Below are 57671 nucleotides of genomic sequence, written 5' to 3' on the forward strand. Positions count from 1 at the left end.
TCCCTTGGTTAAGGCAGCCTTAGAAAAGCGGATCCCGATCTATACGGAAGTTGAGCTTGCATCGTTATTGACAGAGGCTGAAATTATCGGTATTACAGGATCCAATGGAAAAACGACAACGACTACTCTATTAGGCCTGATGCTGGAAGGAAGCCCCAAGAAACCTATTGTGGCAGGAAATATAGGTACCGTCCTATGTGAGGTGGCGGACAAGGCGGAGTGGAATGATATTCTGGTAGCAGAGCTTTCAAGCTTTCAATTGATGGGGATCGATTCCTTCAAGCCTCATATCGGTGTACTACTTAACATCTTTGATGCCCATTTGGATTATCATGGAAGCCGTGAGGAGTATGGAAAGGCAAAAGCACGTCTTTTCATGAATCAGACAGAGGATGATTTTTGTGTTTATAATGCAGATGACCAAGAGGTTGCTTCCTTGATTAAAGACGTTAAAAGTACAAAGGTTCCGTTCAGTACAAAACAGTTTTTGAAGGAAGGGGCTTGTCTTAGAGATAACTTCATCATGTATAATGATGAGCCGGTCATCACGATCAAAGAAATAGTGCTGCCCGGAAAACATAGTCTTGAAAATATTTTAGCTGCTACAGCTGCGGCCAAAATAGCAGGTGCTTCTGATCATCAAATCCGAAATACTTTAACCTCATTCAGTGGTGTAAAGCATCGTCTTCAGTACGTGGAAACGGTGGAAGGTGTGAAATTCTATAATGATTCAAAGGCAACCAATATACTTGCTACCCAAAAAGCGATAGCAGCCTTTGAGGATCCATTGATTTTGCTTGCTGGCGGTTTAGACCGTGGAAATGAATTCAATGAGTTGATTCCTTATTTGAAAAACACAAAAGCGTTGATTACGTTTGGTGAAACAGCGCCCAAATTGATGAAGGCTGCTAAAGAAGCAGGAATAAAGGTGATTGAACATGTTGATAATGTTGAAAAAGCCGTTCCTGTTGCTTATGGATATTCCGCCACGGGTGATGTTGTATTGCTGTCTCCAGCGTGTGCCAGCTGGGATCAATATCCTTCTTTCGAACAAAGAGGGGACATGTTTATCGAGGCGGTGCATAAACTTAGGTAAAAGAGGTTGTTCAAATTTGCGACTTTTTGGACACTCTCTGAACAGGACGTTTAATCCTTTAGATTTGGGGTGTCTTGATTGCCTAAGGCTAAAAAAACACCAGACTTCGTTTTGGTTATCGTAACGATGACATTGCTTGCAATTGGAATCATAACTGTATATAGTGCCAGTGCCCAATGGGCAGAAATTCGTTTTGAGGATTCCTTTTTCTTCGCTAAGCGTCAATTGCTTTTCGCCGGATTAGGTGTCATTGCCATGTTCCTTATCATGCAAGTGGATTATTGGAGCTGGTCCAACTGGTCTAAATTGCTTCTCATCGCATGTTTTGTCTTGCTGGTTGCTGTTTTGATCCCTGGTATTGGAATGGTACGCGGAGGCGCAAGAAGTTGGATCGGTGTAGGGGCTTTTTCCATTCAACCTTCAGAATTCACGAAACTGGCAATGATTGCTTTCCTGGCACGGTATCTTTCTTTAAATCAAAAGAGAATCACTTCGTTTAAAAAAGGATTGGTACCTTCGCTGGGAGTTGTCCTCTTTGCTTTTGGAATGATCATGCTGCAGCCAGACCTCGGGACAGGGGCTGTATTAGTAGGAACCTGTATCGTGATGATCTATGTAGCTGGGGCGAGAGTAAGCCATTTTGTCGGTCTAGGCTTCATCGGTCTTCTCGGATTTGTGGCATTGATCATATCAGCACCATACAGGATCAAGAGGATCACCTCGTTTCTGGATCCGTGGAGCGACCCCCTTGGTAGTGGATTCCAAATCATCCAGTCCCTTTATGCGATAGGACCAGGTGGATTGTTAGGTCTAGGCCTTGGGCAGAGCAGGCAGAAGTTCGGATATTTACCTGAACCGCAAACAGATTTCATTTTCGCCATTCTGGCAGAGGAGCTTGGATTTATAGGAGGCTCATTAGTGCTCCTTTTATTTGGCCTATTACTTTGGAGAGGAATCCGTATTGCTTTGGGAGCACCAGATTTGTTCGGAAGTCTTCTTGCGATCGGGATCATCGGAATGATTGCTATCCAGGTCATGATTAACATTGGAGTGGTGACGGGCTTGATGCCTGTCACAGGTATCACACTTCCGTTTCTAAGCTATGGAGGTTCTTCGCTTACATTGATGCTCATGGCGCTCGGCGTATTATTGAATATTAGCCGCTATGCAAGGTATTAGGCTAGACAATAAAACGTGATTCCATTAGACTTTAAAACGTATGAATCAGCTTGGCAGATGCCAAGTTTCTTTTTTTGAAGTTTCGACTGGAAACAACTTTGTTTCCAATGGTGGTCGAAAAATTGATGTATCTATGAACATGTTTAGCTATGTACATGTATGGTGCATATCATAGTATGGAGATATTTAAGGTGGTGTAAGTGAAGTGGAGAATCTAATTCAACAATTAAAAGAAGCTGGAGTAGGAAAAGTACTGAAAAACGAACCACTTTCTAAACATACAACGATAAAAATCGGTGGTCCAGCCGATATCCTCATCGAACCTGATTCGATCGAATCATTAAAGAAGGTCCTGAAAATCGTAAAAGAAAATGATGCCGCATGGACGACAATTGGCCGCGGCTCCAATCTGCTGGTTTCTGACCAAGGTATCGAGGGGGTTGTCATCAAGCTTGGAAAAGGGACGGACCATTTGGAGGAGAAAGGTGAAGAAATCCTTGTCGGCGGGGGTTATTCATTAGTAAAACTATCGACAATCATGAGCAGGAAAGGGATGGCTGGATTAGAATTCGCAAGCGGGATTCCCGGTTCAGTGGGTGGTGCCGTATACATGAACGCAGGGGCACATGGGTCTGATATGTCGCAAATTCTAGCGAAAGCCCATGTCCTCTACGATGATGGTTCAATAGAATGGTTAGCTGCTGAAGACATGGAATTCTCATACCGTACTTCGATTCTGCAGAAAAAACCAGGCATATGCTTAGAAGCTGTCTTGCACCTTAAGCAAGGAGATCGCGAGAGCATTACGGACATCATGCAAAAAAATAAGGATTATCGGAAAGAGACTCAGCCATGGAACCACCCCTGTTGCGGAAGTGTATTCCGTAACCCTTTACCAAACTATGCAGGTGAATTGATCGAAAGCTCAGGTTTGAAAGGAAAAGCGGTCGGTGGTGCACAGATCTCAGAAATGCACGCCAATTTCATCGTCAATACGGGTGATGCGAAAGCTCAGGACGTGATAGACCTGATTGAAATTGTGAAAAAGACAATCAAAGAAAACTACGATATCGACATGGAGACGGAAGTGGAAATGTTAGGCCGCTAGTCTGTCAGGACACGATTTTTGTATCTTTGAAAAATTCTTGTCAGATGCAGAAAAGGTGGATTAATGTACCATTTCAGTGTGTTATAATACAACTAAATAGATGTGTTCTGCAAAGAGTGGACATATGGACGGGGGGGTGACTCCTAATGTTGGTCAGATCAGCATTTCAGACACATATGGGTCACCCCCTTCACTCTTTCTTAGTCCTCGTCAAATGGGGGAAGCCTTCATGAAGAATGAAAAGGTTGCAACAATAGAAGACCGTATACCAAAACTAAAACAACAACGGAAGCAAAAAGCGAACCGCCGAATGATCTTCTATATTTCTTTTTTCTTTATCCTTATCCTTATCATTGTCTATTTCCAGTCACCTTTAAGCAATGTAAAAACAATTGAAATCAAAGGGAATCAATTGATTCCTGAAGATAGAATATTATCACAGCTTGATTTTTCAACAGATACGAGTTATTGGTCGGTTGATCCTGTTCATGTTGAATCACAGGTTCGAAAAATTGTGCAGGTCAAATCGGTGGAAGTTGACAAAGTTCTCCCAAATAAAGTGATCATTACTGTGACCGAGTACGATAAGGTTGCTTTTTTAGAAAACGATGGAAAGTACTTGCCATTACTCCAAAATGGAGAACCTATGCCGCAAGTTTCTAAAGACACTGTTCCATCTAATGCACCGATTTTGGTGAAGTGGGAGGATGAAGATGCGATAAAATTGATGGCTGAAGAGTTGACGAAGCTTTCGGAAAGTGTAAGGTTGAGAATTTCAGAACTTCATCATACGCCACTTGAAAATGATTCGCAGCATATAACGTTATATATGAATGACGGCTATGAGGTTCAATCAAGAATCCCAAATTTCGCAGAATATATGCAATACTACCCTTCTATTGTGGACAAGCTTGATGGTAATTTGGATGGTGTGATCTATATGTCAAAATCACCTAGATTCGAAGCTTTTGATACTGGGGAGGAAGAAGGAGAGGAACAAACAGAGAATGAAGGTTAGGGGAAAGCATGCAATCTACTCGTTAATCTTGCTTGTCACCGGATTCATGATTGCTTTTTCCTATCAATATACGAAAGAGGAAAGAAAGCAACCTACCAATGACCAATGGAAACGGGAAGATCAATTGCGTTCAAGTATTCTTTCCATTCAAAGAGAAAACCGTAATTTGCAGAGAGAGCTTGAAGCAGCCCAGAAAAAAGTAAGTGAAATGGAAGAAGAGATTGCCGATAAAGAAAAAAGGTCATTTAACTTTGTCGAGGAGATCAAAAAGCTGAGGAAAGTGGTAGGACAAGTAGCAGTAGAAGGTCAAGGCATATCTGTCTCGCTTGAAGACAGTTCATACATACCTGATACGGAAAATCCCAATGATTACATTGTCCATGAGGAGCATATCAGAATGGTCATCCATGAGCTGTATGTAACAGGAGCTGAGGCTGTAGCTATCAATGGGCAGCGAATATCGAATACCACTCATATCGATTGTGTAGGTCCTGTTGTAAGTGTGGATGGAGTTAAACATCCAGCTCCATTTGTGATAACCGCAATCGGTGATCCGGAGGTTTTTTCCAATTCGTTAAATTTGACGGGTAATATCACAGACCAATTGGTTAATGATGGTGTTCAAGTACGGATCCAAAAAGAGACGTCCATCGAAATTCCTCCTTTTATCGCTAAGGAAGGGTGACAACGGCCATGAAGAGACGGTTCAAATTCTTTATCATGACAATGATTGTAGGTTTTATGCTTGCAGTGCAGTTTCATACGAACCAGGAACCCATTGTTCGGGATACGAGAGATATCTGGGAACTGAGGAATGATCTTGAGAGCCAAAAAACGATCCAGCAAAAGTTATTTGCTGAAATATACAAGTATGAACAACTGATTGATGAATACTCTAAATCAGGGACAGGTGGACAATTGGAAACTTTAGAAGAAACACTTGCGGATCTAAAAAATGATGCCGGATTAACAGAGATTGGCGGACACGGAGTCGAACTCACCATCGAACCATTATTAAATGATGAAGAATTAGTTGGGAAACCTGCTATTTCCATTCATCCTGAATTATTGAGACGATTGATCAATGAGCTTAATGGTTATGGAGCAGAAGAAATCTCAATTGATGGGGAACGGATTATCAGTACAACACCGATTCGGGAAGTTAATGGTAAGACATATATAAATGATGAGCCTATCTCGCCTCTACCAATCAAAGTCAAGGTTCTTTCCCGTGACTCGGATAAATTACACAAAGAAATGCTTACTTCTCAATCAGGTGAAGATTTCGCTCGTGAAAATCTTCTTTTATCTCCTAAACAAGTTGATCATGTTTCTTTACCGCCATACAGTCATCAAATTCGCGTTAAATTTATGAAAGAGAAGGGGGAGACATGACATGTGGCTGCCTGTTTTAGGTTTACTGATCGGCCTCCTTCTCGGGTTCATGTCGGATTTGCGTATCCCCCCTGAATATACAAGCTACCTGTCTATTGCGGTTTTGGCAGCATTAGACACCTTGTTTGGAGGAATACGTGCCCAGTTGCAAAAAACCTTCGATGACAGAGTTTTTGTCTCAGGTTTTTTCTTTAATATCCTCCTTGCCGCAGGTTTAGCTTTTCTAGGTGTCCATCTTGGTGTAGACTTGTATTTAGCTGCGATTTTTGCTTTTGGTGTCAGGCTGTTCAACAACATTGCGGTTATCCGTCGTCTGCTTCTCACGAAAGGTTCTGAAAATCAACAGGCAGAAAGAAATTAACACAAAAAACTTTTAAAAAATAAAGGGAATGCTTGCTTGATGTTGAATACATTCCTTAAATACGGAAACTATCAGGTATTTTCGTTCTTTTTCACACAAATGACCCAAAAATCTTAAGGAGCTTTATACCCTATAGTAGAGTTCCTTTCCAGTTGGCTTTGTTAAATAGTAATATTGATAATTACAGGAAATTTTCTAAAACGAAATACGGACACTCCTGCGGGAAAAGCCAGGTGAGATCCCACAGCGACCTACAATTTAAGGATCCTGTTCAAGTGAATGGGCTTGTGGAATGAAGCTAAGCAGATGGAGAGAAGTAATGTCTTGCTCAGCCACCAGTTACTTGGATCATTTCAGACTTCCTGCGGCGGTCGACACATTGAGTTGCATCCTATGTGTGAGTCCACGCAGAACCAAAAGTCTTTGATTGGTTCGAGCCTCCTCGTCATTCTTCCAGAGACCTGCGCAACTATACGGGTCGCTTCCGATTTTGTTCGCCCGTGGAAAGGGAGTGGCTTTCCTATATGTTAACAATGAACTTTAACAGAGCCTTTCACTTAAAGTGAAATCTTCATTTTTGTACGAATGAAATGAGATAGCCTGAAAAAAGTAAACGATCAAGCAAGAGTCGATATTTTAAAGGAGGTGCCAGAGAATGAACAGCAGCGAAGTTATGATTAGCTTAGACATCGGTACATCCAATATTAAAGTAATCATTGGAGAAATGTCTGATGAGTCCTTTAATGTCATTGGTGTAGGGAATGCGAAATCAGAAGGAATCAAAAAAGGTTCTATAGTTGATATTGATGAAACTGTTCGTTCGATAAAAAAAGCTGTAGAACAAGCCGAAAGAATGGTAGGAGCGCAGATCAATTCGGTTATCGTCGGGATTACCGGCAACCATGTACAGCTTCAACCATGCCACGGCGTTGTTGCAGTATCAAGTGAAGACCGTGAAATACGTGATGAAGATATTACAAGAGTCATAGATGCAGCACAAGTAATGTCCATACCTCCTGAACGGGAAATCATTGATGTCATTCCAAGGGAATTTGTGGTAGATGGACTTGGTGAAATCAATGATCCAAGAGGGATGATAGGCGTTAGGCTGGAAATGGAAGGCATTTTAATAACAGGATCGAAAACAATACTACATAATGTTCTACGCTGTGTTGAACGTGCTGGTCTGGATATTGCAGATATCTGTCTTCAACCATTAGCAGCTGGAACAGTAGCTTTGAACAAGGATGAACGGAACCTTGGAGTCGCTCTCGTTGACATGGGGGCAGGTTCAACCACCCTGACAGTCTTTGATCAGGGTTCGATTCAGTTCACGAAGGTTCTGCCCATCGGGGGAGACTTCGTTACTAAAGATATATCCATTGGTCTTCGGACAACGACAGAAGATGCAGAACGTGTTAAGGTAAAACATGGGCATGCTTTTATTGATCATGCTTCTGATGAAGAATCATTCGAAGTAGCGCGCATCGGCTCATCCAATGAACAGCAATTCTCCCAATATGAACTTGCTCATATCATTGAACCGCGAATGGAAGAGATCTTCGGCCTTGTCATGGAGGAGCTCCATCGCAATGGATATAATGAATTGCCAGGAGGCTTTGTATTGACGGGTGGAGTGGTAGCGATGCCGGGTGTATTGGAACTGGCAAGAGAGGTGCTCGAACAGAACGTGCGTATTTCGATGCCTGACTATATTGGTGTTCGAGAAGCCCAATATACGACAGGAGTCGGGCTGATCCAGTTCACTTTCAAAAATGTGAAAATCCAGGGAAAAGAAGTTGCTGCTTCAATTTCAGATGAACAGATCGTGGAAGAACAACCTGCGAAAAAGCGTAGGAATACCGAACAACGGGTAGAGAAAGATAAGCCTGGTGTTAAAAATAAGATGAAGGAATGGTTTGGAACCTTCTTTGAATAATTCGTCGAGAACAGTAAAACAGTAGATTAGGAGGATCGCAAATGCTAGAGTTTGATATGAATATGGATGGACTGGCAAAAATTAAAGTAATCGGTGTAGGCGGTGGTGGAAGTAACGCTGTCAACCGGATGATCGAAAATAACGTTCAGGGTGTTGAATTCATCGCAGTAAACACGGATGCGCAAGCTTTGAATCTTTCAAAAGCAGAAAAGAAAATGCAGATTGGTGCAAAGTTGACGAGAGGCTTAGGTGCAGGTGCAAATCCAGATATAGGTAAGAAAGCGGCTGAAGAAAGCAAGGAACAGATTGAGGAGGTCCTACAGGGTGCCGACATGGTGTTCGTCACTGCCGGTATGGGTGGAGGAACTGGAACTGGTGCTGCACCAGTTATTGCTGAAATCGCAAAAGAAATCGGAGCATTGACTGTAGGTGTAGTAACCCGTCCGTTCACTTTTGAAGGACGGAAGCGTTCAACTCATGCAGTAGGCGGGATAGAAACGCTCAAAGAAAAGGTAGATACATTGATTGTCATCCCTAACGACCGTTTGTTGGAAATTGTAGATAAAAATACACCGATGCTGGAAGCATTCAGAGAAGCCGATAATGTGCTTCGACAAGGTGTACAGGGTATTTCCGACCTGATTGCAGTTCCAGGGTTGATCAATCTTGACTTCGCGGATGTGAAGACAATTATGACATCAAAGGGTTCTGCATTAATGGGGATTGGTGTTGCAGCTGGTGAAAACCGTGCGACAGATGCAGCGAAGAAAGCGATTTCGAGCCCATTATTAGAAACTTCCATTGATGGAGCTAAAGGTGTCCTCATGAACATAACTGGTGGATCGAATCTAAGCCTTTACGAAGTGAACGAAGCTGCGGATATCGTATCATCCGCTTCAGACGAAGATGTAAATATGATCTTTGGTTCTGTCATCAATGAAGATCTGAAGGATGAAATCCTTGTAACAGTAATTGCGACCGGCTTTGATGATGCACAGCCACAAGCTAAATCACAGCCACAAAGACCGAAACAGACGATGAACAATCAGCAACCAAGTCAGCCTTCTCCGCAAAAGAACAATCGGGAAGAGGCTCAACCTTCAAGACAACAGGAAGGACAACGTACTTCAAGCTCAAATCCTCAGACGGATTTCAATGATACATTGGATATTCCAGCGTTCCTAAGAAACCGGAACCGTCGCCGATAAATCCGATAATTAAAGCTGTCTCCGTATATGGAGGCAGCTTTTTAATTATGCTCTCTCATACATAGTTGTTGATTCAGTAATGAAACTTAACAAAGAAGCCTTTATTTTTAAGCAAATCTTTACATACCCGTAAGCTTTTTTCAAATCAATGTGCAATCTCTACCAATTAACAGGATAACTTTATATACCATACCTCAACTAAACTCAGCGGCAGTCAGTGGAACTGACCGTTGTTTATGGCTATTAAAATGGTTTGATGATTATACCAGGTACTTATAATATATTCACATGACCGAATTTCAATATGTCAGAAAGGAGAATCGTACATTCAATGATAACTGAAACAGTCGAATCGATAGAAGAAGTTACCCTAACAAAACCGACTTTAGAAGATGGAAAATCAATGTGGAAACTTGTAAAAGAGACTAGCTTGGATCAAAACTCAACTTATAAATACATCATGATGAGTGAGTTCTTTTCCGAAACATGTGTAATTGCGAAAATCAGAGGTAAAACCGTTGGATTTGTAACAGCATTTATCCCCCCCGAAGATCCTCAGGTGGTATTCGTCTGGCAGGTAGGTGTCGACCCTAATGAAAGAGGTAAAGGGATCGCCTCTAAAATGCTTGGAGAACTGATTGAACGAGATAACTGCCAGAATGTCCGATACTTAGAAGCTACAGTAACTCCCTCGAATGAAGCTTCTCAATCACTATTCAAGGGCTTTGCGCGCTATTATGATACCAACTGTGAAGTATCAGAGCGCTTCCCGGATCAATTATTCCCAAGTGATGATCACGAATCTGAACTTAATTTCAGGGTCGGTCCTTTAAACCATGACCGCAAATCTGGTAATAAGTAAATTTCTTGACCAAATCTTATCAAGGAGGAATTCAATATGCACAAAAATGCTGAAGAATTAAAACTTTTTGAGGAATTGGAATCTGAAGTTCGCAGCTATTGCAGAAGCTTCCCGGTAGTGTTTGAAAAAGCTAAAGGTTATAAACTATGGGATGAGAACGGAAAAGAATATATCGACTTCTTTTCAGGAGCAGGCGCTTTGAATTACGGCCATAATGATGACAAAATGAAAGCTGCTTTGATCGATTACATTACAGAAGACGGAATCACCCATTCCCTGGACAAAGCTACTGTGGCAAAGAGGAAGTTCATACAGAAATTTAATGAGACTATACTGGAACCGCGTGGATATGAGTACAAAATGATGTTTCCTGGCCCAACTGGTACAAATACCGTAGAAAGTGCGCTGAAGTTAGCGAGAAAAGTGACAGGCCGTACAGATATCATCAGTTTCACCAACGGATTCCACGGGATGACGATCGGTTCCTTGTCTGTTACAGGAAATGCTGTTAAAAGAAGAGGAGCAGGGATCCCCTTGCAAAATACGGTGACAATGCCATATGACAGTTTTGTCAACAATGGTACGGATAGCTTAGAGTATTTAGAGTGCTTCCTAGAGAATGATGGCAGCGGCGTGGATGCACCTGCTGCAATGATCTTCGAAACTGTTCAAGGTGAGGGTGGAATCAATGCTGCGAGTTATGAATGGATGAGAAGGATTGAGGAGATTTGCAAGAAATATGACATCCTTTTGATTATTGATGACGTCCAGGCTGGAGTCGGTCGTACAGGGACTTTCTTCAGTTTTGAAGAAGCTGGAATCAAGCCGGATATCGTCTGTATGTCCAAATCATTAAGTGGTTATGGATTGCCGCTCGCCATCACCTTGATCCGTCCTGAGCTCGATATTTGGACACCTGGTGAACATAATGGAACATTCCGTGGATTCAACCATGCGTTCGTAACAGCAGTAGCTGCTCTAGAGTACTGGGAGGATGAAAAGTTCGAGAAAAGAATCCAAGAAAAATCAAGAGTTGTTCAGGAATACCTTATCAATCTTACGGATAAGTACCCTGAAATTGAAGGGGAAGTATGCGGCAGAGGACTCATGATCGGGATAGAAACAAAAAAAGAAGGTCTATCTGCAGAAATAGCTGCTGAAGCCTTTAAACGAGGATTGATCATGGAGACTTCAGGACCTGAAGATGAAGTATTCAAACTCTTCCCACCGATCAATATTGATATGGAAGGTTTGGAAAAAGGGTTTGAAATCATTGAAGAAAGTGTAAAACATCTGGTGAAAGAACCAGTAACCAATTAATAGAAGTGAAATCTACAAGGAGGAAGAAACATGAAAATCGTTAAACTAAAAGATGTAGTCGATTCTGGACATTCGATTGATGGAGGAAACTGGGTAAGCAGAAGATTGATTTTAAAGGATGATAACATGGGCTATTCCGTCCATGATACAGTCATCAAAGCAGGTACTGAAACACACATATGGTACCAGAACCATTTAGAGTCTGTCTATTGCATCGAAGGTGAAGGTGAGGTCATAACATTGAAAGATAATAAGATATGGCCGATTGAAAAAGATACTTTATATGCTCTAGATGAAAATGATGAGCACCTCCTTCGTGCAAAGACGGATATGCGAATGGTATGTGTATTCAATCCCCCGATCACTGGGAAGGAAGTCCATGATGAAAATGGGGTCTATCCTGTATTGGAAGGCTGATCGATCAAAAAAGGGAATTGTCCCAGACACGACTGGGGCAGTTCCTTTTTTAAAAAGATAAGATAGAAAGTATGAAAATTTTGTTTTGACGGATCTAGTTCTAACGCCCAACCACTTGAGAGCTTTTACGTCTGCATGATATTTAAACCATTTGATTGTCTTCCATATGGATAACCCCTCTTAAAATCCAGCCGACAAAAACTCTGTAAATCTCTCAAAATTAATTGCTTGCCCCCCACATAAACCGACAGACAATTTTACTTTCCTTGAGCTATACTTAGTGCACAGTTCTACCAGGAAAGGAGCGGCCAATGACAATATATCTGGATGTCATTTGGTTTCTGAATTTCTGTATCGATTTTCTATTACTCTGGCTGACCGCAATTATTCTTAAGAGGAATATCACTAAGAAAAGGTTGACTTTAGGTGCATTTCTAGGCTCTTTATATGTTTTGTTTTTATTTTTGGATGCAGCAATCCTCTATCACCCTTTTTTCAAATTCATCTATTCTGTTTTCATCATCATCACAACATTCGGTTATAAGCGTTTTGGTTATTTTGTACAAGGCTTACTCATGTTCTATTTTTCAACATTCATCACAGGAGGTGGAATTTTAGGTCTTCATTATTTTTTAAAGAGTGATGCAGAAATAATGAACGGTGTGATCAAGACAAAATCATCCGGAATGGGAGATCCGATCAGTTGGTTATTCGTCATTTTAATGATTCCTGTCATGCTTTATTTTACAAAGCGGAGAGTGGACCAAATCGAAGTTCGGAAGCTTCGCTATGACCAAATTATGAAATATGAATTGGAAATAGACTCACTCAAGCTGAAAGGTATTGGCCTCGTAGATAGTGGCAACCAGTTGCATGATCCAATTTCGAAAAACCCAGTCATGATTTTGGATATGACTGTATTTGAAGACCAATTGCCAAAGGCTGTAGTTCGGCATGCGGAAAGCCTTGAATCATTCGGTGATTTGGTGGATGAGCCTAATCCATGGCAAGACCGTATGCGCATCATTCCGTATAGGGCAGTGGGGAGCAGCAATCAATTTCTTACCGGGATCAAGGCTGACTCCCTGAATATTTGGGAGGGTGGCATAAAGTACGAGACGTCAAATGTCATTGTGGGGTTATCCTTTACAAACATCTCGGGTGAAGGAGAATATAATGCTATTCTTCATCCTAAGATGTTAGCGAATTCGAAAGTGACTTCTACAGCATCATAGAAAATCCATTAAAAAAACCAGGGGAGGATAATGAATGGGGAAGCTGAAACTGCGATTTACGTTATTCTGGTACAAACTCTTGATCAAACTGGGTGTGAAGACAGAAGAAATCTATTACATAGGCGGAAATGAAGCCCTTCCATCACCCCTATCGAAAGATGAAGAAGCTTTATTGTTGAAAAAGCTGCCTAAAGGAGACAAGGCGGCAAGGGCAGTCTTGATCGAGAGGAATTTGCGTCTTGTCGTGTATATTGCGAGAAAGTTCGAAAACACCGGCATCAATATTGAAGATCTGATCAGTATCGGTACGATCGGGTTAATAAAAGCTGTCAACACGTTCAACCCTGAAAAGAAAATCAAACTAGCTACTTACGCTTCAAGATGTATTGAAAATGAAATCTTGATGTATTTACGGCGCAATAACAAAACACGTTCAGAAGTATCATTTGATGAACCATTGAATGTAGACTGGGATGGTAATGAATTATTATTATCCGATGTGTTGGGAACTGAGGAAGATATCATCACGCGGGATATTGAAGCGAATGTGGATCGGAAATTATTGGTCAAAGCCCTTTATACATTATCTCCGAGGGAAAAACAGATCATGGAACTCAGATTCGGCCTTGCGGGTGGTGAAGAGAAAACACAAAAGGATGTTGCGGATTTATTGGGTATTTCGCAATCCTATATCTCTAGACTTGAAAAGCGGATCATCAAAAGACTTCAAAAAGAATTCAATAAAATGATATAGAGGAACATAAGAAGACATGCCGTATACACACATGACGGCTGTCTTTTTTTGTGTACCCTTGGATTTCTGGTAGGTATAATCGTGTGCCGAGTTGGGAATGGAACGTGGAAGTTAGGAATTGGCCCACTGAAGTTGGGAATAAAGGAGCCGAAGTTAGGAATTGGACCATAACAGTTTTCGTCAGGATTTTTCGAACAACCCATGAACTCCAGATGTGTTTCCATGACTGGATTCTTTCGAAATTCATCCAATTAATATCGCATAATCAGGTTCAATAATTTAGGAGCTTGTGCATAAATTTTCCTTCTCAGGAGATACTTTATTTTGACAGTAACTCCCAATTGGAGGGGAAGATATGACACGAAATAAAGTAGAAATTTGTGGTGTAGATACATCTAAGCTTCCAGTGTTGAAAAACCCTGAAATGAGAGTGTTATTCAAAGAAATGCAGAATGGGGATTTATCAGCAAGAGAAAAACTTGTGAATGGGAATCTGAGATTAGTCCTGAGTGTGATCCAACGATTTAACAACCGGGGTGAATATGTCGACGATTTATTCCAGGTCGGTTGCATCGGATTGATGAAATCGATCGATAATTTCGATCTAGGTCAAAATGTCAAGTTTTCAACCTATGCGGTCCCGATGATCATTGGTGAGATACGGAGGTATTTGCGTGATAACAATCCGATTAGGGTCTCGAGATCGTTGCGGGATATTGCTTATAAAGCCTTGCAGGTTCGTGATAAGATCGTCAGCAAAGAATCACGAGAACCGAACCCGACGGAAATTGCACGTGAACTAGGTGTTACAAAAGAAGAAGTTGTTTTTGCCCTTGATGCTATTCAAGATCCTGTTTCATTATTTGAGCCAATTTACAATGATGGCGGTGAACCTATCTATGTGATGGATCAGATAAGTGATGATAAACAGAAGGATTATCAGTGGATCGAGGAAATTGCATTGAGAGAAGCGATGACGCGATTGAATCAGAGGGAAAAATTGATTTTGACGATGAGGTTTTTCCAAGGAAAAACCCAAATGGAAGTAGCTGATGAAATCGGTATTTCCCAGGCGCAAGTATCCCGTTTGGAAAAAGCCGCGATCACTCAAATGAATAAAAGTATTCAAAGCAGTTGAAGTTGAGAGAAGTCGACATAAATGTGAGTCGGCTTCTTTTTTTGTTCATTGTTATATCGCCTTGTCATATATTTTATAAAGAAACATTGTTTGTACTTATTTTTTCAGAAGGTTTAACAGCTTTTCTTAGTTAAAAACATCTTTTAAAAAAGTCAGGGGCGATTACAGTGATAAAAATTTCCGAATTTCAAGTCAAGGATGTTGTCAATGTATCCAACGGACGAAAATTAGGCCATATTGCGGATCTTGAGATCAATCTTAATTCTGGGAAGATAGAAGCGATCGTCATCCCCGGGGCAGGCAGGATGATGGGATTCATGAGGAAAGAAAATGATATCATAATCCCATGGAGGGACATTGTCAAAATCGGTAAAGACGTCATTCTCGTCAGGTTTGAGGAACATTCTGGAAATGAGTTGGCTCCACAAGGGTTCCATAATTCTTCAAAGAATTAAAATGAGCAACGTATTCTCCAACAATTCAACAACTTATGATAAAATAAGAAGAGCTAAGCTTGTTATCGACAGAGATTCACAATGATGATTGTTGGAGGGTTGAAAGTGGCTGATCCTTTTACACTTGAACACCGCACCTACTACGGAATCGAAAAAACACTTGATAAGGTGACCGCAGGTTTTTCTACAAGGCATGGCGGGGTGAGCCAAGAGCCATTTCGTTCCCTGAATTTAGGTTTGCATGTCAATGATGATGTGGAAAATATCATTGAAAACAGGAGACGCTTGGCTGAAGCGATCGGTACTCAGCTTAACCAGTGGGTTTTTGCTCACCAAGTCCATGACAATCAGATTCAGAAGGTTGGACAAAATGACAAGGGCAAGGGTTCAAACTCCTATAATTCGGGAATGATTGGGAAAGATGGATTGTATACGAAGGAGAATGACATTGTTCTTGCCCTTGCCTATGCAGACTGTGTACCGATTTATTTCTTTTCAAATGAGGTCCAAATAGCAGGCATCGCTCATGCTGGATGGAAAGGTACTGTGAAAGGAATTGCTCCCCGGATGATCGAAACCTGGGTAAACGAGGAAAATGTGCCTGTTGAATCAGTCCATGTGGTTGTCGGTCCATCAATCCACCATTGTTGTTATGAGGTCGATCAACGTGTCATCTCACAGGTTGATGATGCTCTGGAAAGAGTTGATGATAGACCTTATACTTCAAAGGGAGATTACAAATATCAGTTGAACCTTCAGCAATTGAATAAGCAGCTTCTAATGAAAATAGGTGTTTTAGAAGAGAATATCCGTATTACATCCCTTTGTACAAGCTGCAATGTAAATGAATTTTTTTCTCATCGCAAAGAAAAGGGATCAACTGGAAGGATGTTAGGTTTCATTAAGTTGGATCACTAGGAGGTGTACATTCAAAGATTGAGTATATCAAAAAACTTGCGACAGATTAAAAATGATATAGCTGAGGCTTGTCAAAACGCAAATAGAGATCACGAAAAGGTGTCAATCATCGCAGTGACAAAATACGTCAGTGTCGAAACTGCACAAGAAGCGGTTTCAGCAGGGATTGTCCATCTTGGCGAGAATCGAGATGATGGGTTTTTACATAAATATGAACAGGTCAATGGGGATGTCCAATGGCATTTTATTGGTACACTTCAATCCCGAAAAGTGAAATCGATCATTGACAAGGTCGATTATATCCATTCATTGGACCGGATGTCACTCGCGAAGGAAATCAACAAGAGGATAAACCGCAAGATCAAATGTTTTGTCCAAGTCAATGTTTCAGGGGAAGACTCGAAGCACGGCTTAAATGCGGAAGAAACAATAGAATTTATCAAAAAAGTCTCGCAATATGAGAATATTGAAATTGTAGGATTAATGACGATGGCTCCATTCATATCTGATGAAGAAAGGCTTAGAGCGATCTTTCGCACGATGCGTTTACTGAAAGAGGAAGTACAAGCCTTAGGCCTTTCACACGCACCTTGTACAGAGCTATCCATGGGAATGTCGAATGACTATAAGATTGCCGTAGAGGAAGGCGCTACTTTTATCCGTATCGGCACATCACTAGTTGGTAAAGAAATATGAGGAGGGCTCTCCATGGGAATTAAATCAAGGTTGAAGAATTTTTTTGCATTTGATGATGATTTATATGAAGAAGAAGTTTATGAGGTAGAACAGCCTGAAAGTGAAGATGTCGAGCCGATGTCTCGTTCACGTCGGGATCAGAAGAGTCAAAATATCGTAAGCTTACAAAGTGTCCAACAGCAAGTGAAAGTCGTCCTGATCGAACCGAGGACATACTCTGAAGCACAAGAGATTGCAGACCAATTGAAGAACAGAAGAGCAGTCGTAATGAATCTGCAGAGAATCCCGCTTGACCAGGCAAAACGAATTGTCGATTTTCTCAGCGGTACTGTGTACGCAATCGGTGGAGATATTCAAAAACTTGGTCCGAACACTTTCATGTGCACACCTGATAATGTAGACGTTTCAGGTACGATCTCTGAAATGACAGGTGAAGAATAGAAGCTTAAAAGGGTGGTTATAGAGAATGCTAGAAGATATTCTAATATTTGCAATAGGAGCTTATCGATGGTTGATCATCATTTATATTTTCATGTCTTGGGTACCGAATGCGAGAGAGTCGTCCTTTGGTCAATTTTTAGGGTCAATTTGTGAACCGTTCCTCTCTCAATTCAGAAAAATCATACCACCTCTTGGCATGATCGATCTGTCCCCGATCGCGGCATTGTTTGCACTGTTCTTTGCCGAGATAGGTGTACGTGCCTTATTCGATTATTTGTAGGTGTTGATATGTCGATATATGATCATTTCAGACCAGAAGAACAGCCATTTGTCGATCAAGTGTTGGAATGGCGGAAACTCGTACTGGATCAATACAGGGTCAAAGTTACGGATTTCCTGGATCCCAGGGAGCAGCAGATTGTAAAATCTCTTCTTGGTACGAATGATGAAGTCCGGTTTGAAATCTGGAAGGGGTACAAGGGCATTGAACGTTCAAGAGCCTTGCTGTACCCCATTTATTATGTACCTCAAGAGGAAGACTTTGAAATCGTATGTTTTGAAGCAGACTATCCCTCCAAATTTGTCACCATCCATCATTCAGATGTGCTTGGCTCTTTAATGAGCCTGGGCTTGAAGCGGAAGAAATTCGGTGATATTTTAATGGATGACTCCAAATTTCAACTTATTCTCGCAAGTGAGATAGCCGATTATGTCCGTTTGAATTTCAATTCGGTAGGGAAAACATCTGTAAGCATGAATGTGATGTCACCTGAAAATGTGGTCGGCAGAGATGAAGAATGGGCGACGGCAACGAGTACAGTCAGTTCCCTGAGATTGGATGTCGTGTTGTCTGAGATATTCCGCCTATCACGGACAAAGGTGGTACCTTACATAACGAACAAAAAAGTAAAGCTGAATTGGAAGATTGTCGATCAGCCCTCAAGGAGTTTAGAAGAGGGAGACCATCTTTCTGTACGAGGTATGGGAAGAGCGAAACTCATTTCTGTTGATGGCAAGAGTAAAAAAGGGAAATGGAAACTTACGTATGGTGCAAAAAATTCCAAATAAGAGAAGGATTTGGTAATGAATATGTCGAAATTGAAAGAAAGTAAAGACATCGATACGGGGGTGGCGTCATGCCTTTAACACCATTGGATATTCATAATAAGGAATTCAATCGTGGTTTTCGAGGATATGATGAGGATGAAGTTAACGAATTTTTAGATCAAGTTATCAAAGATTATGAAGGTGTCATTCGTGAAAAGAAAGACTTGCAGGAAAAGCTGGAGAAAATGGAAGAGAAGCTTTCCTACTTTACGAACATTGAAGAAACGTTGAACAAGTCGATCGTGGTTGCACAGGAAACGGGCGAAGAAGTAAAGCGCAATGCAAACAAGGAAGCACGCTTGATTGTAAAAGAAGCAGAGAAAAATGCTGATCGGATCATAAATGAAGCACTGTCAAAATCAAGGAAAATCATGCTGGATATCGAAGAACTGAAAAAACAATCTTCCGTTTACCGCACACGTTTTCGAATGTTGATTGAAGCTCAACTGGAAATGCTGAAAAATGAGGATTGGGACCATCTCATGCCTCCAGAAGAAGAAGATGAACAGCACCAGCTTGAAGAATCGGATGTTGAAAAAGCAAACATAACTTGACGAAGCATTTTTGAATCCGGTATACTTTGATGACAGGAACATATACTTACTAAGATGGGGACAGTACGATCAGGCCATCTTTCAAAGCGAATCGGGGTTGGTGGAAGCCCGACAAAGAGTCTGGTAAGGAAGATCACCCCGGAGTACCGCGCTGAATAAAATACGAGTAAGCAGCGGCGTTTCATTCACGTTAAGAATGCTGAGTGGTTTGTATGAACTTATAGTTGATACAGACTATTAGGGTGGTACCGCGAGTCAACCTTCTCGTCCCTATTGGGATGAGAAGGTTTTTTATTTCATTCAAATCGGATGAAAATCTTTATTGCTGTAAAAGTGAACGATTGCTCAGCTTGTCAGAAAGCTCTGATTCGCTACATTCACATCAACAAATGAGAGTAAAAAGAAATTTTGGAAGGGCAGGAGAGGCTTATGGATTACAAAGACACGTTATTGATGCCAAAGACTGATTTCCCGATGCGGGGCGGTCTTCCGAACAAGGAGCCGAACATTCAGGACACATGGAATCAACAAAAGATTTATGAAAAAGTACTAGAGAAAACGAAAGACCAACCGAAATTCATTTTGCATGATGGACCTCCATATGCAAATGACAATATTCATCTCGGGCATGCTGAGAACAAAGTTTTGAAAGACATCATCGTCCGTTATAAATCCATGAATGGCTTCAATGCGCCATATGTTCCTGGATGGGATACACATGGATTGCCGATCGAGACAGCACTAGCTAAAAAAAAGAAAGTGGATCGGAAAAAACATACAATCGCTGAGTTCCGTAGAATGTGTGCTGACTACGCGCTAGAGCAGGTTGAATTGCAGAAAGAACAATTCAAACGTCTAGGTGTACGGGGCGATTGGGATAACCCATACATCACACTGAATAAGGAATACGAAGCAGAACAAATCAAAGTCTTCGGTGAAATGGCGAACAGAGGGTTGATCTATAAAGGGAAAAAGCCTGTTTATTGGTCTCCGTCATCTGAATCAGCATTTGCTGAGGCGGAGATCGAGTATAAAGACAAACGTTCACCATCCATCTATGTTGGGTTCAGAATAAAGGATGGGAAAGGTGTCGTTGATGAAGATGTTTCTGTAGTCATTTGGACGACCACACCATGGACGATTCCGGCCAATCTCGGGATTTCAGTCCATCCTGATTATAACTATGTCGTCGTGGAAACTGCAGGGAACAACTATCTGGTGGCAGAAGATCTTCTAGAACAGTTGACAGAAGTATTGGAGTGGGAATCTCCAAAAGTTATAAAGCAGATGAAAGGGAAAGACCTTGATAAGGTGGTTGCAAAGCATCCGTTTTATGATAGAGAGTCGTTAGTAATGCTAAGCGATCACGTCACTACCGAATCAGGTACTGGATGTGTCCATACTGCTCCAGGCCACGGAGAAGATGACTTTAAAGTCGGGAAGCGTTATGGAATCGGAATCCTATGCCCGGTTGATGATAAAGGCATTATGACAGAGGAAGCACCAGGCTTTGAAGGCATGTTCTATGATGATGCCAATAAACCGATCACAGAGAAACTCCAGGAGTCAGGTGCATTGCTTAAATTGGACTTCATCACCCACTCCTATCCGCATGACTGGAGAACGAAGAAACCGATCATTTTCCGAGTGACGGACCAGTGGTTTGCATCGATTGATAAAATCAAGGATCAGATCCTTGCAGAAATCAAAAATGTCAAATGGTATCCACACTGGGGCGAAACTCGCCTCCACAACATGGTCAAGGACCGCGAGGATTGGTGTATTTCGCGCCAAAGAGCTTGGGGTGTACCAATTCCAGTGTTCTATGGTGAAGATGGCGAGCCGATCATCAAACCAGAAACGATCGAACATATTTCGAATCTGTTCCGTGAGCATGGATCGAATGTCTGGTTCGAATGGGATGCCAAGGATCTTTTGCCTGAAGGGTTCAAATCAGAACATAGCCCGAATGGGGAATTCACAAAAGAAACAGATATCATGGATGTCTGGTTCGACTCTGGCTCATCACATCAAAGCGTGTTGAACGAGCGTCCTGAATTACAGCGGCCTGCTGATGTTTATTTGGAGGGGACAGACCAATACAGAGGTTGGTTCAATTCTTCTTTATCAACAAGTGTAGCTGTGACTGGAAAATCCCCGTACAAGACAATCATCACTCATGGATTCGTACTTGATGGTGAAGGTAAGAAGATGAGTAAGTCCTTAGGCAATGTCATCGATCCGATGAAGGTCATGAAGCAACTAGGGGCGGACATTATACGTCTTTGGGTTTCTTCTGTGGATTATCAATCCGATGTACGTGTATCTGACGAGATTTTGAAGCAGGTTTCTGAAGTATATCGTAAAATCCGCAACACACTCCGTTTCATGCTCGGGAATCTGAATGGGTTCGATCCTGTGAAGCATCGTGTGGCATATGAAGATATGAACGAGCTTGATCAATACATGCTGGTCAAAGTGAATGAGTTGGTTGGACGGGTGAAGGATGCTTATGATGATTATCAATTTTCTTCTGTTTATAATGCGATCCACAATTTCTGTACGATCGAATTAAGTTCATTCTATCTTGATCTGGCAAAAGACACTCTGTATATTGAAGCAGAAGATGATCATAAACGGCGTTCAATGCAAACCGTATTGTATGATTGTGTGGTAGCGCTGACACAGCTTGTCACACCGATCATTCCGCATACAGCGGATGAAGTTTGGCAGTATATCCCTGGTGAAAAGGAAGAAAGTGTCCAATTGACGAGGATTTCTGATACCAAGAATTATCGGAATGCCGAAGATCTTTTAGCCAAATGGGATCAAATGTTGGATATCCGTGATGAAGTATTGAAGGCACTGGAAAATGCACGTAATAAAAAAGAAATCGGTAAATCACTTGCAGCATCCATCGAGCTTTATCCGAATGCAAAAGCGAAAGAGCTGCTGAACAATGCAGGTGAACTTGATAAATTCTTCATTGTATCGCATGCTGCAGTCGCAGGAGATAAGGAACATGCTCCAGAACATGCTGATGTGTATGAACAAGTTGGAGTTGTCGTAAAGGCAGCTGAAGGTGAAACCTGTGAGCGCTGCTGGACAGTGACGCCGACTGTCGGTCAAGACGAGAAACACCCGACGTTATGTACACGCTGTGCAACAATCGTGACTGAGAATTATCAATAAATACAACCATGGGAAAGCTGCTCTGTTTTGAGCAGCTTTTTTATGGTTTTATGATACAAATCGATCGTGAAAAACCGTATGTAAGGTACTCATAGAAGCTTTATGGGACCGTTGAAGAACACAAAAACGAGGGACTCTAACAACCGTTTTTGCCAACTTTGTGTTGTAAAATGAATCGGTCTGGTCAAACTATAACTACTATGCAATAGGAAGGAAGTATCGTCATGAACTATGAGCATCTGAAAAAGCAATTGGAAGAAAGAAAACGACGGATCTTGCAAGAATTTGACCAAAATGACCATTACGGATTGAACCGCGGCTTTGCTAGTGATACATCTTCAGGCGAGCTTTCACAATATGATAATCATCCAGCTGATTCAGGGACAGAGCTATATGAGCGTGAAAAAGATATCGCATTGAACGGCCATCTGAAAGAAGAATTGTCGGATATCGAATATTCATTGAACCAGATGAAGAATGGGACATACGGGATTTGTGAAGTGACTGGAAAAGAAATTCCGATGGAACGTTTAGAAGCGATCCCAACCGCACGTACTGTAAAAGAGGCCACGCCAAACCAGGAAATATCCTCTGATCGTCCGATTGAAGAGGAAGTTTTAACAGAGATGGAGGATGAATATTATTCTGAACATGATAACAATGAATTCAATACTCCAAACGTCTATTACGAAGTGGCATCCTTCAATGAAAACAGCATGACATATGAGGATGCTTCCATCGTGGATGAAGAAGATAATACAGAATATGTTGAAGAGTATGAGCAATTCGTTTCAACTGATATCGAGGGCTATACTGGTACTGACCATGTGAATTTTGAACGTAATGTCGAATACGATGAATTCATGGACGAACAGGATCAACTTGATGATGAACAGTCTTAACCAAAGACTGTTCTTTTTCTATCAATATCAATAGTCTTGATCCGCTGGTCCTTTCCAAAAGAGAAATCTAATTGTGAAAGCACCTTCTATATGCTAAAATTTAACGGGTAGAAACGAAGGTGGGATTAATGATGCGCTATTATGCTTTAGCGATTTTTGTATTGATTATCGATCAAATAACCAAATGGTTTGTCGTAACGAAAATGGAGTTAGGTGAACAGATTACAATCATCAACAATTTCTTCTATCTGCATTCACACAGGAACCGTGGAGCCGCGTTCGGCATTTTACAAGGACAGATGTGGTTGTTCATCATCGTCACAGTCATTGTCATTGCTGCGGTTGTCTATTATTTACATACTGAAGCAAGAGGAAATGTGTTATTAAGCACCTCGTTAGGCCTCATTCTTGGTGGGGCGATCGGAAACTTCCTTGATCGTTTATTCCGGGGCGAGGTTGTGGATTTCCTTGATTTTTATATCATCAACTACGATTTTCCGATTTTTAATATAGCTGATTCCTCCCTGGTGATCGGTGTCGGAATGATTGCACTTGCCTTTTTACTGGAAAGCAGAACGCAGAAGGAGAATTAAAATGGAGCTAGTTCATATAAACGTTACAGATGAAAATACACGTGAACGAGTCGATAAGATCATTACAATTGAACAAGAGGGTATTTCTCGATCACTAGTCCAGCAATGGATCAAAGAAGAGCGCGTGAAAGTAAATGGTGAATCGGTCAAAGCGAATTATAAATGTCAAAATGGAGATGTCATCGTCATCGAAATTCCTGAACCAGAAGAGCTTGAGGTCGTACCTGAGGAAATGGAGCTGGATATCGTCTATGAGGATGAGGATCTCCTTGTCGTGAATAAACCAAGGGGAATGGTTGTTCATCCTGCCCCTGGCCACATGTCGGGGACGCTTGTAAACGGTTTGATGGCCCATTGCAAGGATTTATCTGGAATCAATGGTATCTTGCGTCCTGGAATTGTCCATCGGATCGATAAAGATACCTCTGGCCTTTTGGTTGTCGCAAAAAATGACTTGGCTCATAAACATTTAGGCGAGCAGATGAAAGCGAAAACGACGACCCGTAAATATGAGGCGATCGTACACGGTGTGATTCCACATAACAAGGGTACGGTTGATGCCCCTATAGGAAGGGACAAACATGATCGTCAAAAAATGACTGTGACGGATACGAACAGCAAGGATGCCGTCACCCATTTCAATGTGCTAGAACGGTTCAGCCGCTACACATACGTGGAATGTATTTTAGAGACTGGACGGACGCATCAGATCCGTGTTCATATGAATTACATCGATTTTCCTGTTGCAGGTGATCCGAAATATGGTCCTAAGAAAACATTGCCGATCGATGGACAAGCCTTGCATGCCAAAACATTAGGATTTGTTCATCCAAGAACTGAAGAGAGCATGGAGTTCACATCGGAGCTTCCAGAAGATATGCAACGGTTATTGGACGAACTTCGTCGAAATTAAGCTTGACAGGCTCCATTCCCTTTGAGATAATCAGTTCAATAATAAAATAAGACCTTTAAAATCAGTCCCGTGAGGCTGAGAAGGTAACGGTTAGATTTCAGAGGCCGGAGCGTCTTCTGATGCAAATTTGTCCAACTATACCCTCTCACCATAACGGTGGGAGTTTTTTATTGAAAAAACCTAACCTTACCAGGCACTTTGATAAGAAATAAGGGGGTGTTGAGATGGAGCAGACCGTGTTGCTGGATCAGCAATCGATCAAAAGAGCACTTACACGTATTGCCCATGAAATTCTGGAGCGTAATAAAGGGACAGAAAATCTTGTCCTTGTCGGAATAAAGACGAGAGGCGTTTACTTGGCGGATAGGCTGGGTGAACGGATCGAACAGATTGAAGGTGAAAAGGTGAATAAAGGGGAAATCGATATCACCTTGTACCGGGATGACCTCTCGAAGAAAACAGCAAATGAAGAACCGATGCTCAAAGGAACGGATATACCGATCGATGTGACGAACAAGACGGTGATTTTAGTAGACGATGTCCTGTATACCGGCCGAACTGTGAGGGCGGCGATGGATGCGTTGATGGACCTGGGCAGGCCGTCACAAATCCAATTGGCAGTCCTGATCGACAGAGGACACCGTGAATTACCGATTCGTCCGGATTATGTCGGAAAAAATGTCCCGACATCCCGAGAAGAAATTATAAGTGTCGATTTGACTGAAGTTGATAAAGTAGAGCAAGTAATCATACAAAAAAACTGATATGGCCCTTTTTAAGTCAGTCCCGTGAGGCTGGCAAAGGGGAATGGAATGACTTGGTTAAGGACGGAGGAGTCCTGTAACCTTCCCTGCATTTCATCCAACCTCTTTGCGCCCGCAGAGAGGTTTTTTATTGGGCCTCAAATTTTTGAGGAGGAATATAGCATGAATCAGAAAGAATCTGTAGGAATCAGGGAGATACCAAAGCCAGGAAAGTGGCTGACATTGAGTATACAGCATTTGTTCGCAATGTTCGGCGCGACAATCCTTGTCCCATTCTTAGTAGGGCTAAGTCCAGCGGTTGCACTCATTTCAAGTGGACTGGGTACATTAGCGTATCTGGTCATTACAAAAGGGCAGATTCCTGCCTACCTTGGCTCATCCTTCGCATTCATTATGCCAATCCTTCTAGCAAAGTCACTCGGAGGTTTGGAAGCAGTCATGGTCGGGAGCTTCCTAGCAGGGGTTGTTTACGGAATCATTGCTTTGTTCATACGGACGCTGGGGATCAAGTGGCTATTACAGATTTTCCCGCCAATCGTTGTCGGTCCAGTCATCATCGTCATCGGACTTGGCCTTGCCACCACCGCAATTGATATGGCGATGTACGTCCCAGGATCTGATCCACAAGAGTACAGTTTGCTCCACTTTTCAGCAGCCCTTGTCACATTAGCAGTCACTATCGTCGCTGCAATATACTTTAGAGGGTTTTTCAGCCTCATCCCTGTCCTGTTAGGGATAATAGGAGGATACACATACTCTTATTTTGTCGGTCTGGTTGACCTTGCACCTGTGCGCGAAGCTCAATGGATTCAAATGCCGGACCTTATGGTTCCTTTCGTAACTTACACACCATCCTTCTCATGGCAGATTGCATTAATCATGGTGCCAATCGCGGCTGTGACCATTACAGAGCACATTGGAGATCAGATGGTTCTCAGTAAAGTCGTCGGGAAAAACTTTATCGAAAAGCCTGGACTTCACCGTTCAATCCTAGGAGACGGCGTAGCCACAATGATTGCTTCATTATTAGGCGGTCCTCCGAACACGACCTATGGAGAAAACATCGGAGTCCTTGCGATCACAAGAGTATTCAGCGTGTTCATAGTAGGTGGAGCGGCGGTTCTTGCAATCCTGTTCGGTTTCGTCGGTAAAATTTCAGCACTGATCGGTACGATTCCAACGCCTGTCATGGGAGGTGTGTCAATCCTCTTATTCGGTATCATTGCCTCTTCAGGGTTGAGAATGCTGATCGATAACAATATCGATCTTGGAGAAAAAAGGAACCTTGTCATCTCATCCGTCATCCTTGTCCTAGGTGTTGGCGGGGCAACAATCGAAGTGACTGAAGAGTTCCAGATCGCAAGCATGGCATTGGCGACACTGACAGGAATCATCTTGAATCTTATCATTCCGGGTCGCGATAAAGACGTTCAAAATTCAAAGATCTTCTCTGATATCAAAGAAACCAATTCAACTAAGAAAGATTCTGTAGCTTAATCTCGAGTAACCATCTTTTAAAGATTTGTCCTGAGAGACCCAAAAGGGTGGACGGCTAGGAAATACAAGAGTTAGGAGCGTGTCTTGGATGAGCCACTTACTTACAATTGATGCTTTACAGATGAATGATATTGATGAAATTCTGCATAGGGCCCAATACTATGTAGACAAAGAATTCAAAAGGATCAGTCCAAAAGAACCTAAATTTGTAGCGAATATATTTTATGAACCGAGTACGAGGACGAAATTCAGTTTCGAGGTAGCCGAAAAAAGGCTTGGTCTCCACGTTTTGGACGTCGAATCACAATTTTCCAGTGTGCTGAAGGGTGAATCTTTATATGACACAGTACGGACACTTGAAGCAATTGGCGCTGACGCTTTCGTCATCCGGCATCCTAAAGATCACTTCTACGAAGAATTGAAGAATATAACGATTCCGATTTTGAATGCAGGTGATGGATGTGGAAATCATCCAACCCAATCGTTGTTAGACATGCTGACAATTCAACAGGAATTTATCGTGTTACAAGGTTTGACGGTAGCGATCATCGGAGATATAAGACATAGCCGTGTAGCTCGGTCTAATGCCAGCTTGCTTTCGAAAATGGGGGCAAAGGTCATGTTCTCAGGACCTGAACAATGGTATGATGGCGCTTTGCCAAACGGAAAATATGTACCGATGGAACAAGCGGTATCTGAAGCTGATGTGGTAATGATGCTCAGAATCCAGCACGAGCGGCACGACCAGACGATGGATTTGACGAAAGAGGAGTATCATAAGCTCTATGGCTTGACTGTAGAAAGAGAAAAAATGATGAAAAAACAAAGTATCATCCTTCATCCAGCTCCTGTCAACCGAGGAGTCGAAATTGCGGATGAATTGGTTGAGGGTCCGCGTTCACGGATTTTCAAACAGATGACAAATGGAGTTGCAATACGGATGGCAGCCTTAGAATGGGCACTACAAATTGAGGAGGAAGTAAGCTATGGGAATCTTACTTAAGAACGCTCGGGTTTGGAATGAAGAAAGCCGGAAGTTGAAGGATGTATTGATTTTAGATTCGAAGGTTGCAGAAATTGGATCCAATATTGATCGCGAAGATCACGAAGTCATCGATGCCGAGGGGAAACTTCTAGCACCAGGATTCGTAGATCTGCATGTACATCTCCGTGAGCCTGGAGGAGAACATAAGGAAACGATAGAAACCGGGACGAAGGCTGCGGCTAAAGGGGGATTCACCACGATTGCTGCTATGCCGAATACCCGTCCAGTACCAGATAGCCCGACAACGATGATGAACCTGCAGAAACGGATCAAAGAAACAGCTGTCACAAGAGTGCTTCCATACGCTTCTATAACAGTCCGTCAAATCGGTGACGAATTGGTCGATTTCGAAACGTTGAAGCAAGAAGGTGCCTTCGCTTTTACAGATGATGGTGTCGGAATCCAAAACGCTGATAAAATGCTGCAGGCTATGCAACGGGCAGCTGCACTCGATATGGCGATCGTCGCTCATTGTGAGGAAAATTCCCTTATCCATAACGGCTGTGTCCATGAAGGTGAGTATTCAAAAGCGAATGGTCTTAATGGGATCCCTTCTGTCTGTGAAAGTGTCCAGATTGCAAGGGACGTCCTACTGGCTGAAGCAACAGGTGTCCATTATCACGTGTGTCATATCAGTACGAAGGAGTCGGTCAGGGTCGTACGCGATGCGAAAAAAGCTGGCATCAACGTGACTGCAGAAGTAACGCCGCATCATCTGTTGCTCTGTGAGGACGATATCGTGGATCGCTCTCCGGATTTCAAAATGAATCCTCCTCTTCGGAGCAAAGAAGATCGTGAAGCGTTGATTGAAGGCTTGCTTGATGGGACAATCGATTTTATCGCAACCGATCATGCCCCCCATGCTATCGAAGAAAAATCTGTCGGTATCGAACGGGCGCCTTTCGGGATTGTAGGATTGGAAACAGCATTTCCTTTGTTATACACATATCTGGTACAACCAGGAATCTGTAACCTTGACTTCTTGATCAGTAGAATGACAACCGAGCCATCACGATGCTTCGGGTTGCCATACGGGAGGATTGAAGTTGGTGCGCCAGCTGATCTCGTAGTCATCGATCTGGAACATGAGAATCCGATCCAGGTTGAGAATTTTGCATCCAAGGGAAGGAATACCCCTTTCAAAGACCGGATTTGTAATGGATGGCCGATACTGACATTCGTCGCAGGAAAAGTAGCTTATAAGAATGGGAGTGTATTTGCATCATGAAAAGGCAACTAATTTTAGAAGATGGTAGCACGTTTGAAGGGATTGGAATCGGAAGTTTGCGGGAATCGACAGGAGAAGTGGTTTTCACGACTGGGATGACAGGATACCAAGAAACACTTTCTGATCCATCCTACTGTGATCAGATCATTACATTCACTTATCCATTGATCGGAAACTATGGCATCAATCATGAAGACTTCGAATCAATCGATCCTGCGGCAGCAGGTATTATCGTAAGTGAAGCGACTGTAGAGCCGAATCATTGGCAATCGACAAGTACTTTCGATGAGCTGCTGAAAGTGAAGGATATACCCGGGATAACTGGATTAGATACGCGGGCATTAACAAGGAAAATCCGTATTCACGGAACATTGAAAGGGAAAATCGCAGCAATGGAAGCAGATGTAGGAGAAATTGCTGCAGATCTAGCTGCTAAAGCTTTGCCGAGAGATCAAGTGAAGAAAGTTTCGACCCATACCCCTTATACACTACCGGGAAGAGGCAAAAGGGTCGTCCTGGTGGATTTCGGCGCGAAACGAGGCATTCTTAGAGAATTGATCGAACGGGGCTGTAATGTAACTGTCGTACCGTATGACATCAGTGCCGAGGAAATCCTGCGGTTACAACCTGATGGGGTGATGCTCAGCAATGGACCAGGGGATCCGACAGATGTACCAGAAGCCATCAAAATGGTCAAAAACATCCTTGGAAAAGTACCTGTTTTCGGAATTTGTCTCGGACACCAACTTCTAGGGTTGGCATGCGGTGTCAAGACGATCAAGATGAAATTCGGGCATAGAGGTGTGAATCATCCAGTCAAGGATCTTGAGACTGGAAAAGTGATGATCACTTCTCAAAATCATGGCTACACAGTAGACGTCACAGGAATTGATGAAACAGGTTTGGTCGTAACACATATGGCGATCAATGATGATACGATTGAAGGGTACCGTCATAAGCATCATCCAGCGTTCAGCGTCCAGTTCCACCCGGAAGCTTCGCCTGGGCCGACTGACTCAAATGATCTGTTTGAACAATTCATCGCATTGATGAAGACATCTAAGAAAGCGGGGGATCAAGTATGCCAAAACGTTTAGATATTCAAAAGATACTGGTAATCGGTTCAGGACCAATCGTAATCGGTCAAGCTGCAGAATTTGATTATGCAGGGACTCAAGCATGTCAGGCATTAAAGGAAGAAGGATACGAAGTCATTCTTGTAAATTCAAATCCTGCGACAATAATGACCGATACGACGATGGCTGATAAAGTTTATATTGAGCCGCTTACGGTCGACTTTGTGAGTCGGATCATCCGTAAAGAAAAGCCTGACGGCGTCCTGGCCACATTAGGTGGGCAGACTGGTCTGAACCTTGCAGTCGAGCTTCATGATGCAGGTATTTTGGATGAGTATGCTGTCGAACTGCTCGGGACCAATCTGCAGTCGATCCAACAAGCTGAAGACCGTGACCTGTTCAGAACATTGATGAATGAATTGAATGAACCGATCCCAGAAAGTGAAATCATTCGATCTTTACCTGAAGCAAAAGAGTTTGTTGCGAAGATCGGTTTCCCTGTCATTATCAGACCAGCTTACACACTTGGCGGTACTGGCGGAGGGATAGCAAGCAACGAAGCAGAGTTGACCGAATTCGTATCAAGCGGATTGAAATACAGTCCTGTTTCTCAAGTATTATTGGAAAAAAGCATTGCAGGCTTCAAGGAAATCGAATATGAGGTAATGAGGGACGGGAACGACGGCGCAATCGTCGTTTGTAACATGGAAAATATCGATCCAGTTGGCGTCCACACGGGAGACTCGTTCGTCGTCGCTCCGAGCCAGACACTTTCGGACCGTGAATATCAAATGCTGCGGAATGCAAGCTTGAAGATCATCCGTGCACTTGAAATCGAAGGCGGATGTAACGTCCAACTTGCAATAGATCCGAACAGCTCAGATTATTACATCATTGAAGTGAATCCGCGTGTCAGCCGCTCATCTGCCTTAGCATCCAAAGCGACCGGTTATCCAATTGCGAAACTGGCAGCGAAAATCGCAGTCGGCTATACACTTGATGAACTGAAAAACCCTGTGACTGGCCGAACCTATGCATCCTTCGAGCCAGCACTGGATTATGTCGTGACGAAAATCCCGAGATGGCCTTTTGACAAGTTCGAGGCAGCCAACCGGACGCTTGGAACACAAATGAAAGCAACGGGCGAAGTGATGGCGATCGGCAGAAACTTTGAAGAATCTTTATTGAAGGCTGTACGTTCACTTGAAACCGATATCCATCATTTGCAAAGCTCCCTCGATCCGACCATTGATACTGACTGGGAAGCCGTTCTCATGAAGACGGATGACCAAAGGATATATAACGTGACTGAAGCATTGCGTTATGGTGTTACGATCGATTCCATTTATGAATGGACGAAGATCGACCCATTCTTCCTATATAAATTGAAGAACATTACAGAGATCGAGAATGCATTAGCTTCCCAGCCTTATGATATTGACCTCTTGAAGGAGGCCAAGAACAAAGGTTTTTCAGACAAAACCATCGCAAAGCTATGGGGCACGACAGAACGAGCAATCTACAATCTGCGGGAAGAGAATCAGGTAATGCCGATCTATAAGATGGTTGATACATGCGCAGCGGAGTTCGATTCCGCAACCCCATATTATTATGGCACTTACGGCCAGGAAAATGAAGTCGAAGAAAGCAAGAAAAAGAGTGTGCTTGTGTTAGGTTCTGGACCGATCCGTATTGGGCAGGGAATTGAATTCGATTATGCTACAGTACACACCGTCTGGGCAATCCAAGAGGCCGGTTATGAAGCGATCATCATCAACAATAATCCTGAAACGGTTTCGACGGATTTCAGCACGTCAGATAAACTTTACTTTGAACCATTGACTGTAGAAGATGTCATGCATGTAGTCCGGCAAGAAAATCCGATCGGAGTCGTCGTCCAATTCGGGGGACAAACAGCGATCAACCTTGCATCTGAACTGAGTAAAAGAGGCGTCCAGATCCTTGGAACTAGCTTGGAGGATATGGACCGTGCAGAAGACCGTGATAAATTCGAACGGACCTTACAAATGCTCGAGATTCCACAGCCTCCTGGGAAAACCGCGACTTCCGTAGAAGGAGCAGTGCAGGTGGCCAAAGATATCGGTTATCCGGTCCTGGTCAGACCATCCTATGTACTTGGAGGACGCGCGATGGAAATCGTCTATCAAGAGAATGAACTCCTTCAGTATATGGAAAATGCAGTAAGGATCAACCCGCAACATCCAGTTTTGATCGATCGTTACCTATTCGGCAAGGAAATTGAAGTGGATGCGATTTCAGATGGGGATACAGTCTACATCCCAGGCATCATGGAGCATATCGAACGGGCTGGGGTACACTCAGGAGACTCGATTGCTGTCTATCCACCTCAGACGCTTTCAAAGGAAATGAAAGAACAGATCATTGAATGCACGACTAAATTGGCAAGGGGATTGAAGATCGTCGGGCTGTTGAACATCCAGTATGTCATCTGCAAGGATGAGCTTTATGTGCTTGAGGTAAACCCACGCTCAAGCAGAACGGTACCATTCTTGAGCAAAATCACTGGGGTTCCGATGGCGAACCTTGCAACAAAGGCCATCCTCGGGGAAAGTTTGTCGCAATTAGGATATGAAACAGGCTATCACTCTGAACCGAAGGATGTATTCGTCAAAGTCCCAGTGTTCTCATTCGCGAAACTTCGCCGTGTCGACATTACGCTAGGCCCTGAAATGAAATCGACAGGAGAAGTCATGGGGCGCGATCGAACATTGGAAAAGGCGCTCTATAAAGGTTTGATTGCATCTGGCATGAAGATTCCGACATTTGGATCTGTGTTGTTCACGATTGCAGATAAAGATAAAGAAGAAGGATTGTCACTCGTCCAGCGTTTTTACGAGATCGGGTATCAAATCCTTGCTACAGAAGGAACGGCAAACTTCATCAGAGAGCACAATATTCCAGTAACGGTCGTCAATAAGATCCAAGAGGGAAGCCCGAGCTTATTGGATCGTATCCAGCAAGGTGAAGTCCAGTTCGTCGTGAATACGTTGACGAAGGGAAAACAGCCCGCAAGAGACGGATTCAGGATCCGAAGAGAAGCAGTTGAAAATGGGGCAGTGTGCTTGACCTCCTTCGATACTGTTAGTGCAATCTTGAGTGTCGTAGAGTCGATGACATTCTCCGCGAATGAAATGCCATCCTTTGAAAAAAGGAAGGAAGGTGTTCTTGTTTGAGGAAAGAGTTGACCAAAGTCGTTCATCACGAACAAATTGCCGATAAAATTTATGAATTGACGTTTGAAGGTGAAATGGTCACGGACATGGTGGAACCTGGACAATTTTTGCATATCAGGGTCGGCGACCAATACATGCCACTACTCAGGAGACCAATCAGCATATGTGATGTTGACTTTGATCGGAAGCAGTGTACCATCCTTTATCGGGCGGAAGGGGAAGGAACACTTCTCCTTTCGCAAAAAAGAAAAGGAGATCGGTTGGATGTGCTCGGGCCTTTAGGTAATGGCTTTCCGTTAGATACAATAGCCGAGGGTGAAACTGCGGTACTTATCGGCGGAGGTATAGGAGTGCCGCCCCTCTATTATTTATCCAAGAAATTGGTGGAGCGTAACGTGCGGGTAGTTCATGTTCTTGGTTTCGCATCAAAGAAGGATGCCTTTTATGCAGATGCCTTCGAACAACTCGGAACGACAGCGGTCACGACGATTGATGGAACTCTCGGATACCAGGGGTTCGTAACTGATTATATGAAACAAGAAGCACCAGCCTACGATGTGCTTTATTCATGTGGTCCGACTCCGATGTTGAAAGCGATCGAAGAGCAGTTGAACCCCGACCGTGCATATTTCTCACTTGAAGAGCGGATGGGGTGCGGAATCGGGGCTTGCTTCGCCTGTGTCTGCAGTGTGAAGGATGATCCAACTGGACACCGATATCGTAAAATATGTTCGGATGGACCGGTATTTCCTCAAGGAGTGATCCAACTATGAGTCGATTTGATATCCAATTGCCAGGATTGAATATGAAGAATCCGATCATGCCTGCCTCAGGCTGCTTCGGATTTGGCCGTGAGTTTTCCAAGCTTTATGACTTGAGCGGATTGGGAGCGATCGCAATTAAAGCGACAACGGATGAACCTCGTTTTGGCAATCCGACTCCACGCGTAGCCGAAACCCCAGGAGGTATGCTTAATGCAATCGGTCTGCAAAACCCTGGACTTGAAAAAGTGGTTGCCGAAGAACTTCCTTTCTTAGCAGATTATGATGTCCCGATCCTTGTAAATATTGCAGGGACCACGACTGAAGATTATGTTGCTGTAGCCCGGACCGTTTCTAAAGCACCGAATGTGACTGCACTTGAGTTGAACATTTCATGCCCTAACGTAAAGGAAGGCGGGATTACATTCGGGACGGACCCCAGTGTGGCTGCGGAGCTGACCAGAGCAGTGAAGGAAGTGTCAGAAGTACCGGTATATGTGAAGCTTTCTCCTAACGTAGCGGATATAACAGAAATCGCCCAAGCTGTTGAGGCTGCTGGTGCTGACGGGTTAGCGATGATCAACACATTGTTGGGGATGCGGATCGATTTGAAATCAGAGAAACCTGTCATCGCAAACCGTACAGGTGGATTATCTGGTCCCGCCATCAAGCCTGTTGCAATCCGGATGATTTATGAAGTCAGCCAACGTGTTTCGATACCGATCATCGGTATGGGAGGCATCACGTCTGCAGATGATGTGCTTGAATACTTTTTGGCTGGTGCAAGTGCAGTTGCTATCGGGACAGCCAACTTCGTGAACCCGTTCGTTTGCCCTGAAATCATCACTGAACTTGAAGAGAGGTTGACTGAAAAGAAGATCGGCCATATCAGTGAGTTGGTCGGAAGGAGCTGGAAATCATGCTACAGCCCATCATCATAGCACTAGACTTCGAGTCTAAGGAAAATGTCCAGGCATTCCTTACCCCATTTGAAGGGGAGCAACTTTTCCTCAAAGTAGGAATGGAGCTGTTTTATCAGGAAGGTCCTGAGCTGATCCGGATTCTGAAAGAACAAGGACATGCCATTTTCTTGGATTTGAAGCTCCATGATATTCCGAATACGGTCCATAAAGCGATGGCAGGATTGGCTAAGCTTGATGTCGATCTGGTCAACGTCCATGCAATGGGCGGTATAGAGATGATGGAAAGGGCTGTGCAGGGATTAGAGGAAGGAAGCCGAAGTCACCGCCCTAAATGTATTGCAGTCACTCAATTGACCAGCAGTTCGAAAAAGATGATGAATGAAGAAATATTGATTCCAGGTTCAATCGAACATTCGGTTTCGAATCTTGCTGAAAATGCTCAATCTGCCGGTCTTGACGGTGTAGTCTGTTCACCATTGGAGGTACCTCTTATCAAGGAGGACTGTGGCTCTGATTTTTTGAGTGTAACACCAGGAATACGTTTATTGTCCGATGAAAAAAATGATCAGACGCGAGTGACGACTCCGGGCAAGGCGAAAGAGTTAGGCAGTGATCATATCGTTGTCGGACGGACGATCACCAGGTCAAATAATCCGGTCAGGACTTATCGTAATATCCAAAACGAATGGGGGATTACCTATGAAACGACAGGTCGCTAAATATTTACTTGATATAGAAGCTGTAACATTAAGACCAGATAATCCGTACACCTGGTCTTCCGGTTTGAAAGCACCGATCTATTGTGATAACCGCCTAATCATTTCCCATCCGGAAATCCGATCGAAGATTGCTGATTCTTTTGTAGCGTTGATCGAAAAACATTTTCCGAATGTGGAAGCTATTGCCGGGACTGCTACAGCTGGAATTCCCCATGCTGCATTAGTCGCTGATCGGATGAATTTGCCGATGGTATATGTCCGCTCGAAAGCGAAAGCCCATGGAAAAGGAAAACAAATAGAAGGTAGGCTTTCTGCAGAAACCAAAGTCGTAGTCATTGAAGATCTGATTTCAACAGGCGGCAGTGTACTGAATGCAGTGGAGGCTCTCAAGGATGGAGGGGCTACTATTCTCGGCTGTGCAGCCATCTTCACCTATGAATTACAAAAGGGAAAAGAAGCATTCACTGAAATATCATTGAACGTGCATACCCTTTCTGATTTTAATACATTAGTAGATGTAGCTGCAGAAGAGGGAAAAATATCAAACGACTCGATCAGTGAGTTGAATGACTGGTGTAAAGATCCTGAATCCTGGTCGAATGTGGCTTTTAAATAATCGTCTGGGGTGAGGTCTCGTGAGAAAGATGGAGGGTGAGGAATTTGATCAGCTTGTCTCTTTCTTCGATGGAATGGCAAAAACAAGCTGGTTAAGTTCAATCCATGAAAAATTGAAAATACAGTCAGGGAACTGGAAAGGTGCCCGAATATTGGATGTAGGATGTGGAACCGGACGCCTTTTATTACGTGGAGTTGATGAAGCGGAACATGTGACAGGGATCGATTTATCTTCTGAAATGATAAAGGCCAGTCAGCAAAACTTTTTCCTGCATGACCGTGATGACAAATCGACGTTTTTGGTAGCGGATGCCTGTGCACTGCCTTTTGAAGATGATCGATTTCAAGTCTCTCTTTCTACATGCGTCATGTTCCTTCTACCAGAACCTGATAAAGGACTTAAAGAGCTGATCAGAGTAACGAGTCCTGAGGGCGCTGTTACGATGTTGAACCCTAGCAAAAAAATGAATCAGATGAACGCTTTCGAATATGGTAAAAAAAACGGCCTCACTGGATTTGAACAGACAACATTATTGAAGTGGTCCAACGTTTCGACTCGCAGACATAGGTATAGTACCGAAGAAATGACAGATTTGCTAAAGGATTTGGGGGCCAAACAAGTAGTTCATCAAGAAGTTTTGGATGGACTTGCCATGATCACAACCGCAAAAATTTAAATTTACAATTGTTTGAATTGAAGCGGTGACACCCTTATACGGACATTTTGATCCGGATTTTTGGCACCCGAGCTGTCTTATGAACAGAATAAAAAAAAGAGGGCGGCCTTGTACATGCTGCCCATTACCGTTTACTATTCGTCCAGAATGATGGCAATCGTGGATTGAGACTAGAAGAGCCAGTTAACAAGAAAACTGATTACAACGATAGCTCCAATGATCATTAGGATTGTACGTATCATAAATGACTCCCTTTCTGGTTTCGAATTTCACTAAAACTTTTACAGTTCATTAGCTTAATTGTATAATTCACTACTCTTGATAAAATTAAACCTTTTGCATAAAGCTTTTAGAAACTCAGATATTTGTGGCTTACCTCCTTGCTCGTTTCTCTTCTGAGCTTACGGCTTACGAATTTCCCCTTGAAAAAATCCAACCTAAATATCCCAAAAGCCTTATGAAAAACCACGGAGAAAATGAAAACTCTCCATGGTTTTGAGTCTTTTTTGAAAACAAGCGAACCCATTTAAGTCTTTTTGACTAATAGCAATCTATCTTAGTTGTTCTGGAATTTTAGAGGACATCTATTCCTTCATTTGTGACAAAATGATAAGATTTGGAAAAGTAGAGGATACCAAAACCGTTATTCAGGTTAAAGGCAGCTTTTTCTTAATAAATCTACCCTAAGGGTCCGAGGTGTCCTCTATTTCTGTAGTATATGGGGTTTTTAAAATAAATAAGGTTTCCTGTATCCGAAATACAGTCTTGGGACAGCATTAAAAAAAACAGAGTGATCTTCCAGTGCTTTCAAAATGGAAATCAAGTACGGCCTTGTTGCAAATCATAGACTAAGTCTTCATCCGGCGTGACGTAAAGTGTTTTTTGGTTGTCGTAGGTGACAAAGCCTGGTTTCGAGCCGCTCGGTTTTTTTACATGTTTGATATAAGTGTAATCAACTGGGACAGAACCAGAGTGTTTAGCTTTACTGAAATAGGCAGCAATATTTGCCGCTTCCATCAGAGTCGTTTCATCCGGATTGTTGCTCCGTATGACGACATGGGAACCTGGAATATCTTTTGTATGGAGCCAGATATCGTTTGGGCTTGCAAATTTGTTGGTCAAGTAATCATTCTGTTTGTTGTTCTTACCGACCCAAATGTCGAGGTCTGATGAAGAACGGTAATGCTCGATCGCTGGCTTTTTGTTTTTCTTCTGTTTCTGCCTCGTCTTTTTCTTTAAATAATGGCCTTCTTCCAATTCTTCACGAATTTCCTCCACATCGCTTGCAGAAGCCGATTCCAGTTGTTGTAACAAGGACTCCAAATATTTGATTTCATCATTTGTCTCTGCAATTTGTTCGTGTATATATTGGATGGAATTTTTCAGCTTGTTATATCGCCTGAAGTAATGCTGGGCATTTTCCGATGGCGACTTTTGATTGTCTAACGGAACCTTGACTGTCCCACCATCTTCATCATAATAATTCGGCAATTCTGCTTCCTTCATCCCCCTGCTGAGTTGATAGATATTCGCCGTGATCAGTTCTCCATATAACTTGAATGTTTCGGCTTTTTCAGAATTGGATAACGTTTCTTTCAGCTTCGGTAGTTTCTGTTGATTTTTCTTCAATTCATTTCGTAAGAACTTTTCTAGATCAGTAGCTTGTTGTTTAACACGGTCTCTTTCTGCTTTTCCGAAAAAGTAACGATCCAACAAGCTGCTGACCGTTTCAAACCGAGTCTCTTCACCTTTAAGCTGGGTCAATTCGATGACAGAGAAATATTCCTTCTTGTCTGTGACAGTCATGACCGGGTGATAGGTATGGTTTTTCACATCATTCATAACAGCGACGAAGGAAGAAGCCAAAGAGCTGCGATCCCCTAATTTCGCTCTTGAAATGATTTCGTTTGCTGCAAGCGGTGAAATTCCTTCAAATTTCTGTACGATCTGTCCTTCAAGCTTACCCGCGTTGAAATCGAGTTTACGTATGAGGGTATTCTCGTCTGCCTCTAATGGATTTGTTTTATGTTGTGCTGGCGGGAATACATATGGACTGCCTGGCAACAAGGTACGATGTCTATTTTGTGCTGGTGGGATATGCTTCACACAGTCCAATATGATGTTGGAATCCGTATCCACTAATGAAATATTGCTATGTCTCCCCATGATTTCCACGATCAGCAGTTTATGTGTAATATCCCCGATTTCATTTCTTGATGCAATATGGAAGGTGATGATTCTCTCAAGGCCAGTTTGTTCGATACGGTCTATGACACCGCCCTCCAGATGCTTACGGAGCAGCATGCAGAACATCGGAGGTACTTTCGGGTTTTCATATGGCTGTTCAGTCAAATGAATTCTTGGAAAACTGGCATTTGCTGAAATAAGTACGCGTTTTGATTTCCCTTTTGAACGTATGACAAAGATCAACTCTGTCGGGAACGGTTGATAGATTTTGGTGATTTTTCCTTGTGATAGCTGTTCGGTAAGTTCATGTGTAATAGCTCTGGTCATGATTCCGTCAAATGACATATTCTTCACCCCAATTTATTAAAAAAGAAAATCATTCTCTTGGAAGATCGTTTCGAACGGGATAGAACCCCCTGTATGAGAACTATTCTTTTATCTCTAGAAGGACTTTCAAATTCCCGTTCCATTATAGCATTTTTTAGGACAATCCTGAATATAGATGGCTTGTATAAGAAGGTTTAAACGGGGTGGAAGAATGAAATGGTATACGTTCTCAACTTCAGAAATTGAAAAAAAGCTTAAGACGAGCATTACAACAGGCTTGACCGAAAAAGAAGCTAAGAAACGGTTTGCGAAAGACGGCCCCAATGAACTGCAACAAGAAGAAAGAATGTCTGCCATCATCGTATTTTTAGCACAATTCAAGGATTTCATGGTGCTAGTATTGTTGATAGCGACCTTGATCTCTGGAATTCTTGGTGAGTATATGGACGCGATTGCCATCATGTTGATTGTGTTCGTAAATGGGATCTTAGGCTTTCTGCAAGAACGAAAAGCAGAACGTTCACTGCAAGCGTTGAAACAGCTTTCAAGCCCGAAAATCCAGGTTTTACGGAATAAGGAATGGATCACCATACCTTCTCGAGAAGCTGTAATCGGTGATATCATCCGATTTTCTGCTGGAGACAGAATCGGGGCTGATGTCAGGCTGATTGATACGAAATCTCTATCAGTGGAAGAGTCGGCACTGACTGGTGAATCAGTACCATCCCAAAAAAACGGTGCAACAAGTTTACAAGGTGACCATGAACCAGGGGATCAGGAGAACATGTGCTTTATGGGTACACTCGTTTCCAATGGGAAAGGTACAGGAATTGTCATCGGTACTGGCATGAATACGGAAATGGGAAAGATCGCCCACCTTCTGAAAAGTGAAGAAGGATTGCAGACTCCACTGCAAAGGCGACTTGAACAGCTTGGGAAAGTTCTCATTCTAGTCGCCTTGCTGCTGACCGCCCTTGTTGTCGCTATCGGAGTCATCCAGGGGCATGATTTGTATACGATGTTCCTTGCTGGTGTCTCATTAGCTGTTGCTGCGATTCCTGAAGGGCTCCCGGCTATCGTGACGATTGCGCTTGCATTAGGTGTCCAAAAAATGATCCGTCGGCGTGCGATCGTACGGAAGCTCCCTTCAGTAGAAACGCTAGGTTGTGCCACAGTCATCTGTTCTGATAAAACCGGAACACTCACTCAAAATAAAATGACAGTGACAGATGTTTGGAGCAGCGGGAAGTCCTGGCAGATCACTGGGACCGGTTTTGAGTTGACAGGAGATTTTTTCAATGGGAACCAACCGATCGAGGTTGATAAGGCTCCAGCATTAAAACAACTTCTGACCTTCGGAGTTCTTTGTAACAATGCATCGATAAAGTTTGGCGACAAAAAAGGGCGTAACGAATATCAGATCAACGGAGATCCTACCGAAATTGCTTTACTGATTGCTGGGGAAAAGGCTGGATTGAGTAAAGGGGCTTTACAAGGATCTTATCAGATCAGGGATGAGTTCCCGTTTGACTCTGAGAGGAAGATGATGAGCGTCCTCGTACGAACGTCAGATAATCAGGAATATGTCGTGACGAAAGGAGCTCCGGATGTCGTTTTATCCAGATGTGATAACATCTTATGGAATAACCGCCAGTCGTACTTGGATGATTCGAGGAAAAATGGCGTCCATCAAGCTGTTGAAAGAATGGGGAGCAGAGCACTTCGGACGATCGCTGTAGCCTATCGCCCTTTGAAAAAAGGAGAGAGGATCACTTCAACATTCGAAGCTGAATCCAACCTGACTTTTATCGGTCTGCAAGGGATGATCGACCCGCCAAGACCAGAAGCGACCGAATCAATCCGCGAATGTCAGCAGGCCGGCATCAAGACTGTCATGATTACAGGGGATCATATCGTTACCGCCGAAGCAATTGCCCGTCAGCTCAATATGATCCCGGATAACGGAAAAGTGCTGGAAGGTAAGACATTAGCATCTATGTCTGTTGAAGAGCTGGAGGATGTAGTGGATGATGTCTATGTTTTTGCAAGAGTCTCTCCGGAACATAAATTGAAAATCGTCAAGGCACTGCAAAATAAAGGACATGTCGTGGCGATGACGGGGGACGGTGTGAATGATGCACCTGCAATCAAGGCGGCGAATATAGGGATCTCTATGGGAGAATCAGGAACGGACGTCGCCAGAGAATCTTCCTCTCTCATCCTTTCTGATGATAATTTTGCAACGATAAGGGCAGCAATTGAAGAAGGTCGGAATATTTATGAGAATATCAGGAAGTTCATAAGGTATTTACTTGCATCTAACGTTGGAGAAATTTTGGTCATGTTATTCGCGATGCTGCTTGCTCTACCCCTCCCTCTCGTCCCGATTCAAATTCTCTGGGTGAACCTTGTGACAGATGGGTTACCCGCAATGGCACTGGGGGTTGACAGTGCAGAAGAAAATGTCATGAAGCGGGCGCCAAGGTCAACGAAGGAAGGCATTTTCTCACGAGGGCTTGGGTGGAAAATCATCAGCCGTGGGTTCCTGATCGGGCTTGTGACGATCAGCGCCTTCTGTATCGCCTATGCTGAAAGCCCTGAGAATCTGGTAAGAGCTCAGACGATTGCATTTTCAACGCTTGTAATGGCGCAATTGATCCATGTCTTCGATTGCAGAAGTGAAAGGTCAGTATTTCACCGTAATCCGTTCGGCAACATTTATCTCGTGTGGGCGGTCATATCGTCTGTGGCGTTGCTGGCCATCGTCGTCTATTATGAACCGTTGCAACCCATCTTCCATACTACGAGTCTAAACGTTAGGGAATGTTTATTAGTGCTTGGAATGGCAGCACTGCCGACCTTTGCACTCGCCGGCTCACATCTATTCAAAAACAATAAATATAAAGGACAGGCGATCAAGCATTCGTCATTCAAATAGAAAATGAGAAGGTGCGGCCGATGAAAGGAAGGTCGCTCTTTTCTATTACAGCTGAAGTGTTTGGAGTGATAAAAAACGTTAAATCTTTCATATTCTTGTTGACTGTTGTAAAATTGTATAGAATAGTACAATGGATGTGATAATGTGATTAATAGTATGACCGGTTTTGGTAGAGCATGCATTGAGCATGAACAATATACGATCACGGCAGAAATTAAATCCGTAAACCACCGTTTTACAGAAGTCTATATACGAATGCCCAGACAGCTGACGATCATCGAGGACAAAATCAAGCGTTGTGTGACAACATACATAAAACGGGGCAAGGTCGATGTATGGATCAGTATAGACGGTGAAACGGGTGTAGAAAAGGAATTGTCTATCGATTGGTCTTTGTTGGATCAATATGTTTCTGCTCATGAGACTTTGAATGAACGCTACCAAGTACAAGAACCGATCCGATATCACCAGCTTCTCGCATTTTCAGATATCGTCTCCATTCATGAAAAAGAGAACGTGACCGACGAGTTTGCAAATAAAGTTCTCGATGCTGTTGAAGAGGCGGCATCCCGATTGAGTGAAATGAGAGCTGAAGAAGGGAAACATCTCAATAAGGATTTCAACCATCGCTTAGATGTGATCGATACGATCATCCAAGAAATAGAGTCCTTTGCCCCTGAAGTTCAGGAAGCTTATAAGGACCGTCTATACAAAAGGATCAAAAGCCTTCATGATGGTGCGTTCGAATTGGATGAAGACCGGATCATCACAGAAGTTGCAATCTTTGCAGATAAATGCAGTATTGATGAAGAATTGATCCGGCTGAAAAGTCATCTAAGCCAATTCAGGGACATACTGAATGAAAGTGGATCAGTAGGGAGGAAACTGGATTTCCTCGTCCAAGAAATGAATCGTGAAAGCAACACGATTGGTTCAAAAGGAAATGATTATTCAATCAGTAAAAATGTTGTACAATTGAAAAGTGAAATAGAGAAACTTAAAGAACAGGTACAAAATGTTGAATAAGGCATGAACAAAGGGTTGTACGTCAAGAAACTTGGATACGCTAGATATAGATAGCCAGGAGGGGTAACCTATGAACATAAAACTGATCAACATCGGATTTGGAAATATTGTTTCGGCAAATCGGATCATTTCAATCGTGAGTCCTGAATCAGCTCCAATCAAGCGGATCATTACAGATTCAAGGACTCAGCACAAATTGATAGATGCGACGTATGGCAGAAGAACCCGTGCGGTGATCATTACAGACAGTGATCATGTCATCCTTTCTGCTGTCCAACCTGAAACGGTAGCCCAAAGATTACTAAACAAAGAGGATTTGACTGAAGAATAGAGATTGACTGAGGTGTAAAGTTGAAGATGAAGAATGAGAGAGGAATTTTGTTCGTATTATCTGGTCCTTCGGGGGTTGGTAAAGGCACGGTAAATCGAGCATTGCGTCAACAGTGGAATGGTTTGGAATTTTCGATTTCAGTTACGACTCGCAAACCTCGAGAAGGTGAGCAGGATGGGGTCGATTACTTTTTTAAATCACGAAAAGAATTTGAAAAGATGATTGAACAGAATGAATTGCTTGAATGGGCAGAATATGTTGGAAACTACTATGGAACCCCGTTGCAATATGTGGAACAGACGTTGGCTTCTGGTAAGGATGTACTTCTTGAAATCGAAGTTCAAGGCGCTCTGCAGGTAAGAAACCTGGTACCTGAAGGTGTTTTCATCTTCCTCGTCCCACCTAGCCTGGCAGAGCTTCGAAATCGGATTGTTGGCCGCGGGACTGAAACAGAAGAGCTGATCAACAATCGGATGATCGTGGCAAAAGAAGAACTTGAAATGATGGATCATTATGATTATGTAGTGGAAAATGATGAAATACAAGCAGCCTGTGATCGTATCAAAGCGATTGCGATTGCTGAACATTGCAAGAAAGATAGAATCAAAAAACAATACTTAAGATTACTGGAGGTTGATTAAATGCTTTATCCTTCAATTGATTCATTGATGGAGAAATTAGATTCAAAATACACACTCGTTACAGTGTCATCTAAACGAGCGAGAATGATTCAGCAATCATCAAAGCCGTTGGTAGATGATCCTAAATCAAGTAAATTCGTTGGTATAGCTCTTGAGGAAATTCTCGAAGGAAAGCTAACCTATGACCTTAACAAGCTAAAAGATTAGAGGGTTGGACCCGTTAAGTGTCTGACGTACTTCAATGAACAACATCTTGTTACAATTTGTTGCATGGGAGGCGCCTGGCACTTTTCTTATGGGGCAGCCTTTTTTTAAAGGATAAGAAAGTATAAAAATATATTCACTATAACAATATTATGTCTACAAAAATGAGCTAGGGGATGGTTTTAGTGTCAACCGGTAAACACATTTTATTATGCGTGACTGGGGGGATTGCAGTATTTAAAGCAGCCGCCCTGACAAGTAAGATCAGACAGGCTGGTTATGACGTCAAAGTGATGATGACAAAGTCTGCTATGGAATTCGTTACGCCTTTGACTTTCCAAACGCTTTCAAGGAATCCTGTATATCATGATACATTTGATGAAAAAGATCCGTCTGGTGTCGCTCATATCGATCTCGCTGACTGGGCTGATCTTGTTGTTATAGCCCCGGCAACTGCCAACAGTATCGGGAAACTGGCAAATGGGATTGCTGATGATATGGTTTCTACGACATTATTAGCGACCTCAGCTCCAGTCATGCTCGCACCTGCAATGAACGTCCATATGTACGGCCATCCCGCAGTATTTGAGAACATGGAAAGGCTGGCAGATTTCGGACATCGTTTTATCGAACCTGGTGAAGGATTATTGGCGTGTGGATATGTAGGTAAAGGAAGACTTGCAGAACCGGAAGAGATCCTTGCATCGATCAACCAGTTCTTCACGGAAGCAGCTAACCGAATTCTCCAAGATAAACATGTTCTGATTACTGCAGGACCAACAAGAGAACATATCGATCCAGTCAGATATTTCTCGAACCGATCGACTGGCAAAATGGGTTATGCATTAGCTGAAGCAGCGGTTTCACTTGGTGCAAAGGTCACTCTTGTAAGTGGCCCATCTGTACTTAAGGTACCATATGGTGTTGAATTTCTACCGGTAGAAACAGCCAAAGAAATGTATGAAGCGGTAATTTCACGTTTTGAACTGGCTGATCTGGTCATTAAATCAGCTGCTGTGGCTGATTATCGTCCAAAGCTCACTTATGATTCAAAAATGAAAAAGAGTGAGGGTAGCATTGCGATTGAAATGGAAAGGACAACAGATATCCTCAAGGAACTCGGCCGTCATAAAAAACATCAAGTATTAGTAGGATTTGCTGCTGAAACCGATGATGTATCGTATTATGCAAAGGATAAACTAGAACAGAAAAATCTGGATATGATCGTTGCGAATGATGTCTCCCAAAAAGGATCCGGATTCGAAGGAGATACGAATCAGGTCCATATATATGGGAAGGATGGGCATGAACGGAAAAGTTCTCTATTATCAAAAAAACAGGTTGCAGAAATCGTGTTGAAAGACGCTCTCCGATATATGGAAGGGTTGAATGAGGGATGATTGCTGGGGTAATTGTCGATGTTCCGGCAATGGGTACTGACCGGACGTTCGACTATCGGATTCCTGAACATTTAGAAGGGGCTGTCAAAATCGGAATGCGTGTCATCGTGCCTTTCGGACCCAGGAAATTGACCGGCTTCGTCATCATCCTTAAAGAGTCGTCAGAGCAAAAAAAGCTTAAAAATATAGTAGATGTCGTCGATCCGTCCCCGGTCATCAATGAAGAATTGATCGAACTTGGCAAGTGGATCGCAGAACATACATTGTGTTTCCTCCATTCTGCTTATCAATCGATGTTGCCTGCGGCAATGAAAATGAATTACACGAAACGCATTCATATGACGGAAGAGACTGGATTGGAACGATTCCCTGAGGAAATCCAGGAGGCGCTGCAATCTGAAAAAGGTTTGAGCTGGGAGGAAGCTCTGAAAATGGGGAAAGAGTGTGTCAGCCTCATCCAAAAGGGTTTGAATGAGGGGGAACTCGATGTCCAATATGAAATTCGTTCAAAAGGTAAAAAGAAGAAACAAAAGGTCATTACCATCAACAAAACAACCGACGAATTGTTGGAAGCTCGTGATAACATATTGAAACGTGCACCGAAGCAAGCAGCTGTTTTGGATTATTTACTGGAATCTGGGCAAAAAGAGATGTCTACTCAAACCTTGATCGCTAAGACGGACTCCTCAAGGGTTACAGTGAAGGGATTGGTTGATAAACAGCTATTGATCGAATCCGAAAAAGAATTATATCGGGATCCGTACCATGATCGTGTCTTTGAAAAGACAATGCCGTTAACACTTACAAATGAGCAGAAGAGAACGATCGAGCCGATTTTGGAAAAAATCAATACAGAGACCCATGAGACATTTCTGATACATGGTGTTACTGGAAGTGGAAAGACGGAAATCTATTTGCAAGCGATTGAAAAAGTCCTCAATCTTGGCAAGGAAGCGATCATGCTAGTACCTGAAATCTCACTTACACCCCAGATGGTCCAACGATTCAAAGGGCGTTTCGGTTCAGAAGTTGCGGTATTGCATAGCGGACTTTCCGTCGGAGAAAAGTATGACGAATGGCGTAAAATCCATCGAAATGAAGCAAGGGTGGTTGTCGGAGCACGCTCAGCGGTTTTTGCTCCTTTTAAAAAACTCGGCATCATCATTATCGACGAAGAACATGAGTCTAGCTATAAACAAGAAGAGAATCCCCGGTACCATGCCAGGGATATTTCGATCCAAAGAGGGAAATTCCATAGGTGTCCGGTAATATTGGGCAGCGCGACTCCGACCCTTGAATCTTATGCGAGGGCACAAAAGGGTGTTTATACCCACTGCACTCTCAATGAGAGGGTGAACAATAAAGATTTACCGAAGGCCGAAGTCGTCGATATGCGGGAGGAATTACGCTCAGGAAATCGATCTTTATTTTCACAATCCCTATTCGATCGATTGAAAGATCGGAAGGAAAAGGGTGAACAAAGTGTTTTGCTATTGAACCGGCGTGGTTATTCAACATTCATTAATTGTCGGGATTGCGGCTATGTCGCCCAATGTCCACATTGTGACATTTCCCTTACTTACCATAAACGTTACAGTTCCTTGAAATGCCATTACTGCGGGTATGAAGCACAACAGCCCTCCGAGTGCCCCGAATGCAATTCAGAACACATCCGCTTTTTCGGAACTGGCACCCAAAAAGTCGAGGAAGAACTGAACAGGCTGATCCCTGAAGCTCGTGTGATCCGGATGGATGTTGATACGACTAGCCGGAAAGGGATGCATGAAAAGTTATTGAATGCGTTTGCCGAGAAAAAAGCGGATATTCTATTAGGGACACAAATGATCGCAAAGGGATTGGATTTTCCGAACGTGACCCTTGTTGGAGTGCTCGCTGCTGATTCAATGTTACATCTTCCCGACTTCCGTTCCTCTGAAAGGACCTTCCAGCTTTTGACCCAGGTGGGGGGAAGGGCCGGAAGACATGAATTATCAGGCGAGGTGGTCATTCAGAGCTATACACCAGAGCATTATAGTATCCAGCTTGCTCAACATCACGATTTTCTCACCTTTTATAATAAGGAAATGCAAATTCGAAAATTGCATCAATATCCTCCATTCTATTTCCTGACACTGGTGACAATTTCACATGAAGAATTGATGTACGTTGTCGATATATGTGAGAAAATCGCTGGCCGGTTGAAAGAATCACTGAGTGCAAAAGCGGTCGTCCTTGGACCTGTAGCATCACCGGTTCCTCGTATGAAAGATAGATATCGTTACCAATGCGTGATAAAATACAAAAATGAACCAAAATTAAAAGAAACATTAAATGAAATTCTTGTCCATTTTCAAAAAAGGATGCAGCGGGACGGGTTAGTGATCGGTATTGATATGCATCCACAGACGATCATGTAATGAGATGAAAGTTCAAAATCCGGAGTCAGTTTTGACAGCTGGCAGTGGGACTGCATTCTTAATATAGATAAATAAGATAGGTGATAATATGAAAGTCGTGTTTATGGGGACTCCAGATTTTTCAGTTCCGGTTTTGAAAAGGATCATCCGTGATGGTTATGAAGTCGTTGCTGTCGTTTCACAACCGGACAAGCCAGTCGGACGGAAGAAAGTTATTACGCCGCCTCCTGTAAAGCGGGAAGCGCTGCGACATGAAATCTCTGTTTTACAACCGGAAAAGGTGAGGTGGGAGTATGAAGAAATCTTGAAGTACGAACCCGATCTCATCATCACGGCAGCATATGGACAAATTTTACCCAGTGAATTGCTGACTTATCCTCGATTAGGTTGTATAAACGTACATGCCTCTCTCCTTCCTGAATATCGCGGAGGCGCGCCAATCCACAAAGCGATCATCGATGGCAAAAAAGAGACAGGCGTCACAATCATGTATATGGTGGAAAAGTTGGATGCAGGTGATATGCTAAGTCAAGTTACGGTGGCAATTGAAGAGGAAGACAATGTCGGAAGCCTTCATGATAAGTTGAGCGAGGCGGGAGCGGAATTGCTTGGAGATACGATTCCGATGCTTGTGAATGATGAATTACAACGTATTCCTCAAGATGAATCAAAAGTCACGTATGCTCCAAATATTTCAAGGGAAATGGAAAAAATCGATTGGAAAGCGGACGGAGAAGACATCTATAACCAGATCAGAGGGTTGAATCCATGGCCAGTGGCTTACACTATGCTTGAGGGCAAGAATATAAAGATCTGGTGGGGACGAAAAGAAACCGTTGAACAAAACGGTGAACCTGGTCAAATTCTGGCATTTGATAATAAAGGAATTCTAGTTGGAACTGGAAACCAAACAGCAATAAGGATCACAGAGATGCAGCCCGCAGGCAGGAAACAGATGGATGCCGCCCAATATCTTGCTGGAGCTCAGCTTAATACAGAAATGAAATTCGGTGAATAATGATGAGAAATGTTCGGGAAGTTGCGACGGACCTGTTATTGAAAATAGACCGGTCGCAAGCTTACAGCAACCTTTTATTAAACCAAGCGATCAGGAAAAACAAATTTTCAGGGAAAGATGCAGCCCTTTTGACTGAAATCGTATATGGCACTCTTCAACGGAAGAATACACTTGATTATTACTTGAAAGGTTTCATTAAGAAACCATTGAACAAGCTTGAAGACTGGGTGCTGGTCCTTTTACGGCTATCCGTTTATCAAATGGTGTACCTGGACCGTGTCCCTGATCATGCCATCATCAATGAAGCAGTTGTGCTCGCAAAGAAGAGAGGGCACAAGGGCATCTCTGGATTTGTCAATGGTGTACTTAGGAATGTCCAACGAAAAGGGATCCCTGGTGTTGCATCAATACCGGATAAAAGGTTACAATTAGCGATTGAGTGCAGCCATCCTGAATGGCTGGTTAACCGTTGGATTGATCAGTTTGGAAATGAACGGACACGGGAAATGTGTACGGTCAATAATACACCACCGAAGGTAACTGCCAGGGTTAACCGCCTTAAACTTTCTATCAAGGATGCTATCGAACGGTTGAAAGATGAATCCGTAAACGCGGAGCCAAGCAAGTTGGTGCCTGAAGGGATAAGGATTATATCAGGGAATCTTCCTGAATCTGATGTTTATAAATCGGGAGCTCTGACGATTCAAGATGAAAGCTCGATGCTTGTAGGCTATGCACTTGATCCCCAACCAGATGAACGTATTTTGGATGCCTGTGCGGCACCTGGAGGGAAAACGACACACCTTGCTGAAAGGATGGACAATCAAGGGGAAATAACTGCGATTGACTTGCATGAGCATAAAGTCAAGCTCATTGAACAGCAGGTGGAACGGCTCGGTTTGACGAATATAGAAACGATCGCGATGGATACTAGGAAGGCCGCTAAATTATTCAAGGAAGAATCCTTTGATAGGGTGCTATTGGATGCCCCTTGCACAGGTTTCGGTGTCATTCGCAGAAAACCCGATATCAAATGGGGAAAGAAACCTGAAGATATTGAACGGATCCAAATAGTCCAGGAAGAATTATTGGAAGCCGTTTCCCGTGTCCTTAAAATAGGTGGATTATTGGTTTACAGTACATGTACAATAGAATCAGAGGAAAACAATATCCAGGTTCAGCGGTTTCTGGACCGCCATCCTGAATTCGAATGGGATGAAGCATTGTCTTTGAGGATGCCAGCTACTGTAAAACCTTACATTTCAGAAACGAAAGATGAACTTCAGATTCTTCCGCAATATTTCAATAGTGATGGATTTTATATAGCATGTTTAAGGAAAACTTCTAGAAAAGGCGGTGTTGGAACATGTTGAAACCGTTGACGGAAAAACAAACTAATCCGAACGTTGGGACTTCCATATTTTCATTGAAATACGAAGATCTTCTGGATTGGCTGAAGCAAGCCGGTGAGCCATCGTTTCGTGCCAAGCAAATTTATGAATGGCTTTACGAAAAAAGGGTGGCTTCATTTGCAGAGATGACGAACCTATCAAAGGATCTGCGTCAAAAACTGGATGAAGCGTTTGTAATCACTCCCTTAAAGCAAGTCGTCCGGCAAGAATCGAAGGATGGGACAATCAAGTTTCTTTTTGAACTTGAAGATGGATATTCAATAGAAACCGTTTTGATGAGACATGAGTATGGAAACAGTGTCTGTGTAACAACTCAAGTCGGTTGCCGGTTAGGCTGTACCTTCTGTGCCTCGACGCTGGGTGGTCTGAAACGTAACTTGAAGGCTGGAGAAATCGTTGCGCAAGTATTGGAAGTACAACGAGCGATGGATGAGACGGATGAACGGGTCAGCTCTGTCGTTATTATGGGGATCGGGGAACCTTTCGATAATTATGAAGAATTGATTTCTTTCCTGAAAATAATCAACCACGATGAAGGATTGAATATCGGAGCACGGCATATTACGATCTCAACGAGTGGTGTCGTGCCGAAAATCTATGATTTTGCTGATGAAGGTATGCAGATCAATTTTGCGATCTCCCTTCACGCCCCCACAGCAGAGATCCGTAGTCGACTTATGCCGGTGAACCGTATGTACCCTCTTGATGATCTGATGGATTCCATTCGTTATTATATCCGGAAGACAGGGCGGCGTGTCACATTTGAATATGGATTGTTCGGAGGTGTCAATGATCAGGTTGAACATGCTGAACTTCTTTCCGATCTGATCCATGATATAAAGTGTCATGTCAACTTGATTCCTGTAAACTATGTACCAGAGAGAGATTACGTCCGTACTCCTAAGAATCAAATTTTTAAATTTGAAAGCACGTTAAAAGAGCGCGGTGTGAATGTTACTATTCGCCGGGAGCAGGGTCATGATATCGACGCTGCCTGCGGTCAGCTGCGTGCGAAGGAGCGTAAGGACGAAACGAGGTGAGGTAGGTTGTTGAAGGCATCTTTTCAAACTGATCAAGGTAAAGTACGTTCCCATAACGAAGACAGTGGGGCAGTGATCCAATTCTCTGCCTCGGATGTTTTCGCTGTTGTTGCCGATGGGATGGGAGGGCATAATGCTGGAGATGTTGCCAGCCAGATGGCGGTCAACTACATCAAGGATCATCTTAATACATACATAAACGAAAAGGTCGAAACAGCGAATGTGATTCAATCATTGATCGAGGACGCCAACTCAAGTATTTATACGTATGCTAATGAGCACCCGGAGTGTCATGGTATGGGTACGACTGTGATCTTACTTAGAGCGACGGAAGATGAGGTTTCCTTAGGTCATGTCGGAGACAGTCGTTGCTATCATATACACGATCAATCAATCAGAATGCTTACGGAGGACCATACCCTGGTCAATGAACTTGTGAAATCAGGACAAATCACAGATGAAGAGGCAGAATACCATCCGAGGAAACACGTTGTCATGAGGTCAGTCGGTACAGACCCGAATGTGAGGGTGGATAATCTGAATTACTCATGGGCTCCCGGAGATTATCTTCTCATTTGTTCAGATGGTCTTTCCAACAAGGTTCCGGCAAACTTGATACTGGAAGTTGTGACTGACGATGGGTCCTTGAACGAAAAAGCGAACCTCCTGGTCAAGATGGCCAATGATGCTGGCGGGGAAGATAACATCACCATTATTCTCTTAGCTAATGAGGTTGGTCTAAAAGAAGGTGTAGCCAAATGATCGGAAGACGTATCAGTTCTCGATACAAGATCCTAGAGATCATTGGTGATGGCGGCATGGCTGTGGTTTATAAAGCGGAAGACTTGATACTCGATCGGATCGTCGCTGTGAAAGTATTGCGTTCAGAATACTCGACTGATGAGGACTTCATCAGGCGTTTTCGACGTGAAGCTGAATCAGCCACGAGTCTGAATCATCCGAATGTCGTCAATATCGTCGATGTCGGAGAAGAAGAACAGATTTATTTCATCGTCATGGAGTATGTGAAAGGTAAGACATTGAAACAGATCATACGGGAAAATGGTCCATTATCTCCGGAGCGGGCAGTTGAAATCATGAAACAGATCTCCTCTGCGATCGCACATGCCCATGAACATCACATCGTGCACAGGGATATCAAGCCTCATAATATTTTAATAGATGAGAATGGAAATGCTAAAGTAACAGATTTCGGCATTGCATTAGCTGCAACGTCAGCAACGATTACTCACACGCACTCTGTATTGGGCAGTGTCCACTATTTCTCACCGGAACAAGCAAGAGGTGGTATTGCCAATAACAAGTCCGATATTTACTCATTAGGTGTAGTTTTCTATGAAATGGTGACTGGCAGACTACCGTTTTCAGGTGAATCAGCTGTTTCTGTAGCATTGAAACATCTTCAAGAAAAATTTCCCGAACCAAAATTGATCAATCCAGATATACCACAGAGTATTGAGAATATTATATTGAAGGCGATGGCCAAAAATCCGAACGAGCGATTTGAAAACGTCCAGGCACTGGAAGAAGATTTAAGAACAGTACTTGATCCTGATCGAATCGATGAACCGAAACATTCGTTTGATGAAGATGAAGAAGCGACAAAAGTACTGACTCCGATCGGAAATATAACAGAGCAAATGAAAACTGCACCCGTCCCTTCAACCAAAGGTGAAGTGGGAGTAGAAAAAGGCGGGAAGCAAAAGAAAGAGAAGAAAGATAAGAAGAAAAAGAAGAATTGGGTCGCAATCATTTTAATGGTATTTCTCCTTTTAGGGATTGCTGGTGTAGCGGCGGTCACCTTGTGGCCAGAAATATTCCAGACGAAGGATGTCTCTGTTCCGGATGTCATCAATCAACCGTACACGACTGCATATGAGAAAATAAAGGATGCTGGGCTCAACCCAGAAAAAGAGGAGCAGCCAAGCTCTGAAGTTGAAGAAGGGCATGTCATCAGGCAAACCCCGTCACCAGGAACAGCCGTGAAGGAAAATCAGACGGTGAAATTGATTGTCAGTTCGGGACCTGAAAAATTTGAAGTAGAGAATTATGTTGGCCAAGAAGAAGATGATGTGAAGCGGACGAAGGTTGAGGATCTTTTCAAACGGGTCGATTACCCAACAAGAAGCAGTGAAGACGTACCTGCTGGACAGATCATCGAACAAATTCCGGAAGCAGGAGAAATGGTCGTGCCTGGCCAGGAAGTTTTGATTTTATATGTCAGTAGCGGGCCACCGCCATTTGATCTTGCTGATCTGATCGGAAAGTCACTTGAAGAAGCAAATACGTATGCAAATGGGAATGGGCTCAAATTAAAAGAAGCTGAACGTGAGTATTCAGAAGATGTGGATGATGGAAACATCATAAGGACGGATCCGAAACCGGGTGAAACAGTGAGGGCTGGGAGTGAAATCACTGTCACCGTTTCTAAAGGTGTGCCAGAACCAGTAACCATCAAAGATATGGTGGAAGTAGAATTCAGTGAAGAAGATTCCGGTAGTGGAGATGGCAATGGCGAAGGGAACAAAAATAAAGATAAAAAGGATAAACAGAAAGAACCGAAACAGGTCCGGATCGTGACCAATGACGCTAACGGAGAGCGGACGATCGTAGATAAAGAAATCTCTGAAACAGAAATGTTCGAAATCCCATTGACCATAAAGTATAACGGTGAAGGTAGCTACAAAGTCTATGTGGACGATGAAGAGTATTATAATGAATCGTTTACGTATGAAGAAGCGAAAAACTTTCAGAATGGAGAGTAGATGGACTGCATGCCAAAAGGAACGATCATTAAAGCGTTGAGCGGGTATTATTATGTGAAAAGTGAAGAAGAAAATGAAATCTATCAATGCCGAGGCAGAGGAAATTTTCGAAAACGGAAGTTGACACCTCTTGTGGGAGATGAAGTGGCATTTGAATCGACTAATCTGACAGACGGTTATGTTTTGGAAATCTTCGAACGTAAGAATCAACTGATCAGGCCTCCTGTTGCAAATATTGACCAGGCACTCATCATATTTTCCGCACGCCGGCCAAGCTTTAACTCGCACCTTTTGGATCGGTTTTTAGTCCATATTGAAGCGAACGAGATTCTTCCGGTCATTTGTGTTAGTAAACTTGATTTATTGACAGATGACAAGGAAATCGAAAAAGAGCTGGAGGTCTACCGTCAAATCGGTTACCAGGTTCTCGAAACTTCTTCTTTGGAACAAAGGGGGCTTGAAGAAGTAAGGGAACTTTTTGAAGATAAGGTAACAGTCATTGCAGGACAGTCAGGTGTCGGCAAATCGACATTGTTGAATGTATTGAATCCAGAATTGAACTTGGAAACTAATGATATCTCTGATCATCTTGGAAGAGGGAAACACACGACTAGGCATGTGGAGCTGATCCCTTTTGGTGAGGGGCTTGTGGCAGATACCCCTGGCTTCAGTTCACTTGATTTCATCGAAATCGAACCAGAAGACTTATCCATCTACTTTCCTGAAATGAGAGATCGCCGTCCTGATTGTAAATTCAGAGGGTGTACCCATGTATCAGAACCGAAATGTGCTGTGAAAAAAGCATTGGAAAATAATGAAATAGCCCAATTCCGTTATGACCATTACTTACAATTTCTACAAGAGATCAAAGACCAAAAACGGAGGTATTAAGTCATGATTAAAATTGCACCATCAATCCTTTCAGCGGACTTCTCCCGTTTAGGAGATGAAATAAAAGATGTTGAAGCAGCGGGAGCGGACTATATCCACGTTGATGTCATGGATGGACATTTTGTACCGAATATAACGATTGGACCCTTGATTGTCGATGCAATAAGACCTATCACGGATCTTCCGCTGGATGTCCATCTGATGATTGAACACCCTGACAAATATATTCCAGAATTCGCTGAAGCTGGTGCGGATATCATTTCGGTACATGTAGAAGCTTGTCCGCATCTGCACCGCACAGTCCATTTAATCAAAGACCAGGGTAAAAAAGCAGGAGTCGTCCTCAATCCCCACTCGCCGGTCAACTTGATTGAACATGTCATAGAAGATGTTGACCTTGTGTTGCTGATGACTGTGAACCCTGGATTCGGTGGCCAATCTTTCATAAACCAAGTTCTACCGAAAATCAGGGAAGTTTCAAATCTTTGTACGGAAAAAGGATTGGAAATCGACATTGAAGTTGATGGCGGTGTCAATCCAGATACAGCCAAATTATGCAGGGAATTCGGGGCGAATGTTCTCGTTGCCGGATCTGCCATCTATAATAAAGAAAACCGGAAGGATGCAATAGCTGCTATCCGTGGTGTATAATGATTTAGAAATAAAAATATAGTAATGAAACCACTAGGGGAATCTCTTGAAGAGATTGAGAGTGGAGTGTATGCTCCTGACCCTTTAGAACCTGAACAGGATCAAACCTGCGGAGGGAAGTTGGCTTTCAAATGATTTATATTTGATGAAAGCAACTGTTACCCTATGCAGTTGCTTTTTTAGTAGGGATGTTCTGGTTTCATCGATGGTAAGGGGAGAAAAAGTCTATGAATAATCGCATGTTGATGATTGCTGAGATTGCGATCATGTCTGCTCTCGGTATTATTTTAGGATTTGTAAAATTAAGCGGACCTTGGGCTTTCGGAGGTTCCGTTTCACTTGAAATGGTTCCGATCTTCATTATGGCATTTCGAAGAGGAGTGGCTGGCGGAGTTCTGACAGGTTTGATGATCGGTATTTTACAATTGATCATCAATCCATATATCGTCCATCCTGTCCAAGTAGTGCTGGATTATCCATTGGCGTTTTTAGTAGTTGGTCTTGCAGGATTGTTCAGGCCAAAATCCAAAGACTCTTATAGTAGAAGGATATGGTTGATCCTTTTAGGAACATTCATCGGAAGTCTGTTCCGTTTGATCAGTCATGTCATTTCAGGCGTCATCTTTTTTGCGAGCGCCGCTCCTGAAGGGACACCGGTCTGGCTGTATTCGATAACGTACAACAGTTCTTATATCGTTCCGACCTTTATCCTGACTGTCGTATTACTTGCCCTATTATCAAAAACAGCGCCTAAGTTGGTTCATGGAGAGTGACCGTATTGAAGACGATTTGTTTAGTTTCTGGAGGACCTGAATATCTTCTGCCCGATCGGCTCGAATTGGATGATGCGTTTTTTATCGGAGTAGATGAAGGGGTGCTTTATCTTCAAAGAAGAGATATAGAGCCAATTGCCGCCTTCGGTGATTTCGACTCTATTTCAAGTGAAGAAGTTGCCAGACTTCAAGAAAAACGAATGAACCTCTATACCTTCGAACGTGAAAAAGACATGACGGATCTGGAATTGGCAATCAGATGGGCGATAGAAAAGAGGCCAGAAAAAATCATTTTATATGGTGCGACT

General features: G+C 42.9%; 54 protein-coding genes, 1 riboswitch and 1 other annotated feature (2 of these 56 cut by a window edge). Of the genes, 53 read left to right on the forward strand and 1 reads right to left on the reverse strand.

The features are described 5' to 3' along the window. From murD to L1611_RS12310, 37 genes are all read left to right on the forward strand, one after another. Positions 1-1096, forward strand: the 3' portion of a protein-coding gene (murD, locus tag L1611_RS12130; protein WP_236313494.1) for a UDP-N-acetylmuramoyl-L-alanine--D-glutamate ligase. Its footprint begins 257 nt before the window's first position; the window shows 1096 of its 1353 coding nt (coding positions 258-1353); the start codon falls outside the window, past its left edge; it ends in the stop codon at positions 1094-1096. Between the two features lie 78 nt (positions 1097-1174). After that, entirely contained in the window at positions 1175-2275 is a 1101-nt protein-coding gene (gene spoVE / locus L1611_RS12135; protein ID WP_225065479.1) for a stage V sporulation protein E, read from the forward strand. A 205-nt stretch (positions 2276-2480) separates the two neighbouring features. Then, positions 2481-3383: a UDP-N-acetylmuramate dehydrogenase gene (gene murB, locus L1611_RS12140; protein WP_236313499.1), complete on the forward strand. Its 903-nt coding sequence runs from the start codon at positions 2481-2483 to the stop codon at positions 3381-3383. A gap of 229 nt (positions 3384-3612) precedes the next feature. Next, complete coding sequence (locus tag L1611_RS12145; protein WP_236313501.1) at positions 3613-4401, forward strand: cell division protein FtsQ/DivIB; 789 nt, start codon at positions 3613-3615, stop codon at positions 4399-4401. Continuing rightward, entirely contained in the window at positions 4391-5086 is a 696-nt protein-coding gene (locus tag L1611_RS12150; protein WP_236313503.1) for a DUF881 domain-containing protein, read from the forward strand. Before L1611_RS12145 ends, L1611_RS12150 begins: the two co-directional genes overlap by 11 nt. A gap of 8 nt (positions 5087-5094) precedes the next feature. Further along, positions 5095-5796, forward strand: coding sequence for a DUF881 domain-containing protein (locus L1611_RS12155; protein ID WP_236313505.1), 702 nt, complete (start codon positions 5095-5097; stop codon positions 5794-5796). A 1-nt stretch (position 5797) separates the two neighbouring features. After that, positions 5798-6157, forward strand: a complete 360-nt coding sequence (locus L1611_RS12160; RefSeq protein WP_236313506.1) for a small basic family protein — start codon at positions 5798-5800, stop codon at positions 6155-6157. A gap of 655 nt (positions 6158-6812) precedes the next feature. Further along, positions 6813-8096, forward strand: a complete 1284-nt coding sequence (gene ftsA / locus L1611_RS12165; protein ID WP_236313508.1) for a cell division protein FtsA — start codon at positions 6813-6815, stop codon at positions 8094-8096. A 41-nt stretch (positions 8097-8137) separates the two neighbouring features. Next, positions 8138-9304 (forward strand): cell division protein FtsZ, encoded by a 1167-nt coding sequence (ftsZ, locus tag L1611_RS12170; protein ID WP_236313510.1) that lies wholly within the window; start codon positions 8138-8140, stop codon positions 9302-9304. A gap of 331 nt (positions 9305-9635) precedes the next feature. Beyond that, entirely contained in the window at positions 9636-10166 is a 531-nt protein-coding gene (ectA, locus tag L1611_RS12175) for a diaminobutyrate acetyltransferase (protein ID WP_236313512.1), read from the forward strand. Between the two features lie 36 nt (positions 10167-10202). Continuing rightward, positions 10203-11486 (forward strand): diaminobutyrate--2-oxoglutarate transaminase, encoded by a 1284-nt coding sequence (ectB, locus tag L1611_RS12180; protein WP_236313513.1) that lies wholly within the window; start codon positions 10203-10205, stop codon positions 11484-11486. A 30-nt stretch (positions 11487-11516) separates the two neighbouring features. Beyond that, positions 11517-11903, forward strand: a complete 387-nt coding sequence (locus L1611_RS12185) for an ectoine synthase (protein WP_236313514.1) — start codon at positions 11517-11519, stop codon at positions 11901-11903. A 311-nt stretch (positions 11904-12214) separates the two neighbouring features. Beyond that, positions 12215-13138, forward strand: a complete 924-nt coding sequence (gene spoIIGA / locus L1611_RS12190) for a sigma-E processing peptidase SpoIIGA (RefSeq protein ID WP_236313520.1) — start codon at positions 12215-12217, stop codon at positions 13136-13138. A 34-nt stretch (positions 13139-13172) separates the two neighbouring features. Then, on the forward strand, positions 13173-13892 hold the full coding sequence (gene sigE, locus L1611_RS12195; protein ID WP_236313522.1) for an RNA polymerase sporulation sigma factor SigE: 720 nt from the start codon (positions 13173-13175) through the stop codon (positions 13890-13892). A gap of 355 nt (positions 13893-14247) precedes the next feature. After that, the gene (gene sigG / locus L1611_RS12200; protein ID WP_225065492.1) at positions 14248-15030 is read left to right on the forward strand and encodes an RNA polymerase sporulation sigma factor SigG; all 783 of its coding nucleotides are present in this window, start codon (positions 14248-14250) and stop codon (positions 15028-15030) included. A gap of 167 nt (positions 15031-15197) precedes the next feature. Then, positions 15198-15485: a YlmC/YmxH family sporulation protein gene (locus L1611_RS12205; protein ID WP_236313524.1), complete on the forward strand. Its 288-nt coding sequence runs from the start codon at positions 15198-15200 to the stop codon at positions 15483-15485. A 105-nt stretch (positions 15486-15590) separates the two neighbouring features. Next, a complete protein-coding gene (pgeF, locus tag L1611_RS12210; RefSeq protein WP_236313530.1) occupies positions 15591-16403 on the forward strand; it encodes a peptidoglycan editing factor PgeF in 813 nt (270 codons plus the stop codon). Positions 16404-16421: 18 nt separating this feature from the next. Beyond that, positions 16422-17099, forward strand: a complete 678-nt coding sequence (locus L1611_RS12215; protein ID WP_236313531.1) for a YggS family pyridoxal phosphate-dependent enzyme — start codon at positions 16422-16424, stop codon at positions 17097-17099. Between the two features lie 12 nt (positions 17100-17111). Further along, positions 17112-17540 (forward strand): cell division protein SepF, encoded by a 429-nt coding sequence (locus tag L1611_RS12220; protein WP_236313533.1) that lies wholly within the window; start codon positions 17112-17114, stop codon positions 17538-17540. 25 nt (positions 17541-17565) lie between these two features. Then, entirely contained in the window at positions 17566-17820 is a 255-nt protein-coding gene (locus L1611_RS12225) for a YggT family protein (protein ID WP_221564122.1), read from the forward strand. Positions 17821-17828: 8 nt separating this feature from the next. Beyond that, the gene (locus tag L1611_RS12230; protein WP_236313535.1) at positions 17829-18608 is read left to right on the forward strand and encodes a YlmH family RNA-binding protein; all 780 of its coding nucleotides are present in this window, start codon (positions 17829-17831) and stop codon (positions 18606-18608) included. 68 nt (positions 18609-18676) lie between these two features. After that, entirely contained in the window at positions 18677-19201 is a 525-nt protein-coding gene (locus L1611_RS12235) for a DivIVA domain-containing protein (protein ID WP_236313537.1), read from the forward strand. A gap of 42 nt (positions 19202-19243) precedes the next feature. Further along, positions 19244-19476: a binding site (T-box leader), on the forward strand. Positions 19477-19630: 154 nt separating this feature from the next. After that, on the forward strand, positions 19631-22393 hold the full coding sequence (gene ileS / locus L1611_RS12240; RefSeq protein WP_236313541.1) for an isoleucine--tRNA ligase: 2763 nt from the start codon (positions 19631-19633) through the stop codon (positions 22391-22393). A 224-nt stretch (positions 22394-22617) separates the two neighbouring features. After that, complete coding sequence (locus L1611_RS12245) at positions 22618-23295, forward strand: TraR/DksA C4-type zinc finger protein (RefSeq protein WP_236313547.1); 678 nt, start codon at positions 22618-22620, stop codon at positions 23293-23295. Positions 23296-23423: 128 nt separating this feature from the next. Beyond that, on the forward strand, positions 23424-23888 hold the full coding sequence (lspA, locus tag L1611_RS12250; RefSeq protein WP_236313553.1) for a signal peptidase II: 465 nt from the start codon (positions 23424-23426) through the stop codon (positions 23886-23888). A 1-nt stretch (position 23889) separates the two neighbouring features. Continuing rightward, positions 23890-24801 carry an RluA family pseudouridine synthase gene (locus tag L1611_RS12255; protein ID WP_236313554.1) on the forward strand — a complete coding sequence of 304 codons (912 nt, stop codon included), beginning with the start codon at positions 23890-23892 and terminating at the stop codon, positions 24799-24801. Positions 24802-25025: 224 nt separating this feature from the next. After that, entirely contained in the window at positions 25026-25565 is a 540-nt protein-coding gene (pyrR, locus tag L1611_RS12260) for a bifunctional pyr operon transcriptional regulator/uracil phosphoribosyltransferase PyrR (protein ID WP_236313555.1), read from the forward strand. Between the two features lie 162 nt (positions 25566-25727). Continuing rightward, positions 25728-27062, forward strand: a complete 1335-nt coding sequence (locus tag L1611_RS12265) for a solute carrier family 23 protein (protein WP_236313556.1) — start codon at positions 25728-25730, stop codon at positions 27060-27062. 88 nt (positions 27063-27150) lie between these two features. After that, entirely contained in the window at positions 27151-28065 is a 915-nt protein-coding gene (locus tag L1611_RS12270) for an aspartate carbamoyltransferase catalytic subunit (protein WP_236313557.1), read from the forward strand. After that, the gene (locus tag L1611_RS12275; protein WP_236313558.1) at positions 28049-29335 is read left to right on the forward strand and encodes a dihydroorotase; all 1287 of its coding nucleotides are present in this window, start codon (positions 28049-28051) and stop codon (positions 29333-29335) included. The genes L1611_RS12270 and L1611_RS12275 overlap by 17 nt, the downstream gene beginning before the upstream one ends. Then, positions 29332-30432: a carbamoyl phosphate synthase small subunit gene (locus tag L1611_RS12280; RefSeq protein WP_236313559.1), complete on the forward strand. Its 1101-nt coding sequence runs from the start codon at positions 29332-29334 to the stop codon at positions 30430-30432. Before L1611_RS12275 ends, L1611_RS12280 begins: the two co-directional genes overlap by 4 nt. Beyond that, positions 30417-33626 (forward strand): carbamoyl-phosphate synthase large subunit, encoded by a 3210-nt coding sequence (gene carB / locus L1611_RS12285; protein ID WP_236313562.1) that lies wholly within the window; start codon positions 30417-30419, stop codon positions 33624-33626. The genes L1611_RS12280 and carB overlap by 16 nt, the downstream gene beginning before the upstream one ends. Then, on the forward strand, positions 33623-34399 hold the full coding sequence (locus tag L1611_RS12290; protein ID WP_236313564.1) for a dihydroorotate dehydrogenase electron transfer subunit: 777 nt from the start codon (positions 33623-33625) through the stop codon (positions 34397-34399). The genes carB and L1611_RS12290 overlap by 4 nt, the downstream gene beginning before the upstream one ends. After that, positions 34396-35328, forward strand: a complete 933-nt coding sequence (locus tag L1611_RS12295) for a dihydroorotate dehydrogenase (RefSeq protein WP_236313568.1) — start codon at positions 34396-34398, stop codon at positions 35326-35328. Before L1611_RS12290 ends, L1611_RS12295 begins: the two co-directional genes overlap by 4 nt. Beyond that, positions 35307-36029 carry an orotidine-5'-phosphate decarboxylase gene (gene pyrF / locus L1611_RS12300; protein WP_236313571.1) on the forward strand — a complete coding sequence of 241 codons (723 nt, stop codon included), beginning with the start codon at positions 35307-35309 and terminating at the stop codon, positions 36027-36029. The genes L1611_RS12295 and pyrF overlap by 22 nt, the downstream gene beginning before the upstream one ends. Continuing rightward, positions 36010-36645 (forward strand): orotate phosphoribosyltransferase, encoded by a 636-nt coding sequence (gene pyrE / locus L1611_RS12305; RefSeq protein WP_236313573.1) that lies wholly within the window; start codon positions 36010-36012, stop codon positions 36643-36645. Before pyrF ends, pyrE begins: the two co-directional genes overlap by 20 nt. Before the next feature lie 28 nt (positions 36646-36673). Further along, positions 36674-37321, forward strand: a complete 648-nt coding sequence (locus tag L1611_RS12310) for a class I SAM-dependent methyltransferase (RefSeq protein ID WP_236313944.1) — start codon at positions 36674-36676, stop codon at positions 37319-37321. An 819-nt stretch (positions 37322-38140) separates the two neighbouring features. Here the strand turns inward: L1611_RS12310 and L1611_RS12315 are convergent. Then, positions 38141-39853, reverse strand: a complete 1713-nt coding sequence (locus tag L1611_RS12315) for an Rqc2 family fibronectin-binding protein (protein WP_236313574.1) — start codon at positions 39851-39853, stop codon at positions 38141-38143. 193 nt (positions 39854-40046) lie between these two features. Here L1611_RS12315 and L1611_RS12320 point away from each other — a divergent pair, with 193 nt between their 5' ends. The 16 genes from L1611_RS12320 to L1611_RS12395 form a co-directional block, all read left to right on the forward strand. Further along, on the forward strand, positions 40047-42773 hold the full coding sequence (locus L1611_RS12320; RefSeq protein WP_236313576.1) for a calcium-translocating P-type ATPase, SERCA-type: 2727 nt from the start codon (positions 40047-40049) through the stop codon (positions 42771-42773). A gap of 144 nt (positions 42774-42917) precedes the next feature. Then, positions 42918-43799, forward strand: a complete 882-nt coding sequence (locus tag L1611_RS12325; RefSeq protein WP_236313577.1) for a YicC/YloC family endoribonuclease — start codon at positions 42918-42920, stop codon at positions 43797-43799. A 70-nt stretch (positions 43800-43869) separates the two neighbouring features. Beyond that, positions 43870-44130 (forward strand): extracellular matrix/biofilm regulator RemA, encoded by a 261-nt coding sequence (gene remA / locus L1611_RS12330; protein ID WP_225065642.1) that lies wholly within the window; start codon positions 43870-43872, stop codon positions 44128-44130. A 26-nt stretch (positions 44131-44156) separates the two neighbouring features. Next, on the forward strand, positions 44157-44771 hold the full coding sequence (gmk, locus tag L1611_RS12335; protein WP_236313579.1) for a guanylate kinase: 615 nt from the start codon (positions 44157-44159) through the stop codon (positions 44769-44771). Next, positions 44772-44978 (forward strand): DNA-directed RNA polymerase subunit omega, encoded by a 207-nt coding sequence (rpoZ, locus tag L1611_RS12340; protein WP_236313581.1) that lies wholly within the window; start codon positions 44772-44774, stop codon positions 44976-44978. A gap of 182 nt (positions 44979-45160) precedes the next feature. Then, positions 45161-46375 carry a bifunctional phosphopantothenoylcysteine decarboxylase/phosphopantothenate--cysteine ligase CoaBC gene (gene coaBC / locus L1611_RS12345; RefSeq protein ID WP_236313582.1) on the forward strand — a complete coding sequence of 405 codons (1215 nt, stop codon included), beginning with the start codon at positions 45161-45163 and terminating at the stop codon, positions 46373-46375. After that, positions 46372-48792, forward strand: coding sequence for a primosomal protein N' (gene priA, locus L1611_RS12350; protein ID WP_236313583.1), 2421 nt, complete (start codon positions 46372-46374; stop codon positions 48790-48792). The genes coaBC and priA overlap by 4 nt, the downstream gene beginning before the upstream one ends. Before the next feature lie 88 nt (positions 48793-48880). Further along, entirely contained in the window at positions 48881-49810 is a 930-nt protein-coding gene (gene fmt / locus L1611_RS12355) for a methionyl-tRNA formyltransferase (protein ID WP_236313585.1), read from the forward strand. Then, positions 49810-51183, forward strand: a complete 1374-nt coding sequence (rsmB, locus tag L1611_RS12360) for a 16S rRNA (cytosine(967)-C(5))-methyltransferase RsmB (RefSeq protein WP_236313586.1) — start codon at positions 49810-49812, stop codon at positions 51181-51183. Before fmt ends, rsmB begins: the two co-directional genes overlap by 1 nt. Beyond that, positions 51177-52262, forward strand: coding sequence for a dual-specificity RNA methyltransferase RlmN (gene rlmN / locus L1611_RS12365; protein WP_236313587.1), 1086 nt, complete (start codon positions 51177-51179; stop codon positions 52260-52262). Before rsmB ends, rlmN begins: the two co-directional genes overlap by 7 nt. A gap of 9 nt (positions 52263-52271) precedes the next feature. Next, positions 52272-53024 (forward strand): Stp1/IreP family PP2C-type Ser/Thr phosphatase, encoded by a 753-nt coding sequence (locus L1611_RS12370; protein WP_236313588.1) that lies wholly within the window; start codon positions 52272-52274, stop codon positions 53022-53024. Further along, entirely contained in the window at positions 53021-55048 is a 2028-nt protein-coding gene (gene pknB / locus L1611_RS12375) for a Stk1 family PASTA domain-containing Ser/Thr kinase (protein ID WP_236313589.1), read from the forward strand. Before L1611_RS12370 ends, pknB begins: the two co-directional genes overlap by 4 nt. A 9-nt stretch (positions 55049-55057) precedes the next feature. Then, a complete protein-coding gene (rsgA, locus tag L1611_RS12380) occupies positions 55058-55939 on the forward strand; it encodes a ribosome small subunit-dependent GTPase A (protein ID WP_236313946.1) in 882 nt (293 codons plus the stop codon). 3 nt (positions 55940-55942) lie between these two features. After that, positions 55943-56590 (forward strand): ribulose-phosphate 3-epimerase, encoded by a 648-nt coding sequence (rpe, locus tag L1611_RS12385; protein ID WP_236313593.1) that lies wholly within the window; start codon positions 55943-55945, stop codon positions 56588-56590. Between the two features lie 25 nt (positions 56591-56615). Further along, positions 56616-56725: riboswitch (TPP riboswitch) on the forward strand. A gap of 92 nt (positions 56726-56817) precedes the next feature. Further along, on the forward strand, positions 56818-57363 hold the full coding sequence (gene thiT / locus L1611_RS12390; RefSeq protein ID WP_236313595.1) for an energy-coupled thiamine transporter ThiT: 546 nt from the start codon (positions 56818-56820) through the stop codon (positions 57361-57363). A gap of 5 nt (positions 57364-57368) precedes the next feature. After that, on the forward strand, positions 57369-57671 hold the 5' end (the start) of the coding sequence (locus L1611_RS12395; protein WP_236313597.1) for a thiamine diphosphokinase. The gene runs 375 nt beyond the window's last position; the window shows 303 of its 678 coding nt (coding positions 1-303); it begins with the start codon at positions 57369-57371; the stop codon falls past the right edge of the window.

It is taken from the genome of Pseudalkalibacillus salsuginis (assembly GCF_021646685.1).
Taxonomy (GTDB): Bacteria; Bacillota; Bacilli; order Bacillales; family Fictibacillaceae; genus Pseudalkalibacillus; species Pseudalkalibacillus salsuginis.

What these genes read in the sequence shown, in the direction of transcription:
- L1611_RS12145 (WP_236313501.1), top strand. Translation starts at nt 3,613, where the DNA reads ATGAAGAATGAAAAGGTTGCAACAATAGAAGACCGTATACCAAAACTA.
- L1611_RS12150 (WP_236313503.1), top strand. Translation starts at nt 4,391, where the DNA reads ATGAAGGTTAGGGGAAAGCATGCAATCTACTCGTTAATCTTGCTTGTC.
- L1611_RS12155 (WP_236313505.1), top strand. Translation starts at nt 5,095, where the DNA reads ATGAAGAGACGGTTCAAATTCTTTATCATGACAATGATTGTAGGTTTT.
- L1611_RS12160 (WP_236313506.1), top strand. Translation starts at nt 5,798, where the DNA reads ATGTGGCTGCCTGTTTTAGGTTTACTGATCGGCCTCCTTCTCGGGTTC.
- ftsA (WP_236313508.1), top strand. Translation starts at nt 6,813, where the DNA reads ATGAACAGCAGCGAAGTTATGATTAGCTTAGACATCGGTACATCCAAT.
- ftsZ (WP_236313510.1), top strand. Translation starts at nt 8,138, where the DNA reads ATGCTAGAGTTTGATATGAATATGGATGGACTGGCAAAAATTAAAGTA.
- ectA (WP_236313512.1), top strand. Translation starts at nt 9,636, where the DNA reads ATGATAACTGAAACAGTCGAATCGATAGAAGAAGTTACCCTAACAAAA.
- ectB (WP_236313513.1), top strand. Translation starts at nt 10,203, where the DNA reads ATGCACAAAAATGCTGAAGAATTAAAACTTTTTGAGGAATTGGAATCT.
- L1611_RS12185 (WP_236313514.1), top strand. Translation starts at nt 11,517, where the DNA reads ATGAAAATCGTTAAACTAAAAGATGTAGTCGATTCTGGACATTCGATT.
- spoIIGA (WP_236313520.1), top strand. Translation starts at nt 12,215, where the DNA reads ATGACAATATATCTGGATGTCATTTGGTTTCTGAATTTCTGTATCGAT.
- sigE (WP_236313522.1), top strand. Translation starts at nt 13,173, where the DNA reads ATGGGGAAGCTGAAACTGCGATTTACGTTATTCTGGTACAAACTCTTG.
- sigG (WP_225065492.1), top strand. Translation starts at nt 14,248, where the DNA reads ATGACACGAAATAAAGTAGAAATTTGTGGTGTAGATACATCTAAGCTT.
- L1611_RS12220 (WP_236313533.1), top strand. Translation starts at nt 17,112, where the DNA reads ATGGGAATTAAATCAAGGTTGAAGAATTTTTTTGCATTTGATGATGAT.
- L1611_RS12225 (WP_221564122.1), top strand. Translation starts at nt 17,566, where the DNA reads ATGCTAGAAGATATTCTAATATTTGCAATAGGAGCTTATCGATGGTTG.
- L1611_RS12230 (WP_236313535.1), top strand. Translation starts at nt 17,829, where the DNA reads ATGTCGATATATGATCATTTCAGACCAGAAGAACAGCCATTTGTCGAT.
- L1611_RS12235 (WP_236313537.1), top strand. Translation starts at nt 18,677, where the DNA reads ATGCCTTTAACACCATTGGATATTCATAATAAGGAATTCAATCGTGGT.
- ileS (WP_236313541.1), top strand. Translation starts at nt 19,631, where the DNA reads ATGGATTACAAAGACACGTTATTGATGCCAAAGACTGATTTCCCGATG.
- L1611_RS12245 (WP_236313547.1), top strand. Translation starts at nt 22,618, where the DNA reads ATGAACTATGAGCATCTGAAAAAGCAATTGGAAGAAAGAAAACGACGG.
- lspA (WP_236313553.1), top strand. Translation starts at nt 23,424, where the DNA reads ATGATGCGCTATTATGCTTTAGCGATTTTTGTATTGATTATCGATCAA.
- L1611_RS12255 (WP_236313554.1), top strand. Translation starts at nt 23,890, where the DNA reads ATGGAGCTAGTTCATATAAACGTTACAGATGAAAATACACGTGAACGA.
- pyrR (WP_236313555.1), top strand. Translation starts at nt 25,026, where the DNA reads ATGGAGCAGACCGTGTTGCTGGATCAGCAATCGATCAAAAGAGCACTT.
- L1611_RS12265 (WP_236313556.1), top strand. Translation starts at nt 25,728, where the DNA reads ATGAATCAGAAAGAATCTGTAGGAATCAGGGAGATACCAAAGCCAGGA.
- L1611_RS12270 (WP_236313557.1), top strand. Translation starts at nt 27,151, where the DNA reads ATGAGCCACTTACTTACAATTGATGCTTTACAGATGAATGATATTGAT.
- L1611_RS12275 (WP_236313558.1), top strand. Translation starts at nt 28,049, where the DNA reads ATGGGAATCTTACTTAAGAACGCTCGGGTTTGGAATGAAGAAAGCCGG.
- L1611_RS12280 (WP_236313559.1), top strand. Translation starts at nt 29,332, where the DNA reads ATGAAAAGGCAACTAATTTTAGAAGATGGTAGCACGTTTGAAGGGATT.
- carB (WP_236313562.1), top strand. Translation starts at nt 30,417, where the DNA reads ATGCCAAAACGTTTAGATATTCAAAAGATACTGGTAATCGGTTCAGGA.
- L1611_RS12295 (WP_236313568.1), top strand. Translation starts at nt 34,396, where the DNA reads ATGAGTCGATTTGATATCCAATTGCCAGGATTGAATATGAAGAATCCG.
- pyrF (WP_236313571.1), top strand. Translation starts at nt 35,307, where the DNA reads ATGCTACAGCCCATCATCATAGCACTAGACTTCGAGTCTAAGGAAAAT.
- pyrE (WP_236313573.1), top strand. Translation starts at nt 36,010, where the DNA reads ATGAAACGACAGGTCGCTAAATATTTACTTGATATAGAAGCTGTAACA.
- L1611_RS12310 (WP_236313944.1), top strand. Translation starts at nt 36,674, where the DNA reads ATGGAGGGTGAGGAATTTGATCAGCTTGTCTCTTTCTTCGATGGAATG.
- L1611_RS12315 (WP_236313574.1), bottom strand. Translation starts at nt 39,853, where the DNA reads ATGTCATTTGACGGAATCATGACCAGAGCTATTACACATGAACTTACC.
- L1611_RS12320 (WP_236313576.1), top strand. Translation starts at nt 40,047, where the DNA reads ATGAAATGGTATACGTTCTCAACTTCAGAAATTGAAAAAAAGCTTAAG.
- remA (WP_225065642.1), top strand. Translation starts at nt 43,870, where the DNA reads ATGAACATAAAACTGATCAACATCGGATTTGGAAATATTGTTTCGGCA.
- gmk (WP_236313579.1), top strand. Translation starts at nt 44,157, where the DNA reads ATGAAGAATGAGAGAGGAATTTTGTTCGTATTATCTGGTCCTTCGGGG.
- rpoZ (WP_236313581.1), top strand. Translation starts at nt 44,772, where the DNA reads ATGCTTTATCCTTCAATTGATTCATTGATGGAGAAATTAGATTCAAAA.
- priA (WP_236313583.1), top strand. Translation starts at nt 46,372, where the DNA reads ATGATTGCTGGGGTAATTGTCGATGTTCCGGCAATGGGTACTGACCGG.
- fmt (WP_236313585.1), top strand. Translation starts at nt 48,881, where the DNA reads ATGAAAGTCGTGTTTATGGGGACTCCAGATTTTTCAGTTCCGGTTTTG.
- rsmB (WP_236313586.1), top strand. Translation starts at nt 49,810, where the DNA reads ATGATGAGAAATGTTCGGGAAGTTGCGACGGACCTGTTATTGAAAATA.
- rlmN (WP_236313587.1), top strand. Translation starts at nt 51,177, where the DNA reads ATGTTGAAACCGTTGACGGAAAAACAAACTAATCCGAACGTTGGGACT.
- pknB (WP_236313589.1), top strand. Translation starts at nt 53,021, where the DNA reads ATGATCGGAAGACGTATCAGTTCTCGATACAAGATCCTAGAGATCATT.
- rsgA (WP_236313946.1), top strand. Translation starts at nt 55,058, where the DNA reads ATGCCAAAAGGAACGATCATTAAAGCGTTGAGCGGGTATTATTATGTG.
- rpe (WP_236313593.1), top strand. Translation starts at nt 55,943, where the DNA reads ATGATTAAAATTGCACCATCAATCCTTTCAGCGGACTTCTCCCGTTTA.
- thiT (WP_236313595.1), top strand. Translation starts at nt 56,818, where the DNA reads ATGAATAATCGCATGTTGATGATTGCTGAGATTGCGATCATGTCTGCT.